Source organism: Pokkaliibacter plantistimulans, from assembly GCF_003194385.1.
In the GTDB taxonomy this organism is placed as follows: domain Bacteria; phylum Pseudomonadota; class Gammaproteobacteria; order Pseudomonadales; family Balneatricaceae; genus Pokkaliibacter; species Pokkaliibacter plantistimulans.
In genome coordinates, this window is record NZ_LAPT01000098.1 from 1 (window position 1) to 57,671 (window position 57,671).

A 57,671-nucleotide genomic window follows, 5' to 3' on the forward strand; every position below is an offset into this window, starting at 1 on the left:
CCTAATGAGAAATCACAGCTAACCAGCCGCAATGGATGAAAATCGAGCGACAGTGCGCCTGAGCAGGTACAATAGCCGACCCTCATCCCGACAGTCCCTGTGACGACCCCTGACGGAGGAAAAACATGTCCCTGCCCGGTTCTGCATCCCTGCCTGACAGCCAGAAGGTGAAAACCTATCTGCTGAATCTGCAGCAGCGTATCTGTGATGCCCTGGAGCAGGCAGACGGTCAGGCGCAGTTTATCGAGGAAAGCTGGGAGCGGCCCGCAGGTGGTGGTGGCCGTACCCGGGTCATGTCGGGAGGACAGGTCTTTGAGAAAGGCGGGGTGAACTTCTCCCATGTGATGGGGGACAACCTGCCGCCGTCGGCTTCTGCTCACCGTCCGGAAATGGCCGGACGCAGCTTCGAGGCCATGGGCGTCTCGCTGGTGATGCATCCCGACAACCCCTACATTCCCACCTCTCATGCCAACGTACGCTTCTTTATCGCCCGCAAGCCCGATGCCGAGCCGGTATGGTGGTTTGGTGGCGGTTTTGACCTGACCCCCTACTACGGCTTCAGCGAAGACTGCGTGCACTGGCATCAGGTTGCCCGTGCCGCCTGTCAGCCGTTCGGCGAGGATATCTATCCGCGCTTCAAGCACTGGTGTGACGAGTACTTTTTCCTCAAGCACCGTAACGAGGCCCGGGGTGTCGGCGGTTTGTTCTTCGATGACTTCAATGAACTGGGTTTCGACCAGAGCTTTGCCTTCATGCAGGCGGTGGGTGATGCCTACCTGCAGGCTTACCTGCCCATCGTCGAGCGCCGTCGTGGGCTGGCCTATGCTGAACAGCAGAAGACGTTCCAGAAATTCCGCCGTGGCCGCTATGTTGAATTCAATCTGGTCTATGACCGCGGCACGCTGTTTGGCCTGCAGTCAGGTGGCCGCACTGAGTCCATCCTCATGTCGCTGCCGCCGGAAGTGAACTGGGGCTACAACTGGCAGCCTGAGCCGGACAGTGAAGAAGCACGCCTGTATACCGATTTTCTGCCCCATCGTGACTGGCTGGAGGGCCGCTGATGTCGACTGATCGTTATTTCCTGCTGGGCAACCCGGTCTCCCACAGCAAGTCACCCTTTATCCATACCACCTTTGCCGAGGCCACCGCCCAGTCATTGCAGTACGCCACGCGCCTGTGTCCGCTGGATGACTTCGCCGGACAGGTACAACAGCTGTGGCAGGAAGGTTGTCTGGGCATGAATGTCACTGTGCCTTTCAAGGAACAGGCCCCGGCGCTGTGTCAGGTACTGAGCCCCCGCGTGGCACTGGCGGGCGCCGCCAACACCCTATATCTGCGTGATGGCGAGGTGTGCTGCGACAATACCGATGGCATCGGCATGATGCAGGATATTCTGGTCAACCTGGGCTGGCAGGTCACTGCTAAGCGGGTGCTGGTACTGGGTGCTGGCGGGGCTGTACGTGGCGTATTGCAACCGCTGTTGCAGGCCCGCCCCCGTGAGGTGGTGGTGGCCAACCGCACCGCTGCCAGGGCTGAGGCGCTGGCCGATGTGTTTGCCCGGACGGCGGCTGAGCAGGACAGCCAGATTCGTGGCTGTGGTTTTACCGACGTCGGTGACCAGCCCTTTGATCTGATCATCAACGGCACCTCAGCCAGCCTGCAGGGTGAACTGCCACCGCTGCCCGCCACCGTGATCGCCTCCACCACCGCTGTCTATGACATGATGTACGGTGCTGAGCCCACCCCCTTTCTGCACTGGGCTGAACGGCTGGGTGCAGAGCGTGGTCAGGATGGCCTGGGCATGCTGGTGGAGCAGGCAGCGGAAGCCTTTGCCCTGTGGCGTGGTGTACGCCCGCAGACGGCGCCGGTGATAGAGGCGTTGCGTCAGACGTTGCTGGCGAGCAAAGCCTGACAATGTACGCACAAGGCATGCATGACCCCCGTTGTGCAGTGCCGCTGAAAAATGAATTTTTAATGATGATGTCGACAGGTATTTCATGAGCAAGAAGAAACCCACCTCCAGCGACCAGCATGGTCTGCCTCCTCTGCCGGTGGTAACGCAGGACGGTGATGAAAGCCTGTCTGCTGCGGAACTGGACAGTATTGCGCAGCTGGCCGATGACAGCGGCGAAGATGATCTGCACCTGGCCGAGCTGGGAGCGGCCCTGCCGGATGATGAACGGGCTGAGGACGCTGATGAGCAGCCGCTGGCCTTCGAGAGCTTTGATGAGCTGGATCTGGAACCGGCACTGGTGGCGGCTGTTGAACAGCTGGGCCTGACGACACCGACCGAAGTGCAGGGCATCGCCATTCCTCATGGTCTGGAAGGCGAAGACCTGCTGATCTGTGCCCACACCGGCACCGGCAAGACCCTGGCCTACTGCCTGCCGTTGCTGCAGCGACTGATGGATCAGCAGGCGCTTGATCCTCAGGCGCCACGGGCACTGGTGCTGGTACCCACTCGTGAGCTGGGTAATCAGGTACTCAAGGTGATTGCCTCACTGCTGCCCTTCGTCGAAATGCGCGCGACCCTGCTGGTGGGCGGTGTGCCCATCGGTGAACAGGTGCGTCAGCTGCAGGAATGCCCGGAAATCCTGATTGCCACCCCCGGCCGTCTGCTTGAGCTGGTGCTGCAGGGCGAAGTGGAACTGCATGCCCTGCAGGCAGTGGTGCTGGATGAAGCCGATCGCATGGTGGAAATGGGCTTCGTCAAACTGCTGGCTGAGCTGATCGAACGTATTGGCCACAAGCCGCAGACCTGGCTGTGCTCTGCCACCCTCGACAACCGTGAGCTGGAAGACTTTGCCGAAGCCGTGCTGAACGAGCCAGTGGAAGTCATTCTCAGTAGCAGTGATGCGCCCACGCACCTGCGTCAGTTTGCCCTGCAGGCGGATAACGAAGAGCACAAGCAGGCGCTGCTGCTGGCGTTGCTGAAGGACAAATCCATCAATCAGGCCGTGGTCTTCGTGGCCACCCGCAAACAGGTGGACAGCATTGCCCAGCTGGTACTGCGTCAGGGTGGGCTGTACAGCGACGGGTTGCATGGCGATCTCAATCAGGGCGGCCGCAGCGATGTGCTCAGCCGCTTCCGTCGTGGGCGTACCCGTGTGCTGGTCGCGACAGATATCGCTTCGCGCGGTCTGGATATCGACACCATTACCCACGTGATCAACTACAACCTGCCGGTAGGTGCCGATGACTACGTACATCGTATTGGCCGTGCCGGACGCGTGGCTGGCAGTGAGGGAGTGGCCTGGAGTCTGGTGGACAGTAACGACCTGCACCTGCTCGGCCGGATGGAACGCTATCAGGGCGTGGTGATCCCCTGGATCAGCCTGCCGGGTCTGGAGCCCAAGCGTAAGCTCAAGCCCAAGCCACGCAAGCCCAAAGTGAAGAAGAACGCCAAGGCGACCAAGACCGCCACGCCGGTCAAGCGTGCCAAACGCCGCCCCGGCAAGCTGAAAGCAAAGAAAACAGGCAAGAGCTGAGGGAGTGGCTCATTTCCGTCGCGGGTGTTGTGACCACGTTGCTGCCCACAGGTAGCAGCGTGTGGCACCGGCGGCTGTGCACGGTATCTGACTCGACGGTTGATACAGCATTCCCCCTTTAGCTGGCAGGCTGAGTACTCAGAGCTCGGTCAGCCGGGTGATAGATAGGAAAATTTACATGTCCAAGCAACAAATCGGTGTGATCGGTATGGCGGTGATGGGGCGCAATCTGGCCCTTAACATCGAAAGCCGGGGTTATAGCGTTTCCATCTATAACCGTTCGGCGGATAAAACCGACGAAGTGATCGCTGACAATCCCGGCAAGCAGCTGGTGCCCTACTACAGCGTTGAAGACTTCGTTGCCTCGCTGGAATCACCACGGCGCATTCTGCTGATGGTGCAGGCCGGTGAAGCCACCGACAAAACCATCGAGGCCCTCAAGCCCTATCTGGACAAGGGCGACATCCTGATCGACGGCGGTAACACCCTGTTCACCGATACCATCCGTCGTAACAAGGAACTGTCTGCCGAAGGCTTCAATTTTATCGGCACCGGCGTCTCCGGCGGTGAGGAAGGCGCTCTCAAGGGCCCGTCCATCATGCCCGGCGGACAGCAGGAAGCCTACGAACTGGTGGCGCCGATTCTGCGTGAAATCGCTGCACGAGCCGAAGACGGCGAGCCCTGTGTGGCTTACATCGGCCCTAATGGTGCCGGTCATTACGTGAAGATGGTGCATAACGGCATCGAATACGGTGACATGCAGCTGATCGCTGAAGCCTACGCGGTGCTGAAACAGTCACTGAACCTCAGCAATGCCGAACTGGCCAGCACCTTTGCTGACTGGAACCAGGGTGAACTGAGCAGCTACCTGATCGAAATCACCGCCAACATCTTCAACAAGCAGGATGAAGACGGCCAGTATCTGGTTGATGTGATCCTGGATGCTGCGGGCAACAAGGGCACCGGCAAGTGGACCAGCCAGAGCGCGCTGGATCTGGGCGAGCCGTTGAGTCTGATTACCGAGTCGGTGTTTGCGCGTTATCTGTCTGCACTGAAAGATCAGCGCGTGGCCGCATCAAAGGTGCTCAGTGGCCCGCAGGCACAGCCTGCCGGTGACAAGGCCGCATTTGTCGAGAAGGTGCGTCGTGCGCTGTATCTGGGCAAGATCGTGTCTTACGCACAGGGCTTTGCCCAGCTGCGTGCGGTCTCCGATGAGCATGACTGGTCACTGAACTACGGCGAAATTGCCCGTATCTTCCGCGCAGGCTGCATCATCCGTGCGCAGTTCCTGCAGAAGATCACCGATGCCTACCGCGACAATGCTGAGCTGGCCAACCTGCTGCTGGCGCCTTACTTCAAACAGGCCGCTGATGAATATCAGCAGGCACTGCGTGATGTGGTGGCCTATGCGGTGCAGAACGGTATCCCGGTACCGACCCTGTCTGCTGCCATTGCCTACTACGACAGTTATCGCTCAGCAGTTCTGCCCGCCAACCTGATTCAGGCGCAGCGTGACTACTTCGGTGCTCACACGTACAAGCGCATTGATAAGGAAGGGGTATTCCATACCGAGTGGCTGGAGTAACTGCGCCATTGCGCACCTGATCCTGAGCGGTGCGCACGCCTCACCTCAAGCCCGCTGCTGCGGGCTTGATGGTTTCTGGGATTACCGTTTTCAGGAACCCAGAGCCTCGACCGGCTCGCTGTGTGCCTCCACCGGAATATGCAGTTCAATGCGCGTGCCCTGCTGCAGCTGGCTGTGCAGATGCATTGAGCCACCCAGCATCAGGGCGCGCTCCTGCATACCAATCAACCCGAAAGAGCGCCGTGCACGCGGCGAGCGGGTATCAAAACCCTTGCCGTCGTCTTCAATCCGCAGCTTATAGAGTGCCCCCTGACGGCGCAGGCGGATGGACACCGTACAGGCATCTGCATGGCGGGCGATATTGGTCAGTGACTCCTGCACCACGCGGAATACCACGATGGCACGCGCCTCATCCAGCGTGACCCGGTCATCGAGCTGCAGCTTGCAGTACAGACCGCTGTCTTCGGTAAAGCGCTGAGCCAGCCATTCCAGTGCCAGGGCAATCCCCATATCGAGCACGGCCGGGCGCAGGCTGGCGGCAATGTTGCGCACTGAGCGGATGGTCTGATCGACCAGGGCAAAGGTCTGGTTGAGGTGGCTGTTGAGCGCGGGCTGCTGCATGCCGAACTCATGCCTGAGCAGGGTGAGATTCATGCGTAAGGATGTCAGCTGCTGCCCCAGCTCATCGTGCACCTCGCGGGAGATGCGTTTGCGTTCCGCTTCCAGATCTTCCTCGCGCCGGGCGGCCAGTTCTCTGAGCAGGGTCTGGGATTCATGCAGCGCCGCGGCACGCGCCTTGTGCTCGCTGATATCGCGGCCTACCACCAGCACGCTGCTGACCCGACCTTCGGCATCGCATTCCGGCACAACGCGGATGGCATGCCATACCCCTTCTGGCTGCAGATACAGTTCCAGCTGATCCGGCCGGCCACTGTGGACACAGTGCATGATGCGCTGTTCCAGCACCACAAAGGCAGTGATCCGGGGATCGAATTCGCTGGGAGTATAGCCGAGCGCTACAGTCAGGTTATCCAGTTGCAGGAAGGCAAGCAGGGCCGGGTTGAGGTAGAGAATGCGACCGTTGCAGTCGTAGCGGGCAATATAGTCCGGTGAGTTGTCGGCCAGGGCGCGCAGTTGCAGTTCGGCCTCTTTCAGGGCAGTGATATCGCGCCCCACCGCCAGTACCGAAGCCACCTGACCGTGGGTATCCAGCTCCGGGACAAAGCGGAAATCGATATAGCGCCAGGGTTCCTGGGGGGGCGAGGAAGGATGGAAAATCGTTGTCCGATATTCCTCTCCTTTGCTGAGGGCGAGCTGCAGGTGTTGCTCATAGGCGGGGTCGGCACCTTCGATGTGCCATTCCTGATAGGTCTTGCCGAGAATATCTGTACTTTGCTTGTTCAGTACGCGTGCTAGTACCGGGTTGATGTAGACACGTCGTCCTTCATGATCATAGCGAGCAATAGCATCCGGTGAGTTGTCGGCCAGCGCGCGGAACTCCTGCTCGCGCAGATGCAGCAGCTGTTCGGCCCGCCGTCGCTCAGTCACATCACGAGAGATGACGACGATGCGATAGATGACGCCGCTGCAGTTACGGATCGGTACCAGCGTGGAGTGGAATATCTGAGGGCCATCGGGTACATCCAGGGTCAGCTCTTCTTCCGTCACCAAATCGGCCTCCAGACAGCGCCGGTACATGGCGTTAATCTGCGCGGCAATCGCTTCAGGCATGAAGTCTTCCGGCGTATGGCCAATGAATTGTTCCCGTGGCAGTGACGACGTCATGCGCTCAAATGCCGGATTGACTTCGATATAGCGGAAACGCTGATCGCTGGTGACCTCCAGCAGATACAGCGCATCCTGCGAGTTATTGAACACATCGCGATGGCGTTGCTCACTTTCGCGCAGCACCTGCTCGGCATGGGAGCGGCTGATGGCGATGGCGATAAACTGACTGGCACGGTGGATCAGGGCCAGATGCTCCGGGCTGGGCAGACCCGGCTGGGCCTGATAGATGGCCAGCACGCCCAGCACCCTGCCTTCCAGACTGATAATAGGCTCCGACCAGCAGGAGCGCAGCCCGGCGGCCAGTGCCAGCTGACGGTACGGGGCAAAATACGGATGGGTGGCAATGTCTTCCACCTTGAACACCTCCCCACGCCAGGCGGCTGTGCCGCAGCTCCCCACGCCCTCGGCAATGGCGATATCGCTGATCGCTGCCTGATACTCAGCGGGCAGACTGGGCGAAGGTCCCAGCTGCAGACGCTGGTTGTTGTCGTCGGCCAGCATCACACTGGCACGCAGCTCCGGGCAGACCTGCTCAATGTAGTGCACGACCCGTTGCAGGCACTGCGTCAGAGGCGCACTTTGCGCCAGAGATTCAAAGATAGTCAGCTGCAGCTGATCGCTCAGGGCATGCTGTTGCTGCTCGGTGATGTCGTGGGCGATACCAAGGATGCGATAGATTTCCCCGGCAGGGTTGCGTACCGGCACCAGCGTCCAGCGATAGCTGCGCCGCCCGGTCCGTAGCTGCAGGCTAAACCTGCCTTCTTTGGTGATTCCTTCTGTCAGGCAGGCATGCAGCTGCTGCAGACACACCAGTGCTTCCGAAGCGGCGATAAAGTCACCCACATAGCCGCCCAGCAGCTGTTCACGATGAATACCGGTAGATAGCTCGAAGGCCTGATTGATTTCCAGATAGCGGAAACGCTGATCTTCTGTCACTTCCAGCAGAAACAGCAGATCGGAGGCATGCTCGACAATTTCCCGATGGCGTTGCTGTTCATCCCAGAGCGTAGTTGAAGTTAAGGGAAGGGCTAATTCGGGTGGCGTGGCGGCTGTAAGGGCTGGCCATTGCAGTACGCAGGCGCTGAGCCGCTGCTGCTCATCGTACAGTGCACTCAGCTGGCAGACGGTTGTCAGCTCACGGCCATCCTGCAGACGCAGTGTCAGAGACATTGACGGCAAGGCCGTCATGCCGGGGTGGCATTGTTCGAGCGCGCGTGTGAGCCGGGTGCGTGACGTCGCACTCAACAGCACATCGACGGACTGGTCAAGCAGTTGTGCCCGCTGATAACCGCTGTGGTCGCAGAAGGACTGGCTGCAGTCCATGCAGCGCCGGTTCGCAGCGATAAGCAGGCTCGCCAGTGCCTGCTGCTGAAAGAAACGCTGAAAGATATTCACAGAGGAATCACCCGTGCCGCCACCGTGGTCATTGTTCGTCTCGCCAGAATACGCCAACAGTGCATACCGCGTTGGCGTATTCTGCCACGACAGGGTCTGGCTGCCGTTGGTTGAAACGGTGTTTGTCAGTGTCGTAAATGACACTCAGGCCGAGGCGGTTTGCTCGGACCAATCTTCAGCATTGTTGATCAATTAGCGGGTTATTTGTGCCTCAGAAAGCGGACGAAAGCACCCATAAAGCCGCCAAGTTACCCGAAGAACAAGGTTATCTGGCACGTATTGAGGCAAGCCCCGGTGTCTCAATCATCGGGAGCTGCATTATCCGGCGCTGTACTGGCGCAGCAACTGCACGAAACGCTCTTCCGGCAGTGGCTTGCTGAGCAGGAAGCCCTGCACTTCGTCGCAGCGTACTTTCTGCAGATGGGCCAGCTGTTCCTCAGTTTCCACTCCTTCTGCCACCACTTTCAGCTGCAGGGCGTGGGCCAGGTTGATGATGGACTCGACGATCTCCGCCTGCCCGGGCTTGCTGGTCAGGTCAGAAATAAAGGAGCGGTCGATCTTCAGCTGTTGCATCGGCAACAGTTTCAGATGGGTCAGGCTGGAATAGCCGGTACCGAAATCATCCAGCGCTATGTGAATCCCCATCAGGTTGAGGCGCGCCAGCACTTCGATGGCCTGCAGAATATCCTGCATTTCCGCGGTCTCGGTGATTTCAAACACCAGATATGCCGGGTCCAGCTGATAGTGCTGCAGACAGTGCTCCACCTGCTCCACCAGATCCTTCTGACGCAGGCGCAGTGCGGACAGATTGATGGAGATGGGTGGCACTTGCAGGCCACGATTCAGCCAGTGGCGGATCGATTTGCAGGCGTGCTCCAGCACCCACTGGTCGAGGTCGAAAATCAGCCCGAACTTTTCTGCGATAGGAATAAAGCGTGACGGTGAAATCTGCCCCTTGCTGCTGTGATTCCAGCGCAGCAGGGCTTCGGCGCCGACCAGCTGTTGCTCGTCGGTACTGAGCTTGGGCTGGTAATACAGCTCCAGTACATCGGTGGAAATGGCTTCACGCAGCTCGGTCTGGATCTGGAACTCTTCGCTGAAGTCGGTATTCATCTGCTCCTGGAAGAACTGATAGCCATTCTTGCCACTGCTCTTAACGTGGTACATGGCGGTATCAGCATGGGCCAGCAGGCGCGAGGGTTCCACCCCGTCATCAGGACAGATGGCAATGCCCATGCTGGCGGAGATACCAAAACGATGCGGGCCGATCCCCCTGATATGCTGGATGACGCTGAGCACCTTGGAGCAGACACTGATGACCGCCTGTTCGTTCTTCAGATCATTGATCAGCAGGACGAACTCATCGCCGCCGACGCGGGCGATGGTATCGGAGGAGCGGATATTGTCGGCGACCAGCTGTGATACTTCCTTCAGCAGTGCATCCCCCACCTGATGGCCGAGGTTGTCATTGACGGCCTTGAAGCCATCCAGATCCATGTACACCAGGGCAAACTTGCTGTGCTCGCGGGTAGCTACATAGATGCTTTGCTTGATGCGGTCTTCCAGCAGCATGCGGTTGGGCAGGTTGGTCAGCGGGTCATGCAGGCTGCGATGCAGCAGCTTGGCGTTGGCTTCGCTGAGCGAATGCACCAGCTGTGAGGTACGGCTCTCCAGACGCTGGTCGAGTACCGACACCACCAGCGTGATACCGAGCAGGGCAAAGGTGGCGACGGCAATCAGCACCGCCAGCCAGGTGCTGTCCAGATCGCTGGCGGCCAGACAGAGGGCTTCGGCAGAGAAATGGGCCGCTGCCATGCCGGTGTAATGCATCCCGGCGATGGCCAGCCCCATCACCAGCGCGGCACCGAGTTTCTGCAGGGAGCCACTGAACGAGTGGACATTCCGCAGGGTAAAGCAGATCCACATTGCTGCCATCGATGCGACGAAGGCAATCAGTGCCGATGCGCCAAACAGCAAGGGGTCGTAATCGATACCCGGTTGCATGCGCATCGCTGCCATGCCGGTGTAATGCATGCCACAGATGGCAATGCCCATCATCAGTCCGGCGGCCAGCAGACGACCCCAGGACAGGGTATTCTGGCCAATGACGAACAACGCCAGCCCGGAGGCGATCACCGCCATCAGCCAGGAGAAAAAGGTGATGGTGATGTCATAACCCAGTCTGATCGGCAGGCTGAAGGCCAGCATGGCGACAAAGTGCATCGACCAGATGCCGGTCCCCATCGCCAGTGCGCCTCCCACCAGCCAGCCATAGGCCTTGCGCTCATAGGCAGACACCAGACGTCCGGCCAGATCCAGCGCGGTATAAGAGGCGAAGACGGCCACCAGTATGGAGAGAATCACCAGGCGTACATCATACTCACCCGTCATGATGTGCTAGCTCCTGTTGTACAGATTGCGAATCTGAGGCTGCGCCCTGACAACAGCGCTGCGGAACGAGGTTGTACCATTATTTGCCTGAAAGGTTGATTCAATCACTCAGTTATTATTGACCATCATTGTCACAACAGTCTGTTAAAAAATGGTTGTCAGAGAGGAAAGTGACAGGTCGCATCATGGCTGATGCCCTGTCCTCAGCGGTCGATAAGATATTCTGCGGAATCGGATTAGCCATGCTTCTGCCATGTCCGGCGGTGCCGCTGGTATGCTGTGGCGGACGTGCAGCCGATCGTGAGCACGTCCCTGTCCGAGTCATCTGCAGTCTTTAACTGTGCCTGCGCTACTGCCACCTTTTTATCAGGATTTACATCATGCCGTTGCGCGATTGGGCATTGGCCCTGCTTGCTAATACCGCCTGGGCCTTCAACTTTGTCGCGGGCAAGGAGGGGTCTGCACAGTTTGAGCCCCTGATGTTCACGGCCCTGCGCTTCAGCGTTGTGCTGTTGCTGCTGTTTCCCTTCCTCAAGATCATTCCCGGCCAGATGAGCACCATAATCAAGATCGGTGCTTTGCTGGGCGTCGGGCATTTCAGCCTGATCTTTCTCGGGATCAACATGGCCGGCGGGGTGGGCGGTGTGGCCATCGCTACCCAGCTGTACGTGCCCTTTGCCACGCTGATGGCCTGGCTGTGGCTGGGTGAATTCATGACCGTGCAACGCTGGATGGGCACCTTTCTGGCTTTTGCCGGGGTGGTGCTGGTGGGGTTTGATCCGGAAGTGCTGAAATACTGGCAGGCGCTGTTGCTGGTCAGTATTGCAGGGCTGTTTATGGCGGTAGCGACCATCTGGATGAAGCGCTTGCAGGGGGTAGGAATCTGGCAGCTGCAGGCCTGGATTGCTGCGGTCGCGACGCCCTGCCTGTGGACGCTGTCGCTGCTGTTCGAGCACCACCAGCTGCAGCTGCTGACCTCGGCGCACTGGTGGCAGTGGGCCGCACCGGTCTACTCGGCACTGGGTGCCACCCTCACCGGCCATGCCATTGTTTACTATCTGGTGCAGCGTTATCCGGTCAGCCTGACCACACCGCTGCTGATGATCTCACCGATCATGGCGATCTTTATCGGCATCCTGCTCTACGGTGAAGAACCGGGCTGGAAGCTGTGGGTCGGCGCGGCCATGACCCTCAGCGGCATCGGTGTGATCCATGCCCGGCTGCGTGGCCGCCGTCGCCCTCCTCGCCCGTCCTGATCGCGACTTATAGCGGACACTTGAACTCCTCGCCCGCTCTGGTCGTGACTTACAGCGGATACTTGAACTCCTCGCCCGCTCTGATCGTGACTTACAGCGGATACTTGAAATAGTCCCGCAGTATCCGTTCGGACCAGGCCACCAGATTGGGATAGCCCTGCAGCACCTGCTTGCTGGGAATGCCCAGAGGGTCGCGGGCGATATTGGCAATCACCCCGAAACAGCTGGCATCGTAGCGGCTGGGCCGGTCACCGAATAGGAAGGGCTTGTCGCCCAGAACGTCGCTGACACACTGCAGATCCTGCTGCAACCGGCTGCGCCGCTCCGGCATGATCAACCGTCCCACCCCATGACCCCAGCAGTCGCGTTTGACCTTGTGCTGGAACAGCGCCGCCACCAGCGGACGGATCAGCCAGGGCACGCTGGTGAAGAAGGCTTCGCGGGTGCGGGGCCAGGTCACCGGCACCAGCCAGCGCTCATACATCAGCATCCACGCCAGTGAGTAATCTGCCATCCGCGCCAGCAGATGCCCCTGCAGGCGCTGCTCTTCGCTCAGCGGTTGCAGGTGATCAGCGGCCGCCATCGGCTGCAGGGTATCGAGAATGGTTTCTGACTCAGGGATCGACTGTTCACCGAGCTGAATAAAGGGCAGTTTGCCGCGTGGCCCGCGAAAGGAGGGGGTATGACGGACTTCATAGGGAATACCGGCCATGCGCAGGAAGGTCTCCACCTTCAGGCAATAGGGGCTGGCGTTGGGTAAGCCCAGCATGGCGGGAAATTGGTGCAGTATTACCATGGTCCTTGGCGGCCTCTGTAAAAAAGCGGTTCATGCATCGGCATAAATACGTTCCGGGGCTGACCGTGGTCGCACGGCCGGCCCCCTGTTATACAGAAAATCCGGTCGCCTGTGTTATAGCTGTCGTGGGATGGGGAGAGTATAAATGCTGGATTCATTCCGTCCGCCGCCCTTGCAGGAGCTCCCATGACTCAGCCCGTCTCCGCCGACTTTTTGCCTTATTTGAACTGGATTGACGCGCAGCAGGAGGCGATGGTCGCCGATCTAATCCGGGTGGCGGAGATCAACTCCGGCAGTTACCACACCGCGGGTGTCAATCAGGTGGCGGAGACCTTTGCCGAGCTGGCCGCCGGGCTGGGTGGCGACGTCAGCTGGCACGATCTGCCACCGCAGCAGGTCGTCAATGACAAGGGTGAGCTGACCGAACGTCCGCTGGGGCGTGCACTGCAGATCAGCAAACGCCCCGAGGCGCCGTTGCGGGTCTTTCTTTGCGGCCATCTGGATACCGTATTTCCCAAGGATTCCAGCTTTCAGCAGGTACGCTGGCTGGATGACAACACCCTCAACGGCCCCGGTGTGGCTGACCTCAAAGGCGGACTGGTGCTGATGCTGCGTGCCCTGCAGGCGTTCGAGAACAGCCCCTGGGCTGAGCAGCTGGGCTGGGACATCCTGTTCAACCCTGATGAAGAGATCGGCTCGCCCGGCTCCAGTGCCCTGTTCCCTCATTTCGCCGAACGTACCCAGGTTGGCCTGCTGTACGAGCCTGCCTACGCTGACGGCAATCTGGCTGGCGAGCGCAAGGGCAGCGGCAACTTCAGTGTGGTGGTGCGAGGCCGTGCTGCCCATGCCGGGCGCGAACATCATCTGGGCCGCAACGCCATCCGTGCACTGGCCGACTTCACCAGCGCGCTGGATGACCTCAACGGTCAGCGAGCGGGGGTGACCATCAATCCCGGCTATGTCACTGGCGGTGGCCCGGTCAATATCGTCCCTGATCTGGCGGTGATGAAGTTCAACATCCGTCTGGAGAAGCCGGAAGATGAAGACTGGTGCTGGCAGCATATCCACCGTCTGCAGGCAGACATCAACAGCCGTGACGGTCTGACGCTGGAAGTGCACGGCGGCTTTGGCCGCAAACCCAAGGTGCTGTCACCGGCCAACCTGAAACTGGCGGAACTGGTGCGCGAATGCGGTCAGTCGCTGGGCCTGCAACTGGAATTCAAACCCACTGGCGGCTGCTGTGATGGCAACAATCTGGCCGCCTGTGGCTTGCCTAATATCGACACCCTTGGCATCGTCGGGGGCAAGATTCACTCCCATGAAGAATATGCCCGGGTCGATACCCTGGCCGAACGGTCCAAACTGACCGCCCTGATACTGCTGCGTCTGGCCACTGACACAGATCGCAGCTGGCTGCAGCCCTGCGCCGGGCAGTGCTGAACAGGCCGATAAGGAGCTTTTTGTTATGTATGTTGTGCGTCCCATACAGTACGCCGACCTGCCTGCGCTGGAGCAGCTGGCTTCCCAGGCACCGGTAGGCACCACCACCCTGCCCAAGGATCGCGATACCCTGAGCAGCATGATTGCCGCCAGCCGTCAGGCTTTTCAGAGCGAGGTGGAGCAGCCCGGCCCCGAGCGCTACTACTTTGTGCTGGAAGAGCATGACACCGGCACGGTCATCGGTATCTCCGGGCTGGAAGCCGCCGTGGGCATGCGGGCACCGTTCTATTCCTACCGCGAACAGGTCGTGGTGCATGCCTCCAGTGATCTGCATATCCATAACCGCATCCCGGCGCTGTACCTGTGTCAGGACTACACGGGCGCGACGCTGGTCTCGACGCTGTTTCTGGATCGCCAGCACAAGGTGCCAGCACAGCGGCAGCTGATGTCGCTGATACGTTTTCTGTTTCTGGCTGAACATCGCCAGCGCTTTGCCAAGACGGTATTTTCCGAGATTCGCGGGGTCACGGACGAACAGGGCCGCTCACCGTTCTGGGAAAGCCTTGGCCGGCATTTTTTCAGCATGGATTTCAGCCGTGCGGATCAGCTGACCTCGGTCTCCAACAAGGCCTTTATCGCCGAGCTGATGCCGCAGTATCCGGTCTATGTGCCGCTGCTCAGTGCTGAAGCGCAGGATGTGCTGGGTGTGCCGCATGATGATTCGCTGTTTGCCTACGGCCTGCTGGAAAACGAAGGCTTCGCCAATCAGGGCTACATCGACATCTTTGATGGCGGCCCCACCATTGAGTGTCAGGCGCGGATGATCCGCACCGTAGCGGAGTCCGCGCTGTATCAGGTGGTAATCGGCGACGTGAAGGATGCAAAGAATCAGGACGCATCCAGTGAAGAAGCGGGTGAGTATTTGGTGTGCAATACTCAGGTCAACGAGTTTCGTGGTATGCGGGTGGAAAGCCATGTGCTGCCAGCGACCACGGCCGGACAACCCGCCTCCCTGATGTTGAGCGCCGCCGAAGCGGCAGCGCTGCAGGTCAATAACGGGGATCGGGTCCGCGCCGTCGCCCAGCCAGCCTTCCCGCGCATTCGTTGAGACCGCAAGATACTGCACGGCTCCGCAGGCCGTGCAGTGTCAAGCCCGCCTCTCCCGCCACACCGGAACGTGTTCACGTTCTGACTCGCAGACCCGCATTTTTCCGGCATCAGTACGCCATGGCGTGCTGTGGAAACGGGGCAGACGAGCCTTTTGCTCCTCTGCCTGTCCATCCGATACAGCCTGTTAGCGACTGCCGTGCGCAGTGCACTTGATTGGGAGCATGGTATGAAGGGTAAGCACTTTATCAACGGTCAGTGGGTTGAAGGCCAGGGTCATGCGCTGGTATCGCGCAACCCCGGCAATGGCGACAGCCTGTGGCAGATTGCCACCGCCACACCTGATCAGGTCAACGCCGCCGTACTGGCTGCCCGTGCCGCCTTCCCCAGCTGGGCACTGCTCAGTTTTGAAGCCCGTGTTGCCATTGCCAATGCCTATGGTGAACTGCTGTCGCAGCACAAGGAGCGTATGGCGCAGGTCATTGCACAGGAGACCGGCAAGCCGCTGTGGGAAACCCGCACGGAAGTGCAGGCGATGATCGGCAAGATCGGCATCTCCATCAACGCCTGTCTGGAACGTACCGGCACCAAGGAATCGGCGGCCCCCGGTGGCCGGGCGGTGCTGCGTCATCGTCCCCATGGCGTGGTAGCGGTGTTTGGCCCCTACAACTTCCCCGGTCACCTGCCCAATGGCCATATCGTCCCGGCCCTGCTGGCGGGTAATACCGTGGTCTTCAAGCCCAGCGAGCAAACGCCCTGGGTGGCGGAAGAAATGTTGAAACTCTGGCAGCAGGCGGGTTTGCCTGCCGGGGTGCTGAACCTGGTGCAGGGCGAAAAGGACACCGGCATTGCCCTGTCCAACCATCCTGAGCTGGATGGTCTGTTCTTTACCGGCTCCTCCCCCACTGGTCACCTGCTGCACCGTCAGTTCGCCGGTGAGCCCGGCAAGATTCTGGCGCTGGAAATGGGCGGCAACAATCCACTGATTCTGGGTGAAACCGACAAGCTCGACGAAGCCGTGCACGAGACCATTCTGTCGGCCTACATCACCAGCGGTCAGCGCTGCACCTGTGCCCGTCGCCTGCTGGTGCCGGAAGGTGAGCGCGGTGATCGCTTCATCAGCAAGCTGCTGGCCGCCATCGGCAAGATCGAGATCGGTGCCTGGGATGCCGATGAGCAACCGTTCATGGGCAGCCTGATCAGTGAAGCGGCCGCCGACAGCATTGTCCGCGCGCAGGCAGAACTGGTCAGCCGTGGTGCCCGCGTACTGGCCGAAGTGCGTAAGCTGGAGCCCGGTACCGGTTATCTGACACCGGGCCTGATCGACTGCACCGGCATTGAGCTGCCGGACGAAGAGCATTTCGGCCCGCTGCTGAAAGTGATCCGGGTGCAGGATCTGGATCACGCCATCCGTGAAGCCAACAACACCCGTTACGGCTTGTCAGCCGGCATTCTCTGCGACAGCTATGACGAATATGAATACTTCCTGCTGCGTTCGCGCGCCGGCATTGTCAACTGGAACCGGCAGACCACCGGTGCCGCTTCCAACCAGCCCTTCGGCGGCATTGGCGCCTCCGGTAATCATCGCGCCAGCGCTTACTACGCGGCGGACTACTGTGCCTACCCGGTCGCCTCTATCGAGGTCGACAGCCTGAGTCTGCCTGCTCAGTACAGCCCCGGTCTGAAGCTGTAAAAACCTGTTCATCCTCCGCTGCGCACCGGCCTTGAAAAGACCTCTTTGGCTGTGGCTGGCGAGAGTGAACCGGTTCTGAGGCAGAACAACAGTTAAAACGGAATGAATTCGCCGGGCACAGCTGCCCGGCGTGACACGAGTTTGATGCGGAGTCTTTGCTATGCGCGCCTTTGAAGCCAACTTTGACGGCCTGGTCGGCCCGACCCATAACTACGCCGGTTTGTCGTTCGGTAACGTAGCCTCCATGGGCAACGAAGCGGCGCCTTCCAACCCGAAGGAAGCGGCCAAACAGGGTCTGCAGAAGATGAAAGCGCTGGCGGATCTGGGCCTGTATCAGGGGGTACTGGCACCGCAGGAGCGTCCTGATGTGCATACCCTGCGCAAGCTTGGCTTCTCCGGCTCGGATGCCGAGGTGCTGGCTCAGGCTGCCAGACAAGCGCCCAAGGTGCTGGCAGCGGTGAGTTCGGCTTCGAGCATGTGGACGGCCAATGCAGCCACGGTGTCACCCAGTGCAGATACGGCCGATGGCCGGGTGCATTTCACCCCTGCCAATCTGGTCAACAAGTTTCATCGCTCTACCGAGCATCCGGTCACGGGGCGAATCCTGCAGGCCATGTTCACTGATGAGCGCCATTTCGCCCATCATCCGGCATTGCCCAGCGTTGACCACTTCGGTGATGAAGGGGCGGCTAACCATACCCGCTTTGCCCAGCAGTACGGTGATGCAGGCGTGGAGTTCTTTGTGTTTGGCAAGTACGCCTTTGACAGCCGTCAGCCCGCGCCGCAGCGTTTCCCTGCCCGTCATACCTTTGAAGCTTCGCAAGCGGTGGCCCGTCTGCACGGTCTGAACCCGGCGAAGGTGGTGTATGCCCAGCAAAACCCGGCAGTGATTGATGCCGGTGTGTTCCATAACGATGTCATCGCCGTGGGTAACCTCAACGTCTCCTTCTACCATCAGGAAGCCTTCCTCAATACCGCTGAGGTCAACGCTCAGCTGCGCGCTGCCATGGGTGAAGGTGAGTTCCACTTCGTCGAAGTACCCACTGCCGAGGTGCCGGTGCTGGACGCGGTGAAGTCCTACCTGTTCAACTCTCAGCTGATCGCCCTGCCCGACGGCGGCATGGCCATCGTGGTGCCGGAAGAGTGCCGTAAAACTGCCAGTGTCTGGGCATATCTGAACAAGCTGGTGACGCTGGGAACGCCGATCAGGGAAGTGAAGGTCTTCAATCTGACCCAGTCCATGAGCAATGGTGGCGGCCCAGCCTGCCTGCGCCTGCGAGTGGTACTGAACGAGGCGGAGCAGGCAGCAGTAAATCCTGCGGTATGGATGAACGATGGCCTGTTCAGCCGCCTCAACGGCTGGGTAGATCGTCACTACCGTGACCGTCTGGTGGAAGCCGATCTGGCTGACCCGCAGCTGTTGCTGGAGTCCCGCACGGCACTGGATGAACTGACCGGCATTCTTGCTCTGGGTGCGGTCTATCCGTTCCAGCGCTGAGCGCCTGTCACGAGCTTCCATAGCCTCACCGGGTGTGCAGCACTCTGTGAGGTCTTTTATATTTATTTGGGCGCACTCCTGGTGCTATGGCGGTGGTTTTTTGCTGCCGACCTTACCGCTGATAGGGGTGTGTATCTCCGTGTGAATGTCTGTCACCTTTGGAGGCAGACTTGCCCTTTCCCCTGCCGCTTTGTGCTTTATTCTAGTTATAGACGTCAGTCATGCTGATGCGCCGCAACAGATCAGGGTTTGTTCCTTGATCCAGAGGCGCCACCTGAGGCAGACTGCGTGCGAGTTGTTTGTCGGTCATCCTTTAACACCGACAGATGAACCATTCCCTTGAAAGAGCGCAGCCGGTTGCATGAAAGCCGGACATGCAGCCGAAGAGAGAGTGCATTGGCTGGTTTGATCCCACGTTTTCGCAAGTTGGTTCCCCTCTGGGCGTTTATCATCGTCGCCCTGGCGGGAAGCTATTGGATCAATCTCAACCAGCAAGTGCGTGTTCAGGAACAGAATCTGGCTATGCAGCAGCTGGGCTCCGCGCAGGTCAGTATTCTGGAAAAGCGCATGCGCCGCGCCCTTTCCGCTTCCTATATCCTTGGTCAGGATGTCATCCGCCACCATGGCGACGTCGAAAAGTTCGATGAACTGGCGGCAGGTATCTTCAGCTACATGGATGAAATCAGCAGCCTGCAGCTGGCACCCGATGGGGTTATTCGTTTTATCTATCCCCTTAAGGGCAACGAACCGGCCATTGGCCTCAGTATTGCTCAGCTGGAAAACAAGATTTTCGGCTACAGCCCCAGCCAGAATGTGATTCAGTCCGAATCGGCCAAGATGATCGGTCCGCTGCCTCTGGTACAGGGCGGTGTGGCGATGATTGCCCGCAATCCGGTGTTTATTAAAGACGATAATGGCATTACGCACTTCTGGGGGCTGGCCTCGGCCGTGGTTACCCTGAGTGAAATCGTCAATGCGACCGCGCTGGAAGCCATGGCAGCGCAGGGGTATCGCTATCGCCTGTGCTACGTGGATATGCACGGCAATACCCATCCTATCGCCCAGTCGGCTATCCCGCTCAACCAGGACAGCTACATGGAGTTCGATATGGATATTCCCGGGGTGAACTGGATGCTCAGACTCAGCCATCCGCTGCCTGTGGGTGCCCTGACGGTACTGGCTTATGTCCTGATTCTGCTGCTGGCGCTGATTGCTGCCTGGGTCATCCACCGCTTCAGCCGCGAGCCGGAGCGCTTGCGCCAACTGGTGCAGGAGCGCACGGCAGAGCTCAAACAGCACGCCTATTTCGATTTCCTGACGGGTCTGGCGAACCGGCGTATGTTGCAGGACACCCTGCAGCTGGCTATCGGCACCCACCAGCTGAGCAACAGCCGTGGCGCCCTGCTCTATATGGATCTGGATGACTTCAAACGCATCAACGATTCCCTTGATCACCAGATGGGTGATCAGCTGTTGAAAACGGTCTCCGAACGGGTGACGGCGCTGGTCGGCAGCCGTGGCGTTGTAGCCCGTCTGGGCGGTGATGAGTTTGCGGTGCTGCTGCACGATGCCAGTGATACCGCGGAGATCAGTCAGCTGGCCGATGCGCTGCTACTGCAGATCAGCCAGCCCATCAGCCTGCGCAACCGGCAGATCAGTGTCTCAGCCAGTATAGGGATCACGCTGCTACCTGATGACGGTGACAATCTGGTCGATATTCTGCGCAATGCCGATCTGGCTCTGTATGAAGCCAAGAAGCAGGGCAAGAACTGCTACGGCTTTTTTGATCCGGTGCTGCAGCACGACATCAACAACATGATGCAGGTTGAAGAGGAACTGCGTCTGGCCCTCAGTGACAGGCAGTTTGTGCTGCATCTGCAGCCGATCTTCTGTCTGCAGAGCCGGGCACTGAAGAAGTGTGAAGTACTGATTCGCTGGCAGCATCCTGAACGCGGTCTGCTGTTCCCCGGCCACTTCATTGATATTGCTGAGTCTACCGGGCTGATTATTCCGCTGGGCTACTGGGTATTCCGCGCCGCCTGTGACAAGGTGGTGGAGCGTATTCAGGCAGGTCTGCCCGCGGTGCCTCTGACCGTCAACGTCAGTGCCAACCAGCTCAAGGAGCGCGATCTGGTGGTACAGTTCGAGCGCATCCTGCAGGAGACCGGAGCACCTGCCGCATTGCTGGAGCTGGAGATCACCGAGTCGCTGATCATGGAAGATATGGATCAGGCCGTACTGCTGCTGGAGCAGTGCCGCAAGCTTGGTCTGAAGGTGGCTATTGATGATTTTGGCACCGGCTACTCATCGCTGGCACAGCTGAAGAAGCTGCCGGTCGATACCCTGAAGGTTGACCGCAGCTTTGTGCAGGATCTGACCCTGGATCACGATGACCGGCAGATCACTGCAGCAATCATTGCCATGGCTCACAAGCTGGATCTGGATGTCGTCGCCGAAGGGATTGAAACCGAGGAGCAGTTTGAAATTCTGCTCAACTATGGCTGTGATATGGGCCAGGGTTACCTGCTGGGACGACCAGTACCAGACCCCTTTGTGGTGCTGGATCAGGCCACCTCCCGCTGACGGGTTGTGGATAGTTCTGGCTGTTACCGAAGGGATGGCGGTACTGCCTACTGCCTACTGCCTACGCGCCACTCAGCCAGACTGACTGACGTGTTGCGGGCAGTGCACATAGACCTGATTGCGCCCTGCTCCCTTGGCTTCATACAGCGCTTCATCGGCACGACGCAGCAGGTCACTGATCTTGTCTTCCCGACCCAGACTGGTGATGCCGATACTGATGGTGACGGAGATACTTTCCTGTTTCCACGGTGTGGGCTCAGCCGCAATCATCTGCCGCAGTCTTTCCATCAGTATCTGTGCATCCTGCGCATGGGTTTCCGGCAGTACCATCACGAACTCTTCCCCGCCCAGGCGGGCCAGAACGTCGGTACTGCGTTTGTTACTGCTCAGTAGCCTGGCCACATGAATCAGTACTGCGTCACCGGCACCATGGCCAAGGGTATCGTTGATCTTCTTGAAGTAGTCGAGGTCGAGTACTGCCACGCTCAGCGGCCGACGATAACGGCGTGAGCGGGTCCATTCCTCTTCCAGCATCAGATCAAGCTTGCGCCGGTTGAAGATGCCAGTCAGTGGGTCCTCACCTGCCAGTGCTTCCAGCTGATTATTGAGCATCTCCAGTTTGGCGTTGCTGGCGCGTAGCTGACGTTCGCCATCGTGGCTGCGGAGCAGGTAGACCAGCGTACTGGCAATCGCCAGCGACAACAGCCCGCTGGCCACCAGCGCAATCAGCAGGTGGGCGGTGTGGCGATGATCCAGTTCATCCAGCTGATCCAGATAGCTGTAGGCAATACCTTCAAAGTCGTTTTCATGACTGGCCTGCCGCTTGATCAGTGCGGGCGAGGTGTGATTGCCGAGGCGCCACAGGGTGTAGCCACCGTAGATGTCACTGATGTCGAGGCGCAGTTTTTCGAACTGGTGCTGCTGATAGCGCTGCAGTTGCTGATCATCACTCATGGCCTGCAACGGCGAGTCGGGCATGGCACGCAGCACATAGTCCGGGTTAGAGGCCATGATCACCAGCCCGACGCTGTCACTGACCATGACGTTGGGCTGCATGACCCAGTTCAGCAGATTGCTGACATTGATCTTCATTGCCACCACGCCGATCACCTCATCCTGATAGGTCACCGGGGCGGAGAAATAGAAGCCCGGCACCAGCGTCGTCGCGCCAATGGCAAACTGATGGCCCTTGCCACCGGCAAGGGCGGTCTTGAAGTAGTCGCGATAGGCGTAGTTGCCGCCGATCAGTGAGGCAGCCTGATCGTAGTTACTGGCCGCCACAGTATTACCAGTGCGGTCCATGGCCCACATGATGTCCACCTTGAGGTCTTCGGTGGCGCGTGCCAGAAAGCGGTTCAGGCGGTTGCGCATGGCCTGGCTGTCGCTCTGCGCCAGCGTCTCGGTCACGTCACGGCTCTGCGCCAGCACCTGTGGCAGGTTGCGCAGCAGCGACAAACTGCGGTCCAGCTCGGTATTGAGGGCGGTCACACGGTTTTGCAGGGCCAGATCTTCCCTGCTGATATAGGCCAGCCGCTGCTGCTGGTCATAGATGTCCAGCGACACATAGAGCGCCGCGAACAGCGGCACAAAGATGGCCAGCGTGACCAGCAGTATGCGTTTGAGGCTGGAAGGCGGTTTGGCGATCAGAGACACATCGGTCATGCAGATTCCTTCGGCTCGATGCGGTGGGCGCGACAACTGTCTGACTATTGTAGGAACTATAGTGGCTTTACGGTGAAAAAAACCGCAACAGATACTGCTAACTAGTAGCCACCTGATGCCAAATGCGGCCTGCCGTGGTTGTTCACAAGGTGATCGTACCCCAATCAGGAGAAACCGCAGGAACACGCTGCCAAGAAAGGCTTTGCCATCCCCCGCAGGCCGCTTAGAATGGCGCGCCAGTAACTGTCTTAATCTGTCGCTAGACTCTTCGCCGCTGGGCTCGGGCGGAGTGTCGCTGCCGGTCTGGGCTCACTGCACTGCGGTGACCAGACAGGTCCTGATGTCTCACCAGCTGCTCTGGTGCTTCTTGTATTTCGCTGTCCGACAGGAGATCACGTTTTATGATCACTGCCTATTATCTGCAGGGCGCTTCCCTGCACATGCAAGAATTAACGACTGAAGATCAGCTGCCCGAGCAGGTGTTATGGGTAGACTGTTTTGAGCCCGATGAGGCAGAGCGCAGCTGGCTTTCCGGTTTCTATCAGGAAGAGATGCCGGACCAGGAAGACATCAACGAGATCGAAGCCTCCTCACGTTTCTACATCGACAAGGACGGCCTGCACATCCACTCGCTGTTCCCCCATAAGGTGGGCAAGGAGCTGCGGGGCGTCAACGTCTCATTCAACCTGCGCGAACGTATGCTGTTCACCGTGCGTGAGGAAGACATCGGCCTGATCCGCCTGTTCCGCAACTATGTCCGCCAGCACCGCATCAGCGTGCGTGATCCGCTGGAGGTGCTGGTGCATCTGTTCAACCTCAAGGTCGATTACCTGTCGGATCTGCTGGAAGACGTCTACACCGTGCTGGAGAAGGCCTCGCAGCAGGTGTTCGAAGATGACGAGCTGGACGAAATGCTGCGTCTGATCACCATTCAGGAAGACGCCAATGGCAAGATCCGTCTGAGCCTGCTGGATACCCAGCGCTCGCTGCGCTTTCTGCAGCGTTACAACAACGACGATCTGGACAAGCCAGCGAAGAAGGAAATCAAGGAGATGCTGGCGGATATCGAATCCCTGCTGCCGCACACCCAGTTCCTGTTCGACAAGATCAACTTCCTGATGGATGCGGCCATGAGCTTCACCAGCCTGCAGCAGAACAAGATCATCAAGATCTTCTCGGTGGCGGCGGTGATCTTCCTGCCGCCCACGCTGATCGCCAGTATTTACGGGATGAACTTCGATACCATGCCGGAGCTGCATACCGAGTATGGCTACCCGATGGCTATTGCCATGATGCTGGCCAGTGCTTTTGGCACCTATTTCTTCTTCAAACGCAAAGGCTGGCTGTAGTTGACGCTATGCCTGCGCGGGCGATGTCTGCGCAGATTTTTTACGCAAAGTTTGCTGTACCCCACCATTGAAAGGACGCCCGGCTGACAGTAAGGAACCCTGTTCCCCAGGTACTGCTGTCTCTTATCGGCACAGGATGCTGCCCAGTACGATCAGCCATTACGGCAGGGTAGGTCTTGTACCGATAGCGGGTCCACACACTACAAGGAGCCTGTTATGCAACGTGTTGCCCTGTCACTGAAAAACGTCTCTCTGCTGGCTGGCAGCCTGCTGGCCGCTGCCCTCAGCGCGCCGCTGCTGGCCGCCGACATGCCGCGAACCCCCGCCCCTGAAGGGGCCAGGGTCTATATCATCTCTCCCAAAGATGGCGATACCGTGAGCCAGACCTTCAAGGTGCAGTTTGGCCTGAGTGGTATGGGGGTGGCGCCTGCAGGCATGGACAAGGCCAATACCGGCCATCACCACCTGCTGATCGATGTGGATACCCTGCCGGCAATGGATATGCCCCTGCCCGCGACCGATCACATCAAGCACTTCGGTGGTGGCCAGACCGAAACCGAGCTGACCCTCAGCCCCGGCAAACATACCCTGCAGCTGATCATGGGTGACAAGCTGCATATTCCGTTCAATCCGCCGGTTATCTCCGACAAAATTACGGTGAACGTCGAGTAAGGTGATTCGCCCACTCGCGCAATAAACAATAAGGCCGGGATCATCCCGGCCTTATTGCATCCATCGCTTTATCTGGCTGACACGCAGCAGATCGTAGGCACGTTCTTAGCTGGGTTTGTTACACCAGCTGGGCTTGATCAGCCCGGTAGACAGCAGGGTGCCGGCGAGAATGACTGCGGCGCCTGCCAGCATCTGAGCACTGACTGCCTCCTGCAGGAACAGATATCCCCACAGCATGCCAAACACCGGAATCAGGAAGGTCACCGTGATGGTCTTGCTCGGGCCGATACGTGACACCAGCCGGAAAAACAGGATGTACGCTACGCCGGTACAGGCGATACCCAGCACCAGCACTGACAGCCAGGACGACAGACCAATACTGTGCTGGGGCAGATACAGAGCCGCCAGCGGGGTCAGCAGGATAAAACCTGCCAGCTGGCTGCCGGTGGCGATCACCAGCGGGTCGATGCCCGACAGATACTTGCGCGTGTAGCTGGCCGCGACACCGTAGCTGCAGGTGGCCAGCAGGGCCGCCACAATCGCCGGGCCGGTGCCATTACCACTGAAACTGACCTTGCCCCAGACCAGGGTAATCACGCCGACAAAACCGATCAGCAGGCCCAGCACCTGCGCCAGCGTCAGTCGCTCCTTGACCCAGACAAAGGCAATCAGGGCGCCCCAGAGCGGCGTGGTGGCGTTGAGAATGGAGGTAAAGCCTGCCGTCATCGACAGGGTGGCATAGCTCAGGAGTACAAAGGGCAACGCTGTATTCAGCACGCCGACGATGGCCAGCTTGCCGGGATGGTCGCCCAGTTTGCGCAGTTTGCCGGTAAAAATGAGGATACCGACCAGAAACACCGAGGCGATACCGAGGCGCACCGCCACCAGGGCAATCGGCCCGAAGGCTGGTACAGCAATGCGCATAAACAGAAAGGAAGCGCCCCATAGCGCTGCCAGCATAAGAAGTTCGCCCAGATCCTGGGTACGCATGATAGTGCTCTCTTGCCGGACCATACCGGTATGCGAGGAAGAACGCCTTGGCCACGGTGCAGTGGTGCAAGGCACCGGCCACTATAAGCCAGACCGCGGGTGCCCGCCATCGGTGTAACAGCCTGTGCACGATCTGTCGGTGCACGCGGTTGAACAGATCCTCTGTCGCTGACTGATCCATGACCATCGCCTCTTCAGCGTTTCGACTGGTCTGGTTTCAGCTCACGAGAGCGTAAACAGGGTGACACGGCGGTGCTGTTTTGACAGGGGTGAACCAGATGCACTGCACAGGCCACTCATCGACTGTTCTCAGGAAGGCTTTGCAGGAGTGATGGATTGAATACCCTACAGGCACGTATCAGCATGGAGCTGTTTCTGGTCCAGCGCGGTTACGCCAGTCCGGGCGATAGCCTGTTTGATGATGCCGGGCAGGCCACCTTTCGCAGCAGTTCAGGGGTGGAGTGCCTGCTGTGGATTCCGGAAGGTCAGACCTGCCTGTATTTCTATGCCCCGGTGCTGGAGCTGACCTATGTCAGTGATGCCACACTGCTGGCTGAGGCACTGGCACTCAATCTCAACCCTGCGCTGACACAGGGCGGTGCGCTGGCCCTGAACCCTGCCAATGGTCATCTGCTGCTGCGTCATGCACTGGACATGGCGATTGATGCTGATGGGCTGGAGCGACAGATGGAAGCTTTCCTCAGCAGTGCCGGGGAACTGCGCGAACGTTTCCAGCGCGCCCAGCAGGCGCCGGTGACGGACCCAACCCAGCGCCCTATCCCGCCTTTCAATACCCGGCTGCAGCAACGTCAGTTCCGTTGAAGGAAAGACTTCAGGGAGTTTGCCATGACCATCAAGATTACCCCGACTACCACTGTGCTACCACAGGAAGGCAGCCAGCCGACAAGCAAGGGCTGGCAATGGGGCGTCAGCTCACCGGCGCTGGATGCTCTGCGTCACCTGCCAGTACCCCGTCAGCAGCCCGCCGCCTCGGCGCTGACGCAGGCACAGCGCCAGCAGCTGGCACCGTTGCTGCAACGGTCGGTGGACTGGCAGGGCTTGCCCGTGGCGGAGTTATTACACGATATGCCTTCGCTGTTTAGCGGTGGCGAAGCGGCGACGTCGTCTGGCCCCAGGGGGGAAGAACAGGCTCCCGCGGCTACTCCTGCGCAGAGAGAGTAGGAGTAGCCAATCGCCTGCTCAGCGGGGAGAGTGATAGCGACTGAGGGGAGACAGGCGTTTACGCAGCACCAGCTGATAGAGCTGCAGTGAACGGCTGCGGAATGCCCCGGCACAGATTTTCAGATAGTAGGTCCACATGCGATAGAAGCGACTGTCGTAGTTGTCCTGCAGCTGTGGCCAGGCCGCATCGAAGTTTTCAAACCAGGCCATCAGGGTGCGGTCGTAATCCGGGCCGAAGTTATGCACATCTTCAATGACGAAATAAGGCTCGCAGGCTGCGCTGATCTGGGTCAGCGAGGGAATGGCGCCGTTGGGGAAGATGTATTTGTGAATCCACGGATCGGTGCCAAGCTGCGATACATCGCTGCCGATGGTGTGCAGGACGAAGATGCCTTCGTCCTTGAGCAGACGATGAGCCGTGCTCATGTAGACATCGTAGTTTTTCTGTCCGACATGCTCGAACATGCCAATCGACACCGCCTTGTCGAACTGTCCCTGCAGGCTGCGATAGTCCATCAGGGCAATCTCTACCGGCAGACCGGCGCAACGCTCATCGGCGAGGGCTTTCTGCTCTTTGGAGATGGTAATGCCGGTGACGCTCACCCCGTAATGGCGGGCCGCCAGCTCAGCAAAGCTGCCCCAGCCGCAGCCGATTTCCACCACGGACTCGCCCTGTTGCAGCTGGGCCTTGCGGCAGATCAGATCCAGTTTGGCCAGCTGCGCCTGATGCAGTGTCGTGGCGTCTTTCCAGTAACCGCAGGAATAGGCCATGGTGTCATCGAGCATGGCCCGGTACAGATCATTGCCAGCGTCGTAATGCTGCTCGCCCACTTGAAAGGCACGTTTCACCGACTGCAGATTGAACAACCGGGCCATCAGCCAGTGTTTGACGAATACCCAGCGACCGGTGATATGGCGCTGCAGCTCGGCCGCCAGTACTTTGCTGATCATTTCATCCAGCTGTTCGCAATCCCACCAGCCGTCAATAAAGGCTTCGCCGACACCGAGAGTACCCTCGGCAAAGGCGCGGTTATAGAACTGCGGATTGTGGATCTGCGGATCCCAGGGGTGGGGGCCGTTGAGGGTAATCCCGGCCTTGGCCAGCTGGCTGGCCAGCCAGTATTCCGCCTGCCGTGAGGCGGTCTTGCGGGTGCGGCTGCTTTTGAGGTCTTTGTCTAGGCTTTCAGCTGTAACTGCCATTGCGCTCTCCCGTCCTTAGCGCATTGGTCTGCCCCTTGGCGCGGACAGGCCAATGTCTGGATGACTAAACGACCAGTGCGTCTGGTACGCGAACGAATAGACAACCCACATGGGGGATATGGCGACGGACCTTTCCGCCTGATGCTGCGACCTATCCGACAAGGCTGTCTGTATGAGTCGGGTGATTGATGGATGCCAGAACCTGAGTACGATCAGCTGTGCTGAAGGCGGGCCTCAGGGCGCTGGAACTGCCCGGGTGTACTTCGCCAGTGATACCGTGAACAGGGTCTGGAGTGCTTTGATCGGGTAGCGGACCTGCTGTCGCTACGTCAGTTCGATCAAGTGATAGTAAAAACATCCCAGCAAAAACGACGCCAGATATGGCTACCATTGCAAATATAACGACGACGCCCATTGCCAAAATCAATTACCTCTGTTTTGGGCCACAACGCCGGGCAATTCAAGGCAAGCGTCTGCAGAGCCATGATTTTTTCACGAATGATGGTGGTTTAACGGGAGAAAGCCAGTGAAACTCGGGGAAATGACGGTTTTTAGCCGCTAAAAGCAAGTATCTGGCAACCGCCTGTTGCATCAGATCAACGATGCCGGAGGGGGGCGATAACCCGGCGGAATCCGGGTCAGAGCAGACCATGCATTACGGTGATGCATGATCTGCCCGGGTGATGATGGTTAACGCCCACTGCTGGTGCCGGTGGTGCCTGTGCTGCCTCCACCGTCGATAGCCATGATGCCGATCCCCATGATGATGGCGGCACCACTGACCCCCAGAGGAGTCAGGCTGGCACCGTCAGAAGGGCCTTTGGCTGCCGCTGCTGCTGCATACCAGCCGCTGTCCTGCGGCAGCATCGCCGGTGCCCGGTCAAGGATGGTGATGACCCCGTTCTGGCCATCGACATAGAAAAACTGCCCTGCCCGTACCACCCGCTGCTCGGTCGGGCTGGTAATGACAATGCTGCCACTGCTGACACCACCGGCCAGCCCCGGCTGAGTGGCGTATTGCTGCCCGCACTGAGCATCACAGAGAAACACCTGAAAATCCGTGCCACGGATACCGATACTGGCGACCCGGCTGTTGAGCTGATAGTGCTCGGGATGGGCACTGCCGATCTGGCCGCTGAGCGAGCGCATGCCGCCCTTGATCAGCTCCAGTGTCACCTGCCCGTCACGCTGCTGCGGTTGCCACTGGTAATCGACCAGCCGCAGGCTGGAGTTGGCCTGCAGGGCCAGCCTGCCGTCATCCTGCATGCGAATATCCAGACGGCCATCGGCGCCGGTTTGCAGTACGTCGTCATCCTGCACGGGAGCCCGCCGCGCCAGGGGGCGAACCGCACCACTGGCATCGGTGGCCTGGGTCTGACCGACACTGAGCAGCACTTGCCCCACCGTCTCTGCGGCGTGCGCCAGATTGGCGGACAGACAGGCAGCGACTACAAACAGGGGGAGAGATAGCAGGCGGAAGCTGGGGGAAATAGCGAAAGGTTTGGCCATGATCAACGCTCATCTGCAGAAAGCCACGGGGCTCATGCTGATCAGTGTAGCAGTGGTCTGGTAGTGCACCAGTGCAGCAACGATGAACGACTTTTTCGCAGCAGGCCAGCGTGAAATCCCGCGGGCTGTTAGAATGCGGCTTCTTTTTTCGTTGGGCCATCGCCCACAGTGCACAGGGAGCTTGTCATGCACGCCGCCTCGCTTGAACTGCCCGCCAATTTCGACCTTACTGCCTACCTGCAACGCATTGGTTTCAGTGGCACTGCCGGAGCCGATCTGGCCACCCTGCAGAGCCTGATGCGCTGTCAGCTGTTCAGCGTTCCGTTTGAAAATCTTGATGTGCAGGCCGGCAAGATCGTCTCCCTGCAGCCTGCGGATATCGTCGACAAGATCGTCAACCAGCGTCGTGGCGGCTATTGCTACGAGGTCAACGGTATTTTTGCCATGGCCCTGCAGACTCTCGGTTTCGAGTTCCGCATGGTTGCCTGCCGGCCGATGTTCTACCCGGTGCGTCGCCCCAAGACCCACATGGCGCTGGTGGTGCATATCGATGGCAAGCGCTGGCTGTGTGATCTGGGCTTTGGCAGCTATGGCATCCGCGCACCGCTGGATCTGGATCAGCTGGATGACGATATCGTGCAGGACTACGACCGCTTCCGTCTGAGCATGAGCAATGACCGCGAATACCTGTTGCAGGCCTGGACCGATGGCCAGTGGGTCAATCAGTACGGCTTTGACCTCTATGCGCAGGAGTGGATCGACTTCGCACCGGCCAACTACCTCAACTCCACCCATCCCGATGCGGTCTTCGTGCAGAAGCCGTTACTGGTACAACACCACAGCGACGGTCGCACCATCCTGTTCGGCAACAGCCTCAAGCAGATTCGCCGCGGTGAAACTGAACAACGACAGTTCGACGCCGAGGAATATCCGGCGCTGCTGCAGCAGTACTTTGCCTTGCAGCCTGTGTAAATCGTGAAGGCGTTATTGGTACGGGTGACCGTTAGCCGCCTGTCGGCTGTGACAGGCGGCTGATCCGCGACCCCGGCGAGTTGCCCGTCAGCTGGCCGGGGTGGGGTTGCCAGCCATCTGCTTGCCGCTCCTCCCTTCCCCCTCTCCTTTCTGCGTTACCCCAGTGCCACCAGCAACAGGCCGATAACAATCACCGTCACGCCCAGCAGCCGTGGCGCGGTGGGAGTTTCCTTCAGCCAGACGATACCGGCCAGCACTCCGAGCGGGATCGACAGCTGGCGCAGGGCCACCACATAGCTGACGTCGGTGACGTAGGACATGGCAATCAGAATCAGCCAGTAGGTCAGCAGAATGGCAATACCGGTGCTGGCCCAGACCTTCATCTGCTGGCGTTGCAGCAGGCCAAGCAACGTTGGCCGCTCCTGCTGGCCGAGCAGACAGACTGGCAGCATCCACAGCACCGAGCTGTAAGCCTGCAGCGTCAGATACAGGCTGCCCGCTTCAAAGGCACTGAGACCGTGCTGACGCAGGACCCTGAGGGCCGCACTGTCGATCAGCGAATAGCCACAGGTGCCGAGGGCGGCCAGCAGCATAAAGCCCAGTGCCGGCGTGGCGTAGCTGCGCCAGTGCAGTGCGCTGAGGCGGGGCAGTGGCAGGATCAGGCTGCCAATAACGATGACCATCATCCCCAGCCAGTCGGCGGCGGTCAGGACCCGGTTATCCAGCAGCAGCCAGCTGATACAGGGCACCATCACCACCGGTAGCGCGCGCGCCATCGGATAGATCAGGCTGACATCGGCACGGGCGTAGGCCCAGGCCAGCCCTGCCATATAGACCGCCTGCGCCAGCCCGGTGCCCAGCAGCAGCCACCAGAAGGTGGCAGGCATGGCGGGCAGCTGCCACAGCAGGGAAAACACAAAGGGCGTGAACGCCAGAGCGCCGGCACTCATCGACAGGGTAAAGAAGGACAATGAGGGCGCGTGACGCTTGCCCATCAGGTTCCAGCCTGCGTGCATCATGGCAGAGAAGATAATCAGGCCGATGGCTATGGGACTCACGGTAAACCTCGTGGGCAGGGAGTGAGACAGGCAGGTGACTAAGTGGGCAACAGTGTGAAGGGTTCAGCGCCGGTGCACCAGTGCTGCAGACCGGTAAGCAGCGGCGCTGTGACGCGACGGCAGGTGAGCGTGTCCGCGCTTTGGCCGCGCTGCAGCCAAAGCCCATGACCCTGTCTTAGCAGGCTGTTAGGGCTGTTCGCCGCACAGCAGACGATGCTCGATATCAGCCAGTACCCCCGGCAGTTCGGCGACGGAGTCGATGGCGTAATGTGCCCCACAGCGCAGCATACGCTGACGGGCAGCGGCGCTGCGGCGCAGTTGCTCATCTTCCGGCAGACTGTCCCACTGCTCCTGATCAAGGCCGATTTCATTGCCGGACACCGCCACGCCGACGGTCCACATCCCTGCTGCCAGCCCTTCTTCCAGGCCGGTCAGGGTGTCATCGACTTTCACGCAGGCCTGCACGTTACCAATGGCCAGCTCCAGCATGCCTTTCAGGCTCATGTGCGGATAGGGCCTGCCGTTCGGTACTTCGGTGGCGCAGACCACCGAGGCGGGCACAAAGCCCTGCTCGGCCAGGGCCGGCAGCATGGCGTTGAGCATGCTGCGGCTGTAGCCGGAGTTGACGCCGATCTTGATGTCCTGCTGCTGGCAATATTCCTGCGCTTCCAGCAGACCGGGGATCAGCTGGCTGCGCTGACCAATGGCGGCAATCTGGATGGGCTCAAAGGCGTGGTAAAGGCGGTCGATCACTGCCTCATCGGCGGCGCCATGCTGTGCTGTCCACTCGGCGGCAATGCGCGGCATGGCCAGCAGCTGGCGGATATGTTCGCGTTTTTCCGTGCCCATGGGCGCTCGCGCTTCGCTTTCGCTGATCGGCACGCCGTGCTCCTGAAACAGTTGCTGGAAGGCACGAATCGGCGCCAGTGAACCAAAATCGACGCAGGTGCCCGCGAGATCAAGGATGACGGCTTCTACGGGGCCGACGTAACGACGGGAATACTGGTACATGGTGTGACTCCTGAAATTTTACGCCTGGGCGACGGTGGATGAGGTCAGATGAGCGGGCAGCGGGACGGGCAGGCTCAGCCCCAGTTCCTGACAGGCTTCCGCCACGGCACTGACCAGCTGCTGCATCTGTGCTGCCGCCACCTGACCGATGCAGCCGATGCGGAAACTGTCCACCGCGGTCAGCTTGCCGGGATAGATGATGAAGCCTCGCTGTTTGAGGGCAGCGTAGAAAGCCTTGAAATCAAACGGCGGCGGAGGACAGAAAAAGGTGACGATAATTGGTGACAGCCAGTCGTCTTCCAGCAGGGTGCGGAAACCCAGCTGACGCATACCGGCCAGCATCACATCACGATTCTGGCGGTAGCGCGCCAGACGCCCCGCTACGCCGCCTTCTGCGGTGTGCTCCTGCAGGGCCTGCGCCAGTGCGGCCACGGTATGGGTCGGTGGGGTGTAGCGCCACTGCCCCGTGCGTTCCATGTACTGCCACTGGTCGAACAGGTCGAGGCTGAGGGAATGGGCGTTGCCCGCACACTGCTGCAGCACCCCGGTGCGGATCAGACTGAAAGCAAAGCCGGGCACCCCTTCCAGACACTTATTAGCGGAAGAAATCAGCGCATCGAACGGCAGGCTGCGGGCGTCGACGGGCAGTGCGCCAAAGCCGCTCATGGAGTCAATGATCAGGCTGCGCCCGGCGGTTTTTACCACCTTAGCAATGGCTTCCACCGGATTGAGGATGCCGGAGCTGGTTTCACAGTGCACCACCGCCACGTGGCTGATGGCGGGGTCTGCTGCCAGCAGGCGGGCGACTTCCGCCGGTTCGGGTGGCAGATAGTCACCCATATCGAGGCTGACGTAATCACGCCCCAGATAGTCACAGATTTTTGCCATGCGCTGGCCGTAGGCGCCGTTCATCAGAATCAGCAGTTTGCCGGAACGGGGCACCAGCGTCGCCAGCGTGGCTTCCACCGCATAGGTGCCGCTGCCCTGCAGCAGCACGCAACTGAACTCCGCCTCGGCATGGGCCAGAGCCAGCAGCTGCTGGCGGATGGAGGCGGTCAGCAGGTTGAAGTCGTTATCCCACGAGCCCCAGTCGGTCAGCATGGCCTGCTTGACGCTGAGGGTGGTGGTAATCGGGCCGGGAGTCAGCAGATAGCCGGTTTGGCGCGGGCTGGGCGCGGATATGCTGTGATCGCTCATGGGGGTGCCTTTTGCTAATGATGCCTGTTTCTAGTTATAGGGTGTAACGAGGTTGTGGCTGTGGTTGTTGCAGTTCAGGCCGGGCTGCGCCAGCGCTGGCTACGTTGCAGCAGACCCTTGCTCAGCAGCCAGTGCAGTAAGCGGGCGGCCATGCAGGTCAGCATGATCAGCACTGCCATCGCAGCCGCCGGGGCAATATCGCCGGCGTCATCCATGTTCAGTACCGATACGGAGGCCAGCATGGTCTTGTAGGAGTACAGGAAGACCACCGCCGACACCGTGGTCATGGCGTTGACGAACAGATAGGCGGCGATGTCCAGCACCGCAGGCAGACACACCGGCAGGGTCACCCGCCAGAAGGTCAGGTACTGCGGCACCTTGAGCGAGGCCGACACTGCCTCGAACTCCGGGTCGATCTGCTTCAGTGCGGTGACCGCCGTCAGATGGCAGACGGTATAGAAGTGCGCGATGGTGCAGATCACCAGAATCGCCAGGGTGCCGTACAGGCCGTTGAGCGGATTGGCCGGATGATTGAAAAAGAAGATATAGGCCAGACCCAGCACCATGCCCGGTACCGCCAGCGGCAGCAACGCCATCATCTGGAACAGATGCTTGAGCCAGCCGAAACCGCGCAGCTTTTCCTGCAGATAAGCCTGAAAGAAGATAAAGCCGGTGCCGAATAGCGCGGTGTACAGCGCCATGCGCAGGGAATTCCAGTAAGCGCCCCAGCCGCCGCCGTCCATCAGATCAAACTGGTAATTGCTGAAACCCAGACTGAGGTTGTAGGGCCAGTATTTGACCAGCGAGGCGTAGATGGCCATGCCGATCACGCCGACAATGGTGATGCTCAGCAGCAGCATGCCGAGCAACAGCGTGCGGTCGGTCCAGCGCCGGGGCTGTGGCTGCAGGGGTACGGAACGGGCGGTGATCAGCGCTGCCTGCTTGCGTTGCAGCCAGCGGTCGACGACAAAGGCCAGCACCGCCGGGAACAGCAGGATGACGCTGACCGCCGCGCCCATTTCAAAATTCTGCTGGCCAATCACCTGTTTGTAGATGTCGGTAGCCAGCATGTCGTACTGGCCGCCAATCACCTTGGGCACGCCAAAATCGGTGATCACCAGTGTGAAGACCACAAAGGCGGTGCTGATAATGCCGTATTTGGCGCTGGGCAGGGTGACGGTAAAGAAGATGCGCCAGGGCGAGCTGCCCAGCACCCGCGCTGACTCATACAGACGGGCGTCGGTATGGCTGAGGGCGGTCAGCATGATCATCATGGCATGCGGCAACACCCAGAAGCAGGAGGCGATAACGATCCCGATGGGGCCGTAGATGCTGTCCCCCAGCAACCAGCTTTTCAGCACCCCCTGATTACCGAACAGGTACACCAGACTGATGGCAGGCAGCAGCGACGGTGCCAGGATCGGCAGCGCCAGAATGACGCGGAAGCTTCTTTTCAGCGGCATGCAGCTGCGGCTCAGGGCATAGGCCGCCATAAAGGCCAGACTGGTGACGATCAGGGTGCACACCAGCGCCATGGTCAGTGAGTGGCTGAGCGAGTTGTACAGGCTGGGGCTGTTGGCATAGCGGGCGAAGTTGGTCAGCCCGACAAAGGCACCGTCCTTGTTCTGCACGCTCTTCGACAGCAGGCTGTACAGCGGCATCACCAGCGCGATCAGCAGCGCCAGTGCGCCGATCAGCATGGCACCGCGCAGGATGATTTCATCACGGCTGAGGTGCTGGCGCAGTGGCCGCTGTCGGGCCGCCGCGGCGGGTCTGGCCGTCGTTGGTTTGGCCGTCGTTGGTTTGGGCTGACGCAGGGTCAGGCTATCGTTCATGGTCGGTTCCTCCATGGCGCGCTAAAGCTCGGCTCAATGGCTGAACAGATGCAGGCGTTCGGCAGGCAGGGTGACATCCAGCTGCTGGCCGGGGCGGATATTCAGATCACGCAGCTCGTTCATGGAAATATCGGCCAGCAGTGGCGCATCGAGGCCATCGACTTGCAGGCGTGAGCGCATGAAGGAGCCGAGGAATTCCATCTGGGTAACCGTACCGCGCACGCGGTTGGCTTCGTCCTGATGGCCCCGCAGGCGTACATCCTCCGGCCGGATGCCGAAGCGCACCTGCGCATGGGGGCTGAAGTCGCGGCATTTGTGGCAATGCAGGGTGCGGCCACCGATCTTTAGGGTGTGCTGGTCCAGCACCTCGCCGCTGACGAAGTTCATCTGGCCGACGAAGTCAGCCACAAAGGCACTGGCCGGCTGGCTGTAGATCTCCTGCGGTGTCCCCACCTGCTCTATCACCCCGGCATTCATCACTACGATGCGATCCGCCATGGTCAGGGCTTCTTCCTGATCATGGGTCACCATGATGGTGGTCACGCCAAGTTTGGCCTGCAGTGACTTGATCTCGTTGCGCAGATGGGCACGCACCCGTGCATCCAGCGCCGACAGCGGCTCATCCAGCAACAGCAGGCCCGGTGAGGTGGCCAGCGCGCGAGCCAGGGCAATACGCTGCTGCTGGCCGCCGGATAACTGTGCCGGGTATTTGTGTTCGCTGCCGGACAGGCCGATGGTGGCCAGCAGCTCTGCCACCCGTTGCTGACGCTGCTGGGCGGTAGCGCCGCGGTTGTGCAGACCATAGGCAATGTTGTCGGCGACGCTGAGATTGGGGAACAGCGCGTAGGACTGAAAGACGATACCGAAGTCGCGTTCGCTGACCGGCAACAGGGAAATATCACGACCGGCCTGATGCAGCTCGCCGCTGCTCTGGCAGTCGAGGCCGGCAATGATGCGCAGCAGCGTGGTCTTGCCACAGCCGGACGGGCCCAGGAAGCAGATAAACTCGCCCTCGCTGATGCTGAGGGAAATATCCTTCAGCGCCTGAAACTGGCCGAAAAACTGATCGATATGCCTGAGTGTCAGGTAGGGAGCGGAGCCGGGGTGTGCGTCCGTGGGCAGCGTGGGGGTCATGGAAAGCCTCGTGGTCATAGGGGCCGATGGTGCAGCCGGTTCAGATCAGAAAGTCACAGCACTCCGGCCAGTCATGCGGGCGGAGTGCTGTGTACCACAGCGGAAGCGTTACTTCGCTTCGGACTTGCCGTCGTAACGTTTGCTCCATTCGGTGAGGATGACGTCACGGTTTTTCGCCGCCCAGCCGAAGTCGTTGTTGATCATCAGCTGCTCAGCATTGCTGGGGAAATACTGCACAGGCTGCGCCACGCCGGGCATGGCCACCACCGCATAGCCTTCGTTGTAGAGTTCGTTGGCCTTCTTGCTGACGGTCCAGTCCACCAGCGTCTTAGCGGCATCCATATGCTTGCTGCCCTTGACGATGGCGGTTGCTTCCATATCCCAGCCCAGACCTTCCTTGGGGAAGACCAGTTCAAGCGGTGCACCCTTAGCTTTTTCCTTGGCACCGCGGAAAGCGAAGGAAATACCGATGGGGGCTTCACCGGAGGCGGCCATCTTGCAGGGCTTGGAGCCGGAATGGGTGTAGGTGGAGATGTTCTGGTGCAGGCCATCCATGAAGGCCCAGCCCTTGTCTTCGCCGAACAGCTGCAGCCAGCTGGAGACGTCAAGGAAGCCGGTGCCGGAAGACGCCGGGTTAGGCATCACCACGTGGCCTTTGTAGACCGGATTGGTCAGGTCTGCCCAGGAGGTGGGCATCGGCAGGTTGTACTTCTTGGCTTCTTCGGTATTGACGCAGATGGCGGCCATCCAGGCATCCATCCCGGTCCAGCTGGGTTCGGCACTGTTGTCACGGAATTTTTCTGACAGCTTGTCGTAGCCCGCGGGCTTGTAGGGCTGCAACAGGCCATCGTTGGCCAGCAGCATCAGGCTGGTAGCGGCCAGACCCCATACCACGTCGGCCTGAGGATTGTCTTTCTCGGCCAGCAGTTTGGCGGTGATGACCCCGGTGGAATCGCGCACCCAGTTGATCTTGATGTCGGGATGCTCTTCGTTGAAGCGGGCAGCGTACTTTTTCAGGTCTTCCGCTTCGATAGCGGTATATACCGTCAGCTCGCTACTGGCGTAGGCAGCATTGGCGAGTAACAGGCTGGTGGACAACATCAACAGGGTCTTGCGCATGGAAAGGTCTCCTCGTTGTTGGTTTGGTATATACCAGTAAACTTACATGTGAAAGATGACAGTCCTATTAAGTCGAGTTTGCAGTCTGGTTAATTCATCAGCAGCGTGGCGCATGCTGCTTTCCTCCCTGACGGTGCGACGGGCTCGCCGCACTCCTGCTGTGAAGTTGGGTGGCGCAGGATGTCAGCCGGTTCGTTTATTGGCGCGCGCCAGCGCACAGCGGCGCTGAAATTCATCACTCATCGGATCCACCCGGCCAAAGCGGTTGGGGCTGAACGCCTGACGGTCCAGCCAGCGCGACGAGCCGATAATGTCTGTACTGAGCAGCCGGGCGATACCGCCTGACAGGCTGACGCCGGCCCCGGAGCAGCCGGTGGCAGCAATAAAGCCTTCCACCTCGCCCACCTGCCCGAGCAGGGGCAAACCATCCGGGGTATAGCTGGAAATATTGCTGACGTGGTGGGCGATGGGCAGGTGCTGCAGTGCCGGGAAAAACGCCTGCAAGGCGCTGAAGCCCGCGGCCAGCGCATCCCAGCCCTGGTCATCTTCGCCAAAACTGAAACCACTGATGTCTGCCGGCAGCTGTGCTGGGCTTGCATACACCGGGTGCTGATCACGCAGACCAAACAGCAGACCCCCGACCTCTGGACGCGCATACGCCAGCGCATCGGGCAGAATCACCATCGGTGACTGGCTGGGAAATAACGGGCTGCTGGCGGTGATCCAGTAGTGGCTGCGTACCGGCGCCATGGCCAGAAACAGATCCTGTTCATAGGCCAGTGCAGTGCTCCAGGGGCCTGCGGCATCAATGACCCAGCGGGCAGACAACTGCTCGCCCTGCTCCAGCTCCACACCGGTAATGCGCTGGCCGTCACGCAGCAGGTGTCGCACGGCGCTATGCTGGCGGATGGTCACACCCTGACGGCGGGCGCCCTGAGCGTACGCCATGCACAGCTGGTAGGGGTCGATAAAGCCATCGTTGGGCAGCAGCGCGGCGGCACAGTCGCCGGGCACCTGCAGCCATGGACAGCGTTGGCTGACCTGCTCTGCCTGCAACCACTGCACCGGATCCTGCTGCAGCTGGGCCAGCTCAGCGGTGCGGCTGACCTGAGCACGGGCGCTGTCACTGCAGCCGATATGCAGGCTGCCGACCTGATTGAAGGGGATGTCGATCCCTTCATCATTGAGCTGGGCGATGGCGGCAAAGGTCTCACTGACCAGTGCCCTGACCTGGGGCGTAGGGCGGGCTTTGGTGAGCAATCCTGCAGCATAGCGGGTGGTGCCACTGCCGAGGGTCTGGCGCTCCAGCAGGGTGATCTGCAGCGCCGGGTCACGGCTCAGGTAATAGCCCAGAGCACAGCCCAGCACCCCGCCACCGATGATCAGCACATCAGTGTGGGCAGAAGAGGAATGGGTCGATGCCGCCTCGGTCATGGTGTCTACCTGTTAGGTTTTGGTATAGACCAGATCCTAGGCTTGCAATATGAATGCCGTATGACAGCGCCGCTCGGCGACGGTCAGGGCGGCGGTGCGGGTCAAGCCGTGCCAGCAGGACGACGAATTTCGATACAGAGACGGACCATCTGCGCAGGGGAGCTGGGGTATACTGGGCGGTCTTGGCGCTACCCCTGTTGAACTCCAGCTGTCGGTCCTGAACATGCTCGCGACCAGTAAACACCATCTGCAATCCCTGTTAACCCGCGTGCTGGGCCTGATCCAGCGCTATCCCCGGGTACTTGCCCTGTTTGGCTTCTGTTCCGGTCTGGCCAGTTTCTTTCTGGTCGATCGTCAGCACCGTGCCGGGCAGGTGATCGCCATCATCATGCTGGTCAGCTGGCTGTGGCTGGTGCTGGAAAACCTGCTGACTGACAAGATCGCCCGGCGTTTCGGCCTCTACTTGCCGCCGGCACTGCTGCGTTATGTCACCCAGCTGATCCATCAGGAAAGCCTGTTTTTCACCCTGCCATTCTTTGCTGTCACCACTGCCTGGAGTTCAGGACAGGCGGTCTTTACCGGCCTGCTTGGCGTGGCGGCGCTGATCTCGATTACCGACCCGCTCTATTACAAATGGCTGTCGAACCGCCGCTGGCTGTTCCTCGCCTATCACAACCTCAGCCTGTTTGCGGTGCTGCTGACGGTACTGCCGCTGATCCTGCATCTGAGCACCACCCAGAGTTACCAGCTGGCACTGGCGACCACGGTGGTGCTGTCCCTGCCCAGCCGTCTGGTCTCGCTGTCGCAGCAGACCCCCTGGCGCTGGGTGGTAGCGGTGGTGCTGACCGGCGCCATCGCGTTTGCCGGCTGGCTGGGCCGGGCCTGGGTGCCGCCGGCGACACTGTGGCTGCAGGAGATGGCCATCACCAGCCAGTTCGACAGTCGTTCCCGGGCGCCGGGCGACAGCCTCAGCAGCCTGACCGAGCAGCAGCTGCGTGATCAGGGCTTGTACGCCTACACCGCCATCAACGCCCCACGCGGGCTGGATGAACGCATCTATCATCAGTGGATCTACAACGGCAAGGAGCTGGATCGCATCCCGCTGGATATTCATGGCGGGCGTGAACAGGGTTACCGGGCCTGGAGCCGCAAGCAGAACTTCCCCAGGGAGGTGGTCGGTGAGTGGCAGGTCAAGGTGCTGACTGAGGATGGGCAGGTTATTGGTACTCTGCGCTTTGAGGTGCAGTGATCTGACCGTCTGACGGATAAAACAAAACCGGCCACAGGGAGCCGGTTTTGTTTACTGCGGTAGATCAGCGGATCAGAACAGCACGCGAGTCTTGATGGTGCCCTGGATCTGCTGCAGCTTTTGCAGCGCCAGTTCTGAGTACTCGGCGTCCACATCGATCACCACGTAGCCCACGTTCTCGTTGGTCTGCAGGAACTGCGAGGCGATGTTGATGTTGTTTTCGGAGAAAACGCTGTTGATCTGCGACATGATGCCGGGCACGTTCTTGTGAATGTGCAGCAGGCGATGCTTTCCGGGGTGTGAAGGCAGCGCCACTTCAGGGAAGTTGACGGACATGGTGGAGGTACCGTTGTCGCTGTAACGCACCAGCTTCTCGGACACTTCCACACCGATCATTTCCTGCGCTTCCATGGTGGAGCCACCGATGTGCGGGGTCAGGATGACATTGTCCAGACCGCGCAGCGGTGACAGGAACTCATCCTTGTTGGAGCGTGGCTCAACCGGGAACACGTCGATGGCCGCACCCAGCAGTTTCTTGCTGGTGATGTTCTCGGCCAGCGCCTCGATATCCACCACGGTGCCACGGGAAGCGTTGATCAGGATCGAACCTTCTTTCATCCAGCCCAGTTCGCGTGCGCCGAACATGTTCTTGGTGGAAGCGGTTTCCGGTACGTGCAGGCTGACGACGTCGACCTTGCTGAGCAGTTCTTCCAGGCTGGCGATCTGCTGGGCGTTACCCAGAGGCAGCTTGGTAACCACGTCGTAGTAATAGACTTTCATCCCCATGGACTCGGCCATGACCGACAGCTGGGTACCGATAGAGCCATAGCCGATGATGCCGAGTTTCTTGCCACGGATTTCGTAGCTGTTGTCGGCTGACTTCATCCAGCCACCGCGGTGGCAGACGATGTTCTTCTCGGGGATACCGCGCATCAGCATGATGATTTCAGCAATCACCAGCTCCGCCACCGAACGGGTGTTGGAGTAAGGTGCGTTGAATACAGCAATACCGCGGGTCAGGGCAGCATTCAGATCAACCTGGTTGGTACCGATGCAGAAGCAGCCGATGGCCACCAGTTTCTGCGCTTCAGCCAGCACGGATTCGGTCAGTTGAGTACGGGAGCGGATGCCGATGAAGTGGGCGTCGCGGATCGATTCGATCAGCTGCTCTTCTGGCAGGGAGCCTTTATGGTATTCGATGTTGGAGTAACCCTGGCTCTGGAACATGTCCAGCGCTGACTGGTGTACGCCTTCCAACAGAAGGATCTTGATTTTGCTTTTATCAAGAGAAACGGTCTTGCTCATGGTGCTCACGTAATCCTCGCTATACGTTAGCCGGGCTGGTGGCGACATAACCGCAGGCGCTGTGTCTCCCTTTCTGACATTCGAGGCAACAATGAGGATTATTGCCGAACCGGGGGAGCTTCCCAGGGTGCCGCGCTATGCGTGCCGAGTGGGGCGGCTATAATAGCACAGCCGTAGCCAAGGGATGTTGGCAAAAAGGCAAATACCATGAAGCTTAGGGTGAATTTTTTAACTAAGGCGTTTACTTTTATTCATGGTCAGGGCGCGCGCACTTGCATTAAGCGAACCGCAGCCATACCGGAAGGCAGCAGTGACGATGCAGGACCCGCCTTGCTAACACGTAAGCCGCATATCAGACCAGAATAGCAATACCAATAAGCACAGCTGAAAACTCAACCGTACGAGGACAGGTTATGGCGTATGCACACCGTTATGTTGATGGCGAAACTCTGATTCATCCTCTGGGCAAGGTGGTCTGTATTGGCCGTAACTATGCCGAGCACGTCCGTGAACTGAACAATGCTATGCCGACCGAGCCACTACTGTTTATCAAGCCTGCAACGGCCGTGGTAGCGATGGAGGAGCCGTTTGCCCTGCCCTCGCACCTGAGCAGTGACATCCATTACGAAACCGAACTGGCGATACTGATCGGGGCGACCCTGAAACAGGCTGATGAAGCCGAAGCCAAGGCTGCTATTGCAGGCTTCGGTCTGGCACTGGATCTGACCCTGCGTGATGTGCAGAGCAAACTGAAAGACAAGGGCCAGCCCTGGGAAAAGGCCAAGGCGTTTGATGGTTCCTGCCCGCTGTCACGCTTTGTTCGCGCCGATGCCGTCAGCGATATCCAGAATCTGGGGCTGAAGCTGACCATCAACAACGAAGTGCGTCAGGACGGCACTACCGCGGACATGATCAACCCGGTACTGCCCCTGCTGGCGTACATCAGCCGGTACTTCACCCTGCAACCCGGTGATGTGGTCCTGACCGGCACACCGGAAGGCGTGGGCCAGCTGCACAGCGGTGATCAGCTGGTAGTGGCGCTGGATTCGCTGCTGCAGGTCGCAACGCGCGTGCGCTGACAGACTGAACAGTAACCCGCTACATTCTGAGAAACCGGCTACCCGCCGGTTTCTTGCTATTCGGGCGTTGCCAGGGTGTAGGCTGTCCCTGAGTGGCTGGCGTTCGCGCTAGCGGGCAGCAGATCGGCAAAGACAAAACCTTCCCGCTCCACCACCTCGCCGCCGGTGACAGCAATGGGCTGGCGAAACATCGGCCCGGCACTGACAAAGGTGTGGAATTCGCCGTTCTCGCCACAGGGGTCGACACCCTCCGGGCACTCGGCCAGCAACTGCTGATCAAAACGTCGCCCTGCCCAGCTGGCTGGCACCCTGCGCGGATCGATACAGGTCAGATGGGCAACCAGTCCGGCAGCCAGCATGTCGGCAGCGAGCTGACCGGTGGGAATGTCCCACAGTGGAAAGATCGGTGTCAGGCCCGTCCCCGCCAGTCGCTGTTCGCGGTAAGCGCGAATATCCCGCAGATAAAGATCGCCAAAGGCAAACAGTTCGGTGCCAAGTGTTCTGGCCTGTTCGATAAAGGCGCCCATGCGCTGCTCGTACTCCTCGTTGGAGCAGGGATACGGCAGTTCAATTTCATACAGCGGCAGCCCGGCTGCCTCGGCCTGCAGGCGCACCAGCTGGCGTCGCACGGCATGCATGGCGACACGGTCAAAGGTCTGGTTGAAAGTAGTGAGTAAGCCGATGACCTCATAGGCCGGATTCTGCTGCAGCTGATACAGCGTCCAGGCGCTGTCCTTGCCGCTGCTCCAGGACAGCAGCACCTTGCGCGGTGCGGCTGACGGGGCGGTATGGGCTGAGGGTGAAGGGATACTGCTGGACGGGGTATGGGGGTTCAAGCCGGGTCTCCGGTGGATTCCGAGGTCAGATGCAGCTTCTGTTTATACATGCGATGTTCGGCCAGACTCAACAGGTGATCGGGCAGCTGACCATCCAGCGGGGCGATGGCGGTGCCGGCGCTGATACGAATGGTGAGCGCCAGTTCCTTGTTGTCTTCCGCCGCCAGCACATAGGGGCGGTGCAGGTTTTCCATCAGATAGCGCTGCCAGTGCTTGAGCTCGGCGGTGTTGTGGCAGGAGCGGATCACCACAAACTCATCACCGCCCATGCGCGCCAGATAGGCTGGCTGGGGATTGAGCGAGCGCAGACGCTCGGCTACATGCTGGAGCAGCAGGTCGCCGGTGTGGTAACCGTAGCGGTCATTGATGGGCTTGAATTCATCCAGTGCCAGCAGAATCACCGCCAGCTGCGCCGAGCCGCTGGAGCGGCGGCTCAGTGAGGCGGTGGTGCCAGTGGCCGGTTGCAGCTGGCGTTGGCCGGACCAGCGCTGGATGTCACTTTGCAGGCGGATCTTCTGCAGCTGCCCGGACAGATGTGTCATGCAATGGTAGCGGTTGGGCAGCCCGGTCAGGGCATCGTGGTAGGCCGCGTGCTGCACCTGATTGTGCAGCTGGCGCAGATCAGGCTGGGCGCCGCTGTCCTTCTCGCGTCGCTGGATGCGCTGGCCGACATAACGCAGGCGCCCCTGCCAGTCGAGCAGCCATCCCATCAGCAGGCAGAGTGCCAGCGCCAGTGTCAGGGTCAGTATTTCCCACGGCAAGGTGGCGGAAGGGTGCAGTGTGAGGGTCAGTACGGCCAGCGAGAAGGCGCAGAGCAAGCCCTGCCACAGATTGCGCCAGTGGCTGGCCATCAGGGCCAGCAGTAACAGATGAGTAGTCAGCAGGGCCAGACGCATGGGCGCAGGCAGCAGGGTGAAAGCATTGTCCTGACTGGTCCACAGCACCGCCAGCGGGAACAGCAGGCAATAACTGAAGTAGAACGACCTCCCCCAGGGACCGGCTTCCGGTGGCTGCATCAGAATCAGGAAGTAGCTTGGCCAGAGCACACAGAGGATGCCGGGAGGAAACAGGATCAGCCAGTCATCAGGGTGACGGTACAGCAGGCTGAAATACACCACCAGCGAGCCCAGCGCCAGTAACAGCGCACCGAGCTGGCGCACGGGCGTATAGAGTTCTTCCTGCTGTGAGCGGAAGTGGGCAATCTCTTCACTGCGAAGCCTGGCCTGTTCGGCCTGGAATAAAACACCCATGTGGCACCTGTCTGTTCGCCGACGGCGGCGCTATCAATACGGTGGTGATATCACATCTACTGAGGTTGTTGACTGCAAAAGCAAGACCAGACTGCGCGCCAGCACAAGCCCATGTGGGGAGTCAAAACTGCGGGCAGTCAAACCTCACGGTAGTCAAAAGCATAGTATGAAAATGCGTTGCTGTGGCAGACGGATAACGATAACCGCGCCAGTAATGGCGACGATCAGAACAACAGGCAGGAAGAGGAAGGCATCGCAGCCCCATGCGGCGTGGCCGGCATGGAGCTGTGTAACCGGCGGATCAGCGGCCGAGGCGCTGGTAGGCCGTAGGCAGCGGGCGAATATGCCCTTCGTCATTGATCGCCACCAGCACTAACAGGCCTTCGGTGATCTTGCGGAATTCTGTGCCATCCGGGCACTGCGCCCAGACTTCTACGGCAATCTTCATCGATGATTTGCCGGTTTCCACCGTACGGGTATAGAAACTCAGCAGCGTGCCCACCAGTACCGGGGAGAGAAACTCCACCTGAGAAATGGACACGGTGGCAATACGGCCATGGGCCAGTCTGCCCGCATGGACGGCGGCGGCGGTATCCATATGCTTGACCAGCCAGCCACCGAAAATATCGCCGTAGCTGTTGGTATCACTGATGGACGCCGGGAATTGCAGGCTCAACTCACCCTGAGGCAGCGGATTGCTTTCTTCACTGTCGAGCAGCTCGACGGCGTCGTTTTCTGGGACGTTCAAAGGTTCCATGACATTCACTTTCAGCTAATTGAGCCCGAAGGCCAGCTCGCCTTGTTCCAGCTTGCTTATTATAGGGGACTCGTGCTGTCACCGGCCCTGCTGTGTGGTGACGAGGTGACCGACCCCGGTGGGTGCCGGATTCAGTCACACCGGCCACCGGCTAGTATAGCGGCATCGTCGCAGAAGGCGCAGCACTTCTGCTGCAGTGTGTATCCTGAGGGGGGAATGGGAGGTAGTCCCGGTGATTGTCACGCGGTTGTCATATTTACGTCATAGAGTGTCGGGGCTACATTGGGGGCTGTCTCTGTGGGGGCGGCGTTCAGGGAGAGGCGGGACCGCAGCTCGCCTCTCCCACTTAGTAACCTGCTCACGATCTTGCGAGCTGGGGCCAGACAAGGCGAAAAGCACTGAGGAAGCGGAGTTTAGTAGTTCTAAATGAGCATTCCGAAGGGCTGTTCAACGCCGTGTGGTCGGCGCGCAGCAGATCGTGAACTCACCGACTGCCATCAGGGTGAGTGGTGTACCAACCATAGCCTGCAATACGCGTTCAGCGGGGAAGCAAAGCATCTGATGCGATTCAAAGTAAGTGTGGCGACTATCGTGCTGACGCTGGCCACCGCTGCTGGCACCAGTCTGGCACAGGCCAGCAATGTCGATACTGACCTGCCTGATTATCAGAAAGCCGCCGGTGTGTCCGGTAACCTGTCGTCGGTCGGCTCCGATACCCTGGCTAACCTGATGACGCTGTGGGCCGAGGCCTTCAAGCGTAATTATCCTAATGTCAATGTCCAGATTCAGGCTGCTGGTTCCTCCACTGCCCCACCTGCGCTGACCGAAGGCACCGCCAATGTCGGGCCGATGAGTCGCACCATGAAGGACAACGAGATCGAAGCCTTCGAGAGCAAATACGGCTATAAGCCGACCGCCGTGCCAGTGGCTATCGATGCGCTGGCGGTGTTTGTACAGAAGGACAATCCGGTCGAAAACCTCACTCTGCAGCAGCTGGACGGTATTTTCTCCTCTACCCGCAAGTGTGGCGGTGATGACATCAGTCGCTGGAGCCAGGTTGGCGTAAGTGGCAGTCTGGCTGAGCAAAGTATTCAGCTGTACGGCCGCAACTCGGTGTCCGGTACCTACGGCTATTTCAAGGAACATGCCCTGTGCAAGGGTGACTACAAGAGCAACGTCAATGAACAGCCGGGCTCGGCGTCGGTGGTGCAGTCGGTTTCCACCTCACTGAATGCCATCGGTTATTCCGGCATCGGCTACAAGACCGCCTCGGTCAAGACCGTCAATCTCGCCAAAAAAGAGGGCGGTCCCTATGTGGCAGCGACAGCGGACAATGCCATCAACGGTAGCTATCCACTGGCTCGTTTCCTCTATATCTATGTCAACAAGGCCCCTAACCAGCCGTTACCGCCGCTGGAGCGTGAGCTGATCAGGCTGATCATGTCCAGACAGGGTCAGGAAGTGGTGGTGCGTGATGGTTATGTGCCGCTGCCCAGGCAGGTGGTGGAGAAAGCGCTGGGGAGTGTCGGATTACAGTGAAGGATGCCGAGGGTGCTGAGCATTGTGAACGCGTTCTGATGCAGGCAGCGGCTGTCTATTTTCACAGGGAGTAACAGCTAAAGCCTGGCAGATTCGAAGAAGGGGCGAATCTGTCAGGCTTTTCTCTTTACCTCACCGCACAGGTGTGGGATGTCTGGCTGAAGGAGAAGCCGCGACATGATCAGCAGGGAAGAAAGACACCGGTCATTCAGCGTGAGGGGAAGCGATTCCTGCCTCAGGCTGACGCATATGCGTCGAATGTCATGGTATTGTCATAATGCCGCAATAAACTGGTGTTCCGCTTTATCTGCGCACGCCGTATCCTTGCGCCTTTTTGCCCAACTGGCTGATAAGACGGTGATTTGCCAAATTCGACAGAGCCTCACAAGCCATAGCCCCATACCAGCCGTGCTGGCCAGAGTGGTTTCATGAACGCACGTGTACCCGTGGATGCCCCTGAACTGGATTTCGATACCCCTGCCCTGCGGCGGCATCGCAGAATCCGTGCGCTCAAGGATCGGCTGGCGAGTGGCATGATTGGTATCGGTGGCATCAGTGTCATTGTGGCCGTGCTGTTGATCTGTGTTTATCTGATTTATGAAGTGCTGCCGCTGTTCGAGCGCGCCAGCATCCGCCCCTGGCAGACGGGTCAGCAGCTCAGCAGCGCCTATGTGCTGGCCGATGTCAAAGGTTCACCGCTCTACATCACCACCGAAGAACAGGCCGAAATCGGCATGGAAGTCACCGATACCGGTGAGGTGGTGTTCTTCAATGCCGCCAGTGGCAAGATCGTCCAGCGCCATGCCCTGCCCCTGCCTGCCAATACCCACATCACCAGCTTTGCTCAGCCTGCTGCCCGCGGGGATACCTTTGCCGTGGGACTGTCCGATGGCTCGGCACTGGTGCTGCGTGATGACTATCAGGTCACCTACCCCAATGATCAGCGCCTGATCACCCCCCTGCTCAGCTTTCCCTTTGGTGACACGCCGCTGCAGGTACAGAGCGATGGTCAGCCGCTCAACTATCTGGCCCTGCGTGACAGTGATGATGCACTGATGCTGGTCGGTGGCCATGACGCCAATCTGGCGGCGGTGCGCTTCGACAAACAGACTAATCTGCTGACCAATGAAGTCAGCCTGACACCGACCCGCTTCAGCCTGCCGCAGAGCAATCACCGGGTGCAGCAGGTGCTGATCCTGCCCGGCATGCAGTGGATCGTGGCGGGTGAAGAGAACGGCGGTCTGTCGGTGTTCGATCTGCGCAAGGCCGACAAACCCATCCTCAGCGAACAGCTAAGCGCCAGTAAGGGTGACATCACCATCATGACCCTGCTGCTGGGTGGCCAGTCGGTGCTGGTGGGCGATGATCAGGGCACCGTATCGCAGTGGTTTCTGGTGCGTGGCGAGAAGAAAGAATGGCATCTGCAGCGTATCCGTGCCTTCAGCCGTCAGGGTTACAAGGTTGACTGGATTGCGCCGGAGCAGGGCCGCAAAGGGTTTGCCGTGGCATACGACGACGGCATGGTCAGCCTCTACAACGCCACTGCCGAGACCAACAGTGTCAATCGCCGCCTGTTTGAGCAGAGCGAACCGCTGCTGCTGGGCTATGCGCCACGCGGCAACGCCCTGCTGACGGTGAACAGCCAGCATCAGTTGCAGCTGTGGGCTGTGGACAATGAGCACCCGGAAGTCTCCTGGCGCAGTCTGTGGGGCAAGGTCTGGTATGAAGGCTACGATCACCCCGACTACATCTGGCAGTCTTCCTCTGCCGCCAATGATTTCGAACCCAAGTTCAGCCTGACACCGCTGGCGTTCGGCACCCTCAAGGCGGCGCTGTATGCCATGCTGCTGGCCACACCGCTGGCCATCTGCGGCGCCATCTACACCGCCTACTTCATGGCTGGTGGATTGCGGCGCAAGGTCAAGCCACTGATCGAGCTGATGGAAGCCCTGCCGACGGTTATTCTCGGTTTCTTTGCCGGGCTGTTTCTGGCGCCCTTTGTGGAAGGCCACCTGCCCTTTATTGCCATGGCCCTTGTCCTGATTCCTGTCGGTGTGCTGCTGTTTGCCTTTGCCTGGGCGCAGTTGCCCGGCGCGATCCGTCACCGCCTGCCGGAAGGCTTTGATGCCCTGCTGCTGGTGCCGCTGATCCTGCTGCTGGGCTGGCTGTGCCTGAGCTTGTCAGAGCCGGTGGAACTGGCCCTGTTCGGGGGCGATGCCCGTGCCTTCCTCACCAATCAGCTGGGGATCGACTTTGATCAGCGCAATGCGCTGGTGGTGGGTCTGGCGATGGGTTTTGCGGTGATTCCGACGATCTTTTCCATTACCGAAGATGCCATCTTCGGTGTGCCGCGCTCGCTGACCTACGGCTCGCTGGCACTGGGCGCCACGCCCTGGCAGACCCTGGTGCGGGTGGTACTGCCGACTGCTTCGCCGGGGATTTTCTCGGCGCTGATGATCGGTCTGGGCCGGGCGGTCGGTGAAACCATGATCGTGCTGATGGCCACCGGTAACACGCCGATCATGGATGCCAATATTTTCGAGGGCATGCGAACACTGGCCGCCAACATCGCGGTAGAAATGCCGGAGTCGGAGGTGGGCAGCTCTCATTTCCGTATCCTGTTCCTGGCGGCGCTGGTGTTGTTTGCCTTTACTTTTGTGATGAATACCGGTGCAGAGCTGATCCGTCAGCGCCTGCGCAAGAAATACGGTTCCCTGTAACCCTGCGAGCAGCGGAAGGAAGCAAAGCGGTCGATGCGTATCTCCTGGAAACAATGGTCTCAATCCGGCGCCCCCTGGGTGTGGATCAATGCCGGTGCAGTGGCCATCAGCCTGATCATGGTGCTGGGCCTGCTGGGGGTGATCGCAGTACGTGGTCTTGGCCATTTCTGGCCCGCGGCGGTGATGCAGGCGGATTACCTCAATGAGGCCGGGCAGCTGGAAAGCCTGATCGGTGAGCCGGTCAGCACCGAGCTGGTGCCCGCTGCACGCCTGCGTGATGCCGGTGTGCCGCTCAATACCGACAAGAGTGAAGTTTCCCGGACCCTGCTGAAGACTGGCAACCGCGACCTGTTCGGTGGCGATTTCCGCTGGGTGATCAGTGATCATCTGCAGCAGGTGCGCTATCCCTCGCTGCTGATGACGCTGGAGCGTCGTGAATGGGGCAATTTCTATGGTGTGCCGCGGCAGCTGCTGGAGGGCGACAAGCCTGTGGCCAGTTTCACCGGCACTGACAGCAACCCGCAGAATGAGCAGAGCTGGCAGCTGTTGCAGCAGCATATCGAGCGGTCGCTGGCCATTCATCATGAGATTGTGCAGATCGAAAAGGTCGAGATCGGTGCCATCAATGCCCAGATCGAGCGCCTGCGTCTGCAGCAGCGCAGCCTGCAACTGCAGGGTGAAGCCTCACCGGCGGCACTGGCTGAGATAGATGTGGAGCGCGATCAGGCCCAGCGCGCCTATCAGCAGCTGCAGGACAAGCTGACCCGACTTTATCAGCAGGCCAATCGCGATACCCTGGTGGTGGAAGCCGCCAACGGTAAACAGCTGAACATCGCACTGGACAAGATCGTCCGCGCCTATCGCCCCAATGCCATGCATCTGGGGCAGAAAATCAGTTTCTATGCCAGCAAGCTGTGGGAATTCCTCAGTGCCGAGCCGCGTGAGGCCAATACCGAAGGCGGCATCTACCCGGCCATCTTCGGCACGGTGATGATGGTGATTCTGATGACCCTGTTCGTCACCCCCTGCGGTGTGATTGCCGCGGTGTACATGCGGGAATATGCCCGTCAGGGGCTGCTGACCCGTATTCTGCGTATTGCCGTCAATAACCTCGCCGGGGTGCCTTCCATCGTTTACGGCGTGTTTGGTCTGGGCTTTTTCGTCTATTTCCTGGGGGGCAGCATCGATCAGCTGTTCTTCCGTGCTGCGCTGCCTTCCCCCACCTTTGGTACCCCCGGTTTGCTGTGGGCCTCACTGACGCTGGCACTGTTGACGCTGCCGGTGGTGATTGTCGCGACGGAAGAAGGCCTGAGCCGGATTCCGCGCTCGGTGCGCGAAGGCAGTCTGGCACTGGGCGCGACCAAGTGGGAAACCCTGTGGCGGGTGGTGCTGCCCATGGCCAGCCCGGCAATGATGACCGGGGTGATTCTGGCCGTAGCCCGTGCGGCGGGCGAAGTGGCACCGCTGATGCTGGTCGGGGTGGTCAAACTGGCGCCGAGCCTGCCGGTGGACGGCAATTTTCCCTATGTCCATCTGGATCAGAAATTTATGCATCTGGGTTTCCATATCTACGACGTGGGCTTCCAGAGCCCCAATGTCGAAGCTGCCCGTCCGCTGGTGTATGCCACGGCGCTGCTGCTGGTGATCGTAATCGCCCTGCTCAACTTTGCTGCCGTGTCGATCCGCAATCATCTGCGGGAAAAATACCGGGCGCTGGAAATCTGAAGATTGTGGTGTCACTGCCGGGCGTGGCGGTGATCAGGAGAACCGTTGATGAGAAATGAAGCCCAGGCTATTCCGATCCGCACCGATATCAACAGTGCTGCCTATCTTGATCTGAGCCATGAAAAGGTGGCGCTGCAGGTAGAACAGCTGAAACTGTTTTACGGTGACAAGGAAGCGCTGCATGGCATCAATATGACCATCCCCAAGCACCGGGTGACGGCCTTTATCGGCCCGTCCGGCTGCGGCAAGTCGACCCTGCTGCGCTGTTTCAACCGGATGAATGATCTGGTGGAAGGCTGCCGTATTGAGGGTCGCATTCTGCTGGATGAGGCCAATATCTACGAGAGGGGCGTCGAAGTGGCGGAGCTGCGGCGGCGGGTCGGCATGGTGTTCCAGAAGCCCAACCCCTTCCCCAAGACCATCTATGAAAACGTCGCCTACGGCCTGCGTATTCAGGGCATCAACAAGAAACGTCTGATCGACGATACGGTGGAATGGGCGCTGCGCTCGGCCGCCCTGTGGGATGAAGTGCATGACCGGCTGCATGAGTCGGCGCTGGGCCTGTCCGGCGGTCAGCAGCAGCGTCTGGTGATTGCCCGCACCATTGCGGTGCGCCCTGAGGTACTGCTGCTCGATGAACCGGCTTCTGCCCTTGATCCCATCTCGACCCTGAAGATCGAAGAGCTGATCCATGAGCTGAAGGATCGCTTCACCATCGTCATCGTCACCCACAACATGCAGCAGGCGGCGCGGGTATCGGACTATACTGCCTTTCTGTATATGGGCGATCTGGTGGAGTACGACACCACCGATACGCTGTTTACCAACCCACGACAGAAGAAAACCGAGGATTATATTACTGGCCGTTATGGCTAAGGCTATCCGCACGATTTGCTGCGTGCTGTCCTCATGCAGCGGCAGCAGGAAACTTTACATACATAAACGGGTCCATTTCACAGAACCGGTATGCTTTTTGCGCCACCTAAGGGAACTGCCGTTCCTGATGGCGCAACGGTGAAAAAATCACAATAAAAACAACGTAATGACCGTAAGCAGAAGGCTGTCAGGCATTGCGATGATCGGTTAACGACGAAGCCCTACTACCCGGCAACCTCAGGGGGAGACCATGCAATTGCAGGACATGCACTCCGACCATATTTCGCAACAGTTCAATGCGGATCTGGAAGCGATCCGCGGCCGGCTGCTGGCGATGGGCGGATTGATCGAGAAGCAGATTCAGGACGCCCTCACCGCACTGGTGGAAGGGGATACCGAACTGGCCCGTGTGGTGCGCCAGAATGAAAAGCAGGTCAATACCATGGATGTGGAGATTGACCAGGAATGTACCCGCATCATTGCCCGCCGCCAGCCCACCGCCTCTGATCTGCGAATGGTGGTGACCGCCTATAAGTTCTCCAGTGATCTGGAGCGGATGGGCGATGAGGCCAAGCGTATCGCCAAACTCACGCTCAAGCTGGCCGAAGATGGCCAGTCACCCCGTGGCTATGTGGAAGTACGCATGATCGGCAACCATGTGCTCGACATGGTGCGCAAGATCCTGACCGCCTTTGCCCGTTACGATCTGGCCACTGCTTATGACGTGGCCAAGGAAGACCGGCTGGTGGATCAGGAATACAAGTCGGCCACCCGCGCGCTGGTGACCTACATGATGGAAGACCCGCGTTCCATTTCTAGTGTGCTGCACATGCTGTGGGTGCTGCGTTCGCTGGAGCGTATCGGTGACCATGCTCACAACATCGCGCAGTATCTGGTGTTTCTGGTCAAGGGCAAGGATGTGCGCCACGCCGGGCTGGAAAGCTTCAAGAATGCGGTGGAAGGTAACCGTTAAGCCACATCCCTGCTGTACAAAACCAAGAGCCCGTCGGCTTTCACCGACGGGCTCTTTTATTTTGCATGGCGAGCATGGGAAGACGTTGAGAATCTGTTCAGGCTCGCGCCGGTAGCGGCCTACCCTTTGGCGTGGACACTGATGCACAACGCATCATGCAGCCAGAACTCCTCATCAAACTCGATAAACACCCCTTCGCTGTTGCGGCTGATACGGTTGACATACAGTCCGGCGGTACCGGGTGTGACACCGAGAATCCCGGCCTGAGGTTCGGTCAGGGCGGTGGGATACATGGTCACATGCTTGTCGGACAGTGACACGCTGTACTCATGGCGCATCAGTTTCCACAGGGACTGGTTGAAATCGAAACGCAGCAGGCCCGGACAGACGGCCGGATTGACATAGATGTTCTCGGTCAGAATGGCACGGCCATCGATATAGCGGCGGCGCTGGATATGGTAGATCTCGCTGCCCTCTTCCAGCCCGCTTTTCTGCGCCAGCCAGGCGGGTACGGTCAGGCTGGTGGACTGCAGTGTCTCGGTGCGCGGTACGCCGCCCTGCTTGGTGACATAGTCGGTGAAGCTGACGTCGAGGCTGGGGTCGTAGATGATGCGTTCGGGGGAGACAAACCAGCCGCGGCGATTGGAGCGGTACAGCTTGCCCTCGGCTTCCAGCTGGCCCAGCGCCAGACGGGCGGTGACACGGGTGGTCTGGTATTGCTCGGACAGGGTACGTTCCGATGGCAGGCGGCTGTGGGCGCTGAGCTGGCCGGTGGCAATCTGCGCGGCAATGCGGTCACGCAGTTGCAGATAGAACGGAGTACGGCTGTTCTCGGTATCGTCGGCGCTCGCACTCGCTGCGTCGCGCTGTCCCTGTGAAGTGCTCAAGATGTGCCTTCCTGCAAAATGTGCCTTCTTGATAGTCAGTAAAAGCCCGCCGCCGCAGGGCTGGTACGCTGCCAGAGGTGGCAGGCCGGGCGTTGCGGGCATGGTATAGGCCAGTCTGTGACAGTTTGATGATGGTCCGGGCAGGCCATTTCAAGGTGATCAGCCTGTTCCCTGACAGCGCGTCAGCAGGTGGTCAGGACGACCAGTGACGGATATCCGGCGCCCCGCCATCCTGCCACAGCTGCGGAATGATAAAGCGTGCCTGCTGTATGGACCCTGAGGTCCAGAAGGCGACCTGACCCCGTGCCGTGTTGTTGCTGAGCAGATGCTGTTCGGCCAGACGGCGCTGCAACTCCCGCACCACCGCCGGTGCCGGATCAATGATCCTGACCTGCTGGCCGGCGCTGGCCTGAATCAGGGAGACCAGAAACGGATAGTGAGTGCAGCCCAGCACGATGGTGTCCGCCCCCTGCTGGCACAGCGGCTGGACGTAATCGTCCACCATCTGCTGCAGCTCGGCGCTGTCCAGCTCACCGTTTTCGACCCGCTCCACCAGCCCCGGACAGGGTTGGACCAGAATGGTGGCGGCACTGCTGAAACGCGCGACCAGACGGTTGAAGTTGTCACTGACGACGGTACGACTGGTGGCCAGCACCCCGACCACCCCGGAACGGGTCTGGGTAGCGGCCGGTTTGACCGCCGGTTCCATGGCAATAATGGGAATACTGAAGCGCTCGCGCAGCGCACTGGCGGCGGCACCGGTGGCGGTATTGCAGGCGACGACAATGGCCTTCACCCCCTGCGTCAGCAGAAACTCACACACCGCCATGCTGCGGGCGGTGACGGCGGCCTGACTCTTGTCGCCATAAGGCGCATGGCCGGAATCACCGACATAGAGCAAATCTTCATGGGGCAGCTGGGCGCGGATTTCACGCAGCACCGACAGACCGCCGACCCCGGAATCAAACACACCGATGGGCAGACGGGAGGCATTGGGAGCCGTGGACGCGGTCATGGCGACAGGACCTGCAACAGATAGGGGAGTAAGCATAGGGCGCCTATGATGCCATTTCCGCTGATGGGGAAGAAGCCTTCTGTCAGCCGCTGCTCTCTGCCCGACGCGGCTTGGCCGCAGGCGCTACGCTAGCGGGGGCCGTCTGCCCGGCCAGCAGGCGCTGACAGACCTGCTGGTTGTCGAAGTAACGTGAGTGAATGCGGGCTGCAAGGCGATCGGTGAGGGTGCCGCTGGCACGAATGCTCAGCTGCTCGATGCGGCGATCATCCAGCCTGTCCACATCGGCTCCGGTAGCCAGCCAGTCAGCCGGTGAGGTGATGTCCAGCCACTGCAGCAGATCGTTGCGCTGCATGCATTTGCTCTGTTCCTCCAGCAGCCAGGGTACCCGCTTGTGCAGTAACTCCAGTGGCGAGCCAAGGGTAAACAGTCTGATGCCGGGGCTCACGCTGAGTGGCAGATCGGCCAGTACATCAATCGCAATGACGGTGCCAAAGCTGTGGGCCACCAGGGTGATACGCTGATAAGGGCGCAGCTGGCCATCACTGTCGGCCACACTGTCCGCCAGGGCCAGATAACTGCGTATTTGCTCCCTGACCCGGCGAACGATCTGCAGCCTTAACGCCGGGGTGTCTGGCCCTGCTGCTTCTTCGGCCGTATAGCGTTTGCTGAAGTCCATGGCGTCCACCACGGAAGTCACCGGCAGCACGCCCATCAGCAGGGTCACCAGCGCCCAGAGCTTCCAGCTGCCCATGGTGCTGAGGATACCGTCCAGCCAGTGACCGAGCAGGGCCGTGCTGCTGTCGCTGCTATTGACCAGTGCCTGAGCGAACAGCGCCAGCGTGCTGTAATACCAGAACACCAGCATCAGCCCGGACAGCAGGATCGACAGGGTGAGATATTTGCGTTGCCACCAGCCCTGCCAGACCGGCGACAGGCCCCAGTAGAGAAACAGCGACAGGCCACGTTGAATGCGGGTGGACAGCGGTTGCTGGGACAGGCTGGGTACCATGTCGTTCCAGTAGGCCTCGACCACATCCAGCGTCAGTGGCTGGCCATCACGCTGGCCACTCAGGCGACACAGATCCTGCGGTAACTGCGGATCATCTATACGGTTAAGCAGCACCTGTTCGGAGGCCATGCACAGGCCATCGCAGAAACTGTCCCGTTGTTGGTATTTGGCAGCACGGCCTATACCGGGCAGCAGTATTACCAGCTCACGCATGAGGTGTTCCTCCGGAGTGTCAGGCAAGGGCCCGGAACGTGACCATGCTCTCAGCGTGAACACGTTCCGGGCGAATACAGCTTATGCCTGACAAGGGTAGCTCAGTGGGTCTGAGCTGCCAGCCGGTTTTCAGCCATGACGGGCAGCGGCTGCCCGCCACTGCTGTAGCCATTGCTGCAGTTCTGCCGCAGGCACCGGGCGTGAGAACAGATAACCCTGCCCGACCTGATAGCCCTGCTGACGCAGAATCTGCTGCTGGCCTTCTTCCTCGATCCCTTCTGCCACCACGATCAGGCGCAGGCTCTCGCCGATACGCATGACGGCCTCACTGAGGGCGCGGGCAGTAGCGTCACTTTCCAGGTCACTGACAAAGCTGCGATCAAGCTTCAGCTCATGAATGGGCAGTCGGCGCAGGTAACTGAGACTGGAATAGCCGGTACCGAAGTCATCCATGGCCAGATTGACTCCTTGCGAATGAATGGCATCAAGGGTGGTCAGGGTGCTCGGGTGGGTATCCATCAGGACGCTTTCGGTAATTTCCAGCGTCAGGTCCTGGGGTTGCAGCTGGTGGTGCTGGAGGGTGTGGGCAATTTGCTGCGGCAGCTCCAGATTATGGAAGTCCGACGGCGACAGGTTGACCGACACCGCCGGTACCTGCAGGCCCTGCCGGCGCCAGGCAGCCAGCTGCCGGCAGGCCTCCTGTACCGCCCAGTGGCCGAGCTGGCCGATCAGGCCGCACTCTTCCGCCAGCGGAATAAAGCGGGTGGGGGGAATGCTGCCCAACTCGGGGTGCTGCCAGCGTGCCAGCGCCTCAACGCCATACAGGCTGCCATCGGCCAGATTGATCTGGGGCTGGTAATGCAGTTGCAAGCCACCATTGTCGAGGGCATCGCG

General features: G+C 59.7%; 45 protein-coding genes (1 of these 45 running past the window's edge). 23 read left to right on the forward strand and 22 right to left on the reverse strand.

The features are described 5' to 3' along the window. Nucleotides 1–125: 125 nt before the first annotated feature. The 4 genes from hemF (at nucleotide 126) to gndA (ending at nucleotide 5,073) form a co-directional block, all read left to right on the forward strand. Entirely contained in the window at nucleotides 126–1,061 is a 936-nt protein-coding gene (hemF, locus tag WH50_RS19070; protein ID WP_110188890.1) for an oxygen-dependent coproporphyrinogen oxidase, read from the forward strand. Further along, entirely contained in the window at nucleotides 1,061–1,912 is an 852-nt protein-coding gene (gene aroE, locus WH50_RS19075; RefSeq protein WP_110188891.1) for a shikimate dehydrogenase, read from the forward strand. The genes hemF and aroE overlap by 1 nt, the downstream gene beginning before the upstream one ends. A gap of 85 nt (nucleotides 1,913–1,997) precedes the next feature. Beyond that, nucleotides 1,998–3,488, forward strand: coding sequence for a DEAD/DEAH box helicase (locus WH50_RS19080; protein ID WP_110188892.1), 1,491 nt, complete (start codon nucleotides 1,998–2,000; stop codon nucleotides 3,486–3,488). A gap of 178 nt (nucleotides 3,489–3,666) precedes the next feature. Beyond that, on the forward strand, nucleotides 3,667–5,073 hold the full coding sequence (gene gndA / locus WH50_RS19085) for an NADP-dependent phosphogluconate dehydrogenase (RefSeq protein ID WP_104152915.1): 1,407 nt from the start codon (nucleotides 3,667–3,669) through the stop codon (nucleotides 5,071–5,073). A gap of 90 nt (nucleotides 5,074–5,163) precedes the next feature. Here gndA and WH50_RS19090 read toward each other — a convergent pair whose 3' ends face one another. Then, a complete protein-coding gene (locus WH50_RS19090) occupies nucleotides 5,164–8,256 on the reverse strand; it encodes a PAS domain-containing protein (protein WP_165838484.1) in 3,093 nt (1,030 codons plus the stop codon). A 318-nt stretch (nucleotides 8,257–8,574) separates the two neighbouring features. Beyond that, nucleotides 8,575–10,647 carry a putative bifunctional diguanylate cyclase/phosphodiesterase gene (locus tag WH50_RS19095; protein ID WP_207780394.1) on the reverse strand — a complete coding sequence of 691 codons (2,073 nt, stop codon included), beginning with the start codon at nucleotides 10,645–10,647 and terminating at the stop codon, nucleotides 8,575–8,577. A gap of 380 nt (nucleotides 10,648–11,027) precedes the next feature. Between WH50_RS19095 and WH50_RS19100 the strand changes: the two genes are divergently transcribed. After that, nucleotides 11,028–11,903: a DMT family transporter gene (locus WH50_RS19100; RefSeq protein WP_110188895.1), complete on the forward strand. Its 876-nt coding sequence runs from the start codon at nucleotides 11,028–11,030 to the stop codon at nucleotides 11,901–11,903. Between the two features lie 91 nt (nucleotides 11,904–11,994). Here WH50_RS19100 and WH50_RS19105 read toward each other — a convergent pair whose 3' ends face one another. Further along, entirely contained in the window at nucleotides 11,995–12,699 is a 705-nt protein-coding gene (locus tag WH50_RS19105) for a glutathione S-transferase family protein (protein ID WP_110188896.1), read from the reverse strand. Nucleotides 12,700–12,885: 186 nt separating this feature from the next. On the opposite strand from WH50_RS19105, the gene WH50_RS19110 reads away from it, so the two are divergent. The 5 genes from WH50_RS19110 (at nucleotide 12,886) to WH50_RS19130 (ending at nucleotide 21,020) form a co-directional block, all read left to right on the forward strand. Then, nucleotides 12,886–14,139 carry a hydrolase gene (locus WH50_RS19110; protein ID WP_110188897.1) on the forward strand — a complete coding sequence of 418 codons (1,254 nt, stop codon included), beginning with the start codon at nucleotides 12,886–12,888 and terminating at the stop codon, nucleotides 14,137–14,139. A gap of 25 nt (nucleotides 14,140–14,164) precedes the next feature. After that, complete coding sequence (astA, locus tag WH50_RS19115) at nucleotides 14,165–15,247, forward strand: arginine N-succinyltransferase (protein ID WP_110188898.1); 1,083 nt, start codon at nucleotides 14,165–14,167, stop codon at nucleotides 15,245–15,247. Nucleotides 15,248–15,475: 228 nt separating this feature from the next. Further along, entirely contained in the window at nucleotides 15,476–16,939 is a 1,464-nt protein-coding gene (astD, locus tag WH50_RS19120) for a succinylglutamate-semialdehyde dehydrogenase (RefSeq protein ID WP_110188899.1), read from the forward strand. A gap of 160 nt (nucleotides 16,940–17,099) precedes the next feature. Further along, entirely contained in the window at nucleotides 17,100–18,437 is a 1,338-nt protein-coding gene (astB, locus tag WH50_RS19125; RefSeq protein ID WP_110188900.1) for an N-succinylarginine dihydrolase, read from the forward strand. Between the two features lie 396 nt (nucleotides 18,438–18,833). Then, nucleotides 18,834–21,020, forward strand: coding sequence for a bifunctional diguanylate cyclase/phosphodiesterase (locus WH50_RS19130; RefSeq protein WP_133251373.1), 2,187 nt, complete (start codon nucleotides 18,834–18,836; stop codon nucleotides 21,018–21,020). A gap of 72 nt (nucleotides 21,021–21,092) precedes the next feature. Here WH50_RS19130 and WH50_RS19135 read toward each other — a convergent pair whose 3' ends face one another. After that, the gene (locus WH50_RS19135; RefSeq protein ID WP_110188902.1) at nucleotides 21,093–22,682 is read right to left on the reverse strand and encodes a sensor domain-containing diguanylate cyclase; all 1,590 of its coding nucleotides are present in this window, start codon (nucleotides 22,680–22,682) and stop codon (nucleotides 21,093–21,095) included. 401 nt (nucleotides 22,683–23,083) lie between these two features. On the opposite strand from WH50_RS19135, the gene corA reads away from it, so the two are divergent. Then, nucleotides 23,084–24,031, forward strand: a complete 948-nt coding sequence (corA, locus tag WH50_RS19140; RefSeq protein WP_104152904.1) for a magnesium/cobalt transporter CorA — start codon at nucleotides 23,084–23,086, stop codon at nucleotides 24,029–24,031. A gap of 216 nt (nucleotides 24,032–24,247) precedes the next feature. After that, complete coding sequence (locus WH50_RS19145; protein WP_104152903.1) at nucleotides 24,248–24,703, forward strand: DUF4399 domain-containing protein; 456 nt, start codon at nucleotides 24,248–24,250, stop codon at nucleotides 24,701–24,703. 105 nt (nucleotides 24,704–24,808) lie between these two features. On the opposite strand, the gene WH50_RS19150 is transcribed toward WH50_RS19145, so the two are convergent. Next, nucleotides 24,809–25,693, reverse strand: coding sequence for a DMT family transporter (locus tag WH50_RS19150; protein ID WP_110188903.1), 885 nt, complete (start codon nucleotides 25,691–25,693; stop codon nucleotides 24,809–24,811). A gap of 336 nt (nucleotides 25,694–26,029) precedes the next feature. Between WH50_RS19150 and WH50_RS19155 the strand changes: the two genes are divergently transcribed. Both WH50_RS19155 and WH50_RS19160 read left to right on the forward strand, forming a co-directional pair. Beyond that, complete coding sequence (locus tag WH50_RS19155) at nucleotides 26,030–26,515, forward strand: CesT family type III secretion system chaperone (RefSeq protein WP_110188904.1); 486 nt, start codon at nucleotides 26,030–26,032, stop codon at nucleotides 26,513–26,515. A gap of 24 nt (nucleotides 26,516–26,539) precedes the next feature. After that, on the forward strand, nucleotides 26,540–26,875 hold the full coding sequence (locus WH50_RS19160) for a hypothetical protein (protein ID WP_110188905.1): 336 nt from the start codon (nucleotides 26,540–26,542) through the stop codon (nucleotides 26,873–26,875). Between the two features lie 18 nt (nucleotides 26,876–26,893). Here the strand turns inward: WH50_RS19160 and cfa are convergent, their stop codons facing one another. Continuing rightward, a complete protein-coding gene (cfa, locus tag WH50_RS19165) occupies nucleotides 26,894–28,075 on the reverse strand; it encodes a cyclopropane fatty acyl phospholipid synthase (protein WP_110188906.1) in 1,182 nt (393 codons plus the stop codon). Nucleotides 28,076–28,455: 380 nt separating this feature from the next. Between cfa and WH50_RS26410 the strand changes: the two genes are divergently transcribed. Next, nucleotides 28,456–28,605, forward strand: coding sequence for a hypothetical protein (locus WH50_RS26410; protein WP_165838485.1), 150 nt, complete (start codon nucleotides 28,456–28,458; stop codon nucleotides 28,603–28,605). Nucleotides 28,606–28,765: 160 nt separating this feature from the next. On the opposite strand, the gene WH50_RS19170 is transcribed toward WH50_RS26410, so the two are convergent. Next, on the reverse strand, nucleotides 28,766–29,584 hold the full coding sequence (locus WH50_RS19170) for a FecR family protein (RefSeq protein WP_110188907.1): 819 nt from the start codon (nucleotides 29,582–29,584) through the stop codon (nucleotides 28,766–28,768). 186 nt (nucleotides 29,585–29,770) lie between these two features. On the opposite strand from WH50_RS19170, the gene WH50_RS19175 reads away from it, so the two are divergent. Beyond that, on the forward strand, nucleotides 29,771–30,556 hold the full coding sequence (locus WH50_RS19175; protein ID WP_110188908.1) for an arylamine N-acetyltransferase family protein: 786 nt from the start codon (nucleotides 29,771–29,773) through the stop codon (nucleotides 30,554–30,556). A 155-nt stretch (nucleotides 30,557–30,711) separates the two neighbouring features. Here WH50_RS19175 and WH50_RS19180 read toward each other — a convergent pair whose 3' ends face one another. The 7 genes from WH50_RS19180 to WH50_RS19210 form a co-directional block, all read right to left on the reverse strand. Beyond that, nucleotides 30,712–31,614, reverse strand: a complete 903-nt coding sequence (locus tag WH50_RS19180; RefSeq protein ID WP_110188909.1) for an EamA family transporter — start codon at nucleotides 31,612–31,614, stop codon at nucleotides 30,712–30,714. Between the two features lie 186 nt (nucleotides 31,615–31,800). After that, nucleotides 31,801–32,625 carry a phosphonoacetaldehyde hydrolase gene (gene phnX / locus WH50_RS19185; RefSeq protein ID WP_104152895.1) on the reverse strand — a complete coding sequence of 275 codons (825 nt, stop codon included), beginning with the start codon at nucleotides 32,623–32,625 and terminating at the stop codon, nucleotides 31,801–31,803. An 18-nt stretch (nucleotides 32,626–32,643) separates the two neighbouring features. Further along, nucleotides 32,644–33,822, reverse strand: coding sequence for a 2-aminoethylphosphonate--pyruvate transaminase (locus WH50_RS19190; RefSeq protein ID WP_110188910.1), 1,179 nt, complete (start codon nucleotides 33,820–33,822; stop codon nucleotides 32,644–32,646). Between the two features lie 74 nt (nucleotides 33,823–33,896). After that, nucleotides 33,897–35,657, reverse strand: coding sequence for a putative 2-aminoethylphosphonate ABC transporter permease subunit (locus WH50_RS19195; protein ID WP_110188911.1), 1,761 nt, complete (start codon nucleotides 35,655–35,657; stop codon nucleotides 33,897–33,899). Nucleotides 35,658–35,690: 33 nt separating this feature from the next. Further along, the gene (locus WH50_RS19200; RefSeq protein ID WP_110188912.1) at nucleotides 35,691–36,791 is read right to left on the reverse strand and encodes a putative 2-aminoethylphosphonate ABC transporter ATP-binding protein; all 1,101 of its coding nucleotides are present in this window, start codon (nucleotides 36,789–36,791) and stop codon (nucleotides 35,691–35,693) included. Nucleotides 36,792–36,899: 108 nt separating this feature from the next. Further along, nucleotides 36,900–37,910, reverse strand: coding sequence for a putative 2-aminoethylphosphonate ABC transporter substrate-binding protein (locus WH50_RS19205; protein ID WP_110188913.1), 1,011 nt, complete (start codon nucleotides 37,908–37,910; stop codon nucleotides 36,900–36,902). Between the two features lie 183 nt (nucleotides 37,911–38,093). After that, on the reverse strand, nucleotides 38,094–39,344 hold the full coding sequence (locus WH50_RS19210; RefSeq protein WP_110188914.1) for an NAD(P)/FAD-dependent oxidoreductase: 1,251 nt from the start codon (nucleotides 39,342–39,344) through the stop codon (nucleotides 38,094–38,096). A 223-nt stretch (nucleotides 39,345–39,567) separates the two neighbouring features. On the opposite strand from WH50_RS19210, the gene WH50_RS19215 reads away from it, so the two are divergent. Further along, nucleotides 39,568–40,593, forward strand: coding sequence for a DUF5924 family protein (locus WH50_RS19215; RefSeq protein ID WP_110188934.1), 1,026 nt, complete (start codon nucleotides 39,568–39,570; stop codon nucleotides 40,591–40,593). A gap of 72 nt (nucleotides 40,594–40,665) precedes the next feature. On the opposite strand, the gene serA is transcribed toward WH50_RS19215, so the two are convergent. After that, the gene (serA, locus tag WH50_RS19220) at nucleotides 40,666–41,898 is read right to left on the reverse strand and encodes a phosphoglycerate dehydrogenase (protein ID WP_110188915.1); all 1,233 of its coding nucleotides are present in this window, start codon (nucleotides 41,896–41,898) and stop codon (nucleotides 40,666–40,668) included. A gap of 413 nt (nucleotides 41,899–42,311) precedes the next feature. Here serA and WH50_RS19225 point away from each other — a divergent pair, with 413 nt between their 5' ends. Further along, nucleotides 42,312–42,977 (forward strand): fumarylacetoacetate hydrolase family protein, encoded by a 666-nt coding sequence (locus WH50_RS19225; RefSeq protein ID WP_110188916.1) that lies wholly within the window; start codon nucleotides 42,312–42,314, stop codon nucleotides 42,975–42,977. 56 nt (nucleotides 42,978–43,033) lie between these two features. Here WH50_RS19225 and WH50_RS19230 read toward each other — a convergent pair whose 3' ends face one another. The 3 genes from WH50_RS19230 to WH50_RS19240 form a co-directional block, all read right to left on the reverse strand. After that, nucleotides 43,034–43,813 (reverse strand): Dph6-related ATP pyrophosphatase, encoded by a 780-nt coding sequence (locus WH50_RS19230; RefSeq protein WP_243410179.1) that lies wholly within the window; start codon nucleotides 43,811–43,813, stop codon nucleotides 43,034–43,036. Next, nucleotides 43,810–45,063: a GGDEF domain-containing protein gene (locus WH50_RS19235; protein ID WP_110188917.1), complete on the reverse strand. Its 1,254-nt coding sequence runs from the start codon at nucleotides 45,061–45,063 to the stop codon at nucleotides 43,810–43,812. Before WH50_RS19235 ends, WH50_RS19230 begins: the two co-directional genes overlap by 4 nt. A gap of 301 nt (nucleotides 45,064–45,364) precedes the next feature. Beyond that, the gene (locus tag WH50_RS19240) at nucleotides 45,365–45,820 is read right to left on the reverse strand and encodes an acyl-CoA thioesterase (protein ID WP_243410180.1); all 456 of its coding nucleotides are present in this window, start codon (nucleotides 45,818–45,820) and stop codon (nucleotides 45,365–45,367) included. A 561-nt stretch (nucleotides 45,821–46,381) separates the two neighbouring features. Between WH50_RS19240 and WH50_RS19245 the strand changes: the two genes are divergently transcribed. The 5 genes from WH50_RS19245 (at nucleotide 46,382) to phoU (ending at nucleotide 53,653) form a co-directional block, all read left to right on the forward strand. Further along, complete coding sequence (locus WH50_RS19245) at nucleotides 46,382–47,359, forward strand: PstS family phosphate ABC transporter substrate-binding protein (protein WP_104152953.1); 978 nt, start codon at nucleotides 46,382–46,384, stop codon at nucleotides 47,357–47,359. 428 nt (nucleotides 47,360–47,787) lie between these two features. Further along, nucleotides 47,788–50,079, forward strand: coding sequence for an ABC transporter permease subunit (locus WH50_RS19250; protein WP_110188918.1), 2,292 nt, complete (start codon nucleotides 47,788–47,790; stop codon nucleotides 50,077–50,079). A gap of 33 nt (nucleotides 50,080–50,112) precedes the next feature. After that, complete coding sequence (pstA, locus tag WH50_RS19255; protein ID WP_110188919.1) at nucleotides 50,113–51,804, forward strand: phosphate ABC transporter permease PstA; 1,692 nt, start codon at nucleotides 50,113–50,115, stop codon at nucleotides 51,802–51,804. Between the two features lie 48 nt (nucleotides 51,805–51,852). Next, nucleotides 51,853–52,680 (forward strand): phosphate ABC transporter ATP-binding protein PstB, encoded by an 828-nt coding sequence (gene pstB / locus WH50_RS19260; RefSeq protein ID WP_104152884.1) that lies wholly within the window; start codon nucleotides 51,853–51,855, stop codon nucleotides 52,678–52,680. 250 nt (nucleotides 52,681–52,930) lie between these two features. After that, nucleotides 52,931–53,653 (forward strand): phosphate signaling complex protein PhoU, encoded by a 723-nt coding sequence (gene phoU, locus WH50_RS19265; protein ID WP_104152883.1) that lies wholly within the window; start codon nucleotides 52,931–52,933, stop codon nucleotides 53,651–53,653. Between the two features lie 119 nt (nucleotides 53,654–53,772). Here the strand turns inward: phoU and WH50_RS19270 are convergent, their stop codons facing one another. From WH50_RS19270 to WH50_RS19285, 4 genes are all read right to left on the reverse strand, one after another. After that, complete coding sequence (locus WH50_RS19270) at nucleotides 53,773–54,540, reverse strand: UTRA domain-containing protein (protein WP_243410182.1); 768 nt, start codon at nucleotides 54,538–54,540, stop codon at nucleotides 53,773–53,775. Nucleotides 54,541–54,733: 193 nt separating this feature from the next. Further along, nucleotides 54,734–55,555 carry a glutamate racemase gene (gene murI, locus WH50_RS19275; RefSeq protein ID WP_110188920.1) on the reverse strand — a complete coding sequence of 274 codons (822 nt, stop codon included), beginning with the start codon at nucleotides 55,553–55,555 and terminating at the stop codon, nucleotides 54,734–54,736. Nucleotides 55,556–55,637: 82 nt separating this feature from the next. After that, nucleotides 55,638–56,777 (reverse strand): hypothetical protein, encoded by a 1,140-nt coding sequence (locus tag WH50_RS19280; protein ID WP_110188921.1) that lies wholly within the window; start codon nucleotides 56,775–56,777, stop codon nucleotides 55,638–55,640. Nucleotides 56,778–56,906: 129 nt separating this feature from the next. Continuing rightward, nucleotides 56,907–57,671, reverse strand: partial view of a bifunctional diguanylate cyclase/phosphodiesterase gene (locus WH50_RS19285; protein WP_110188922.1) — the end only. The gene runs 1,770 nt beyond the window's last position; 765 of the gene's 2,535 nt are visible here — the last part of the coding sequence; its start codon lies off the right edge, out of view; it ends in the stop codon at nucleotides 56,907–56,909.

Coding starts and splice junctions, on each gene's coding strand:
- hemF (WP_110188890.1), top strand. CDS start 126: ATGTCCCTGCCCGGTTCTGCATCCCTGCCTGACAGCCAGAAGGTGAAA.
- aroE (WP_110188891.1), top strand. CDS start 1,061: ATGTCGACTGATCGTTATTTCCTGCTGGGCAACCCGGTCTCCCACAGC.
- WH50_RS19080 (WP_110188892.1), top strand. CDS start 1,998: ATGAGCAAGAAGAAACCCACCTCCAGCGACCAGCATGGTCTGCCTCCT.
- gndA (WP_104152915.1), top strand. CDS start 3,667: ATGTCCAAGCAACAAATCGGTGTGATCGGTATGGCGGTGATGGGGCGC.
- WH50_RS19095 (WP_207780394.1), bottom strand. CDS start 10,647: ATGACGGGTGAGTATGATGTACGCCTGGTGATTCTCTCCATACTGGTG.
- WH50_RS19100 (WP_110188895.1), top strand. CDS start 11,028: ATGCCGTTGCGCGATTGGGCATTGGCCCTGCTTGCTAATACCGCCTGG.
- WH50_RS19105 (WP_110188896.1), bottom strand. CDS start 12,699: ATGGTAATACTGCACCAATTTCCCGCCATGCTGGGCTTACCCAACGCC.
- WH50_RS19110 (WP_110188897.1), top strand. CDS start 12,886: ATGACTCAGCCCGTCTCCGCCGACTTTTTGCCTTATTTGAACTGGATT.
- astA (WP_110188898.1), top strand. CDS start 14,165: ATGTATGTTGTGCGTCCCATACAGTACGCCGACCTGCCTGCGCTGGAG.
- astD (WP_110188899.1), top strand. CDS start 15,476: ATGAAGGGTAAGCACTTTATCAACGGTCAGTGGGTTGAAGGCCAGGGT.
- astB (WP_110188900.1), top strand. CDS start 17,100: ATGCGCGCCTTTGAAGCCAACTTTGACGGCCTGGTCGGCCCGACCCAT.
- WH50_RS19135 (WP_110188902.1), bottom strand. CDS start 22,682: ATGACCGATGTGTCTCTGATCGCCAAACCGCCTTCCAGCCTCAAACGC.
- corA (WP_104152904.1), top strand. CDS start 23,084: ATGATCACTGCCTATTATCTGCAGGGCGCTTCCCTGCACATGCAAGAA.
- WH50_RS19145 (WP_104152903.1), top strand. CDS start 24,248: ATGCAACGTGTTGCCCTGTCACTGAAAAACGTCTCTCTGCTGGCTGGC.
- WH50_RS19150 (WP_110188903.1), bottom strand. CDS start 25,693: ATGCGTACCCAGGATCTGGGCGAACTTCTTATGCTGGCAGCGCTATGG.
- WH50_RS19160 (WP_110188905.1), top strand. CDS start 26,540: ATGACCATCAAGATTACCCCGACTACCACTGTGCTACCACAGGAAGGC.
- cfa (WP_110188906.1), bottom strand. CDS start 28,075: ATGGCAGTTACAGCTGAAAGCCTAGACAAAGACCTCAAAAGCAGCCGC.
- WH50_RS26410 (WP_165838485.1), top strand. CDS start 28,456: ATGGCTACCATTGCAAATATAACGACGACGCCCATTGCCAAAATCAAT.
- WH50_RS19170 (WP_110188907.1), bottom strand. CDS start 29,584: ATGGCCAAACCTTTCGCTATTTCCCCCAGCTTCCGCCTGCTATCTCTC.
- WH50_RS19175 (WP_110188908.1), top strand. CDS start 29,771: ATGCACGCCGCCTCGCTTGAACTGCCCGCCAATTTCGACCTTACTGCC.
- phnX (WP_104152895.1), bottom strand. CDS start 32,625: ATGTACCAGTATTCCCGTCGTTACGTCGGCCCCGTAGAAGCCGTCATC.
- WH50_RS19190 (WP_110188910.1), bottom strand. CDS start 33,822: ATGAGCGATCACAGCATATCCGCGCCCAGCCCGCGCCAAACCGGCTAT.
- WH50_RS19195 (WP_110188911.1), bottom strand. CDS start 35,657: ATGAACGATAGCCTGACCCTGCGTCAGCCCAAACCAACGACGGCCAAA.
- WH50_RS19200 (WP_110188912.1), bottom strand. CDS start 36,791: ATGACCCCCACGCTGCCCACGGACGCACACCCCGGCTCCGCTCCCTAC.
- WH50_RS19205 (WP_110188913.1), bottom strand. CDS start 37,910: ATGCGCAAGACCCTGTTGATGTTGTCCACCAGCCTGTTACTCGCCAAT.
- WH50_RS19210 (WP_110188914.1), bottom strand. CDS start 39,344: ATGACCGAGGCGGCATCGACCCATTCCTCTTCTGCCCACACTGATGTG.
- WH50_RS19215 (WP_110188934.1), top strand. CDS start 39,568: ATGCTCGCGACCAGTAAACACCATCTGCAATCCCTGTTAACCCGCGTG.
- serA (WP_110188915.1), bottom strand. CDS start 41,898: ATGAGCAAGACCGTTTCTCTTGATAAAAGCAAAATCAAGATCCTTCTG.
- WH50_RS19225 (WP_110188916.1), top strand. CDS start 42,312: ATGGCGTATGCACACCGTTATGTTGATGGCGAAACTCTGATTCATCCT.
- WH50_RS19235 (WP_110188917.1), bottom strand. CDS start 45,063: ATGGGTGTTTTATTCCAGGCCGAACAGGCCAGGCTTCGCAGTGAAGAG.
- WH50_RS19240 (WP_243410180.1), bottom strand. CDS start 45,820: ATGGAACCTTTGAACGTCCCAGAAAACGACGCCGTCGAGCTGCTCGAC.
- WH50_RS19245 (WP_104152953.1), top strand. CDS start 46,382: ATGCGATTCAAAGTAAGTGTGGCGACTATCGTGCTGACGCTGGCCACC.
- WH50_RS19250 (WP_110188918.1), top strand. CDS start 47,788: ATGAACGCACGTGTACCCGTGGATGCCCCTGAACTGGATTTCGATACC.
- pstA (WP_110188919.1), top strand. CDS start 50,113: ATGCGTATCTCCTGGAAACAATGGTCTCAATCCGGCGCCCCCTGGGTG.
- pstB (WP_104152884.1), top strand. CDS start 51,853: ATGAGAAATGAAGCCCAGGCTATTCCGATCCGCACCGATATCAACAGT.
- phoU (WP_104152883.1), top strand. CDS start 52,931: ATGCAATTGCAGGACATGCACTCCGACCATATTTCGCAACAGTTCAAT.
- murI (WP_110188920.1), bottom strand. CDS start 55,555: ATGACCGCGTCCACGGCTCCCAATGCCTCCCGTCTGCCCATCGGTGTG.
- WH50_RS19280 (WP_110188921.1), bottom strand. CDS start 56,777: ATGCGTGAGCTGGTAATACTGCTGCCCGGTATAGGCCGTGCTGCCAAA.